This is a genomic window from Gymnodinialimonas sp. (assembly GCF_059726805.1).
In genome coordinates, this window is the sequence record NZ_AP041059.1 from 3,195,737 (window position 1) to 3,252,343 (window position 56,607).

Annotated in this window: 52 protein-coding genes and 1 tRNA gene (1 of these 53 running past the window's edge); 18 read left to right on the forward strand and 35 right to left on the reverse strand. The window is 63.2% G+C overall.

All coding sequences use genetic code 11. From position 1 onward, the window contains the following. Nucleotides 1-132 precede the first annotated feature (132 nt). Nucleotides 133-2,319 (reverse strand): catalase/peroxidase HPI, encoded by a 2,187-nt coding sequence (katG, locus tag AC6I9R_RS15610; RefSeq protein WP_461426630.1) that lies wholly within the window; start codon nt 2,317-2,319, stop codon nt 133-135. Between the two features lie 131 nt (nt 2,320-2,450). Here katG and AC6I9R_RS15615 point away from each other — a divergent pair, with 131 nt between their 5' ends. Beyond that, nucleotides 2,451-3,347 (forward strand): hydrogen peroxide-inducible genes activator, encoded by an 897-nt coding sequence (locus AC6I9R_RS15615; RefSeq protein ID WP_461426490.1) that lies wholly within the window; start codon nt 2,451-2,453, stop codon nt 3,345-3,347. A gap of 51 nt (nt 3,348-3,398) precedes the next feature. On the opposite strand, the gene AC6I9R_RS15620 is transcribed toward AC6I9R_RS15615, so the two are convergent. The 5 genes from AC6I9R_RS15620 to AC6I9R_RS15640 all read right to left on the reverse strand — a co-directional run bounded on the left by AC6I9R_RS15620 (nt 3,399) and on the right by AC6I9R_RS15640 (nt 8,196). Further along, nucleotides 3,399-4,055 carry a hypothetical protein gene (locus tag AC6I9R_RS15620; protein ID WP_461426491.1) on the reverse strand — a complete coding sequence of 219 codons (657 nt, stop codon included), beginning with the start codon at nt 4,053-4,055 and terminating at the stop codon, nt 3,399-3,401. A gap of 72 nt (nt 4,056-4,127) precedes the next feature. Next, the gene (locus tag AC6I9R_RS15625; protein WP_461426492.1) at nt 4,128-5,525 is read right to left on the reverse strand and encodes a PucC family protein; all 1,398 of its coding nucleotides are present in this window, start codon (nt 5,523-5,525) and stop codon (nt 4,128-4,130) included. A gap of 135 nt (nt 5,526-5,660) precedes the next feature. Further along, nucleotides 5,661-5,987 (reverse strand): light-harvesting protein, encoded by a 327-nt coding sequence (locus tag AC6I9R_RS15630; protein WP_461426493.1) that lies wholly within the window; start codon nt 5,985-5,987, stop codon nt 5,661-5,663. Between the two features lie 15 nt (nt 5,988-6,002). Then, nucleotides 6,003-6,158 (reverse strand): light-harvesting antenna LH1, beta subunit, encoded by a 156-nt coding sequence (gene pufB / locus AC6I9R_RS15635; protein ID WP_461426494.1) that lies wholly within the window; start codon nt 6,156-6,158, stop codon nt 6,003-6,005. 451 nt (nt 6,159-6,609) lie between these two features. Next, nucleotides 6,610-8,196, reverse strand: coding sequence for an AfsR/SARP family transcriptional regulator (locus AC6I9R_RS15640; protein ID WP_461426495.1), 1,587 nt, complete (start codon nt 8,194-8,196; stop codon nt 6,610-6,612). Nucleotides 8,197-8,350: 154 nt separating this feature from the next. On the opposite strand from AC6I9R_RS15640, the gene AC6I9R_RS15645 reads away from it, so the two are divergent. The 3 genes from AC6I9R_RS15645 to AC6I9R_RS15655 all read left to right on the forward strand — a co-directional run bounded on the left by AC6I9R_RS15645 (nt 8,351) and on the right by AC6I9R_RS15655 (nt 12,831). After that, the gene (locus AC6I9R_RS15645; protein ID WP_497862962.1) at nt 8,351-9,550 is read left to right on the forward strand and encodes a phosphatase PAP2 family protein; all 1,200 of its coding nucleotides are present in this window, start codon (nt 8,351-8,353) and stop codon (nt 9,548-9,550) included. Between the two features lie 5 nt (nt 9,551-9,555). After that, on the forward strand, nt 9,556-11,637 hold the full coding sequence (locus AC6I9R_RS15650) for a hypothetical protein (protein ID WP_461426498.1): 2,082 nt from the start codon (nt 9,556-9,558) through the stop codon (nt 11,635-11,637). Nucleotides 11,638-11,790: 153 nt separating this feature from the next. Beyond that, entirely contained in the window at nt 11,791-12,831 is a 1,041-nt protein-coding gene (locus tag AC6I9R_RS15655; protein WP_461426499.1) for an aromatic ring-hydroxylating dioxygenase subunit alpha, read from the forward strand. A 4-nt stretch (nt 12,832-12,835) separates the two neighbouring features. Here the strand turns inward: AC6I9R_RS15655 and AC6I9R_RS15660 are convergent, their stop codons facing one another. Genes AC6I9R_RS15660 through AC6I9R_RS15675 form a run of 4 tightly spaced genes read right to left on the reverse strand, consistent with a single transcriptional unit; the run spans nt 12,836 to nt 17,759 of the window. Then, nucleotides 12,836-13,798, reverse strand: coding sequence for an ABC transporter permease (locus tag AC6I9R_RS15660; protein WP_461426500.1), 963 nt, complete (start codon nt 13,796-13,798; stop codon nt 12,836-12,838). After that, a complete protein-coding gene (locus AC6I9R_RS15665; protein WP_461426501.1) occupies nt 13,795-15,294 on the reverse strand; it encodes a sugar ABC transporter ATP-binding protein in 1,500 nt (499 codons plus the stop codon). Before AC6I9R_RS15665 ends, AC6I9R_RS15660 begins: the two co-directional genes overlap by 4 nt. Before the next feature lie 42 nt (nt 15,295-15,336). Beyond that, nucleotides 15,337-16,245, reverse strand: a complete 909-nt coding sequence (locus AC6I9R_RS15670) for a substrate-binding domain-containing protein (RefSeq protein WP_461426502.1) — start codon at nt 16,243-16,245, stop codon at nt 15,337-15,339. 38 nt (nt 16,246-16,283) lie between these two features. Then, nucleotides 16,284-17,759 (reverse strand): xylulokinase, encoded by a 1,476-nt coding sequence (locus AC6I9R_RS15675; protein ID WP_461426503.1) that lies wholly within the window; start codon nt 17,757-17,759, stop codon nt 16,284-16,286. 152 nt (nt 17,760-17,911) lie between these two features. Here AC6I9R_RS15675 and AC6I9R_RS15680 point away from each other — a divergent pair, with 152 nt between their 5' ends. After that, complete coding sequence (locus tag AC6I9R_RS15680) at nt 17,912-20,026, forward strand: DEAD/DEAH box helicase (protein ID WP_461426504.1); 2,115 nt, start codon at nt 17,912-17,914, stop codon at nt 20,024-20,026. Between the two features lie 9 nt (nt 20,027-20,035). On the opposite strand, the gene AC6I9R_RS15685 is transcribed toward AC6I9R_RS15680, so the two are convergent. The 8 genes from AC6I9R_RS15685 to AC6I9R_RS15720 form a co-directional block, all read right to left on the reverse strand. Further along, nucleotides 20,036-21,031, reverse strand: coding sequence for a fatty acid desaturase (locus AC6I9R_RS15685; protein WP_461426505.1), 996 nt, complete (start codon nt 21,029-21,031; stop codon nt 20,036-20,038). A gap of 209 nt (nt 21,032-21,240) precedes the next feature. Next, the gene (otnC, locus tag AC6I9R_RS15690; protein WP_461426506.1) at nt 21,241-21,888 is read right to left on the reverse strand and encodes a 3-oxo-tetronate 4-phosphate decarboxylase; all 648 of its coding nucleotides are present in this window, start codon (nt 21,886-21,888) and stop codon (nt 21,241-21,243) included. Continuing rightward, a complete protein-coding gene (gene otnK / locus AC6I9R_RS15695; protein ID WP_461426507.1) occupies nt 21,885-23,105 on the reverse strand; it encodes a 3-oxo-tetronate kinase in 1,221 nt (406 codons plus the stop codon). The genes otnC and otnK overlap by 4 nt, the downstream gene beginning before the upstream one ends. Further along, complete coding sequence (locus AC6I9R_RS15700; protein WP_461426508.1) at nt 23,102-23,899, reverse strand: N-acyl homoserine lactonase family protein; 798 nt, start codon at nt 23,897-23,899, stop codon at nt 23,102-23,104. The genes otnK and AC6I9R_RS15700 overlap by 4 nt, the downstream gene beginning before the upstream one ends. Continuing rightward, nucleotides 23,896-24,186: a putative quinol monooxygenase gene (locus tag AC6I9R_RS15705; RefSeq protein ID WP_461426509.1), complete on the reverse strand. Its 291-nt coding sequence runs from the start codon at nt 24,184-24,186 to the stop codon at nt 23,896-23,898. Before AC6I9R_RS15705 ends, AC6I9R_RS15700 begins: the two co-directional genes overlap by 4 nt. Next, the gene (locus tag AC6I9R_RS15710; protein WP_461426510.1) at nt 24,186-25,697 is read right to left on the reverse strand and encodes a tripartite tricarboxylate transporter permease; all 1,512 of its coding nucleotides are present in this window, start codon (nt 25,695-25,697) and stop codon (nt 24,186-24,188) included. The genes AC6I9R_RS15705 and AC6I9R_RS15710 overlap by 1 nt, the downstream gene beginning before the upstream one ends. A gap of 1 nt (nt 25,698) precedes the next feature. Further along, the gene (locus AC6I9R_RS15715; protein WP_461426511.1) at nt 25,699-26,454 is read right to left on the reverse strand and encodes a hypothetical protein; all 756 of its coding nucleotides are present in this window, start codon (nt 26,452-26,454) and stop codon (nt 25,699-25,701) included. 85 nt (nt 26,455-26,539) lie between these two features. Next, nucleotides 26,540-27,547, reverse strand: coding sequence for a Bug family tripartite tricarboxylate transporter substrate binding protein (locus AC6I9R_RS15720; protein WP_461426512.1), 1,008 nt, complete (start codon nt 27,545-27,547; stop codon nt 26,540-26,542). Nucleotides 27,548-27,677: 130 nt separating this feature from the next. Between AC6I9R_RS15720 and AC6I9R_RS15725 the strand changes: the two genes are divergently transcribed. The 3 genes from AC6I9R_RS15725 to AC6I9R_RS15735 are packed head-to-tail and all read left to right on the forward strand — an operon-like array spanning nt 27,678 to nt 30,471. Continuing rightward, nucleotides 27,678-28,769 (forward strand): isocitrate/isopropylmalate dehydrogenase family protein, encoded by a 1,092-nt coding sequence (locus AC6I9R_RS15725; protein ID WP_461426513.1) that lies wholly within the window; start codon nt 27,678-27,680, stop codon nt 28,767-28,769. Next, a complete protein-coding gene (locus AC6I9R_RS15730; protein WP_461426514.1) occupies nt 28,766-29,797 on the forward strand; it encodes a Gfo/Idh/MocA family protein in 1,032 nt (343 codons plus the stop codon). Before AC6I9R_RS15725 ends, AC6I9R_RS15730 begins: the two co-directional genes overlap by 4 nt. Before the next feature lie 41 nt (nt 29,798-29,838). Next, a complete protein-coding gene (locus AC6I9R_RS15735; RefSeq protein ID WP_461426515.1) occupies nt 29,839-30,471 on the forward strand; it encodes a GntR family transcriptional regulator in 633 nt (210 codons plus the stop codon). 244 nt (nt 30,472-30,715) lie between these two features. Here the strand turns inward: AC6I9R_RS15735 and AC6I9R_RS15740 are convergent. Continuing rightward, nucleotides 30,716-30,799: transfer RNA gene (locus tag AC6I9R_RS15740), tRNA-Leu, on the reverse strand. Nucleotides 30,800-31,077: 278 nt separating this feature from the next. Here AC6I9R_RS15740 and AC6I9R_RS15745 point away from each other — a divergent pair. Beyond that, on the forward strand, nt 31,078-31,569 hold the full coding sequence (locus AC6I9R_RS15745; protein WP_461426516.1) for a Hint domain-containing protein: 492 nt from the start codon (nt 31,078-31,080) through the stop codon (nt 31,567-31,569). Between the two features lie 82 nt (nt 31,570-31,651). Here the strand turns inward: AC6I9R_RS15745 and AC6I9R_RS15750 are convergent, their stop codons facing one another. Next, nucleotides 31,652-33,316 (reverse strand): NAD(P)H-hydrate dehydratase, encoded by a 1,665-nt coding sequence (locus tag AC6I9R_RS15750; protein ID WP_461426517.1) that lies wholly within the window; start codon nt 33,314-33,316, stop codon nt 31,652-31,654. Between the two features lie 174 nt (nt 33,317-33,490). Between AC6I9R_RS15750 and AC6I9R_RS15755 the strand changes: the two genes are divergently transcribed. Together AC6I9R_RS15755 and glnA are read left to right on the forward strand one after the other, a co-directional pair. Continuing rightward, nucleotides 33,491-33,829, forward strand: coding sequence for a P-II family nitrogen regulator (locus tag AC6I9R_RS15755; RefSeq protein WP_461426518.1), 339 nt, complete (start codon nt 33,491-33,493; stop codon nt 33,827-33,829). A 60-nt stretch (nt 33,830-33,889) separates the two neighbouring features. Next, on the forward strand, nt 33,890-35,296 hold the full coding sequence (gene glnA, locus AC6I9R_RS15760) for a type I glutamate--ammonia ligase (protein WP_461426519.1): 1,407 nt from the start codon (nt 33,890-33,892) through the stop codon (nt 35,294-35,296). A gap of 76 nt (nt 35,297-35,372) precedes the next feature. Here glnA and AC6I9R_RS15765 read toward each other — a convergent pair whose 3' ends face one another. From AC6I9R_RS15765 to AC6I9R_RS15805, 9 genes are all read right to left on the reverse strand, one after another. Continuing rightward, nucleotides 35,373-35,567, reverse strand: a complete 195-nt coding sequence (locus AC6I9R_RS15765; RefSeq protein ID WP_461426520.1) for a hypothetical protein — start codon at nt 35,565-35,567, stop codon at nt 35,373-35,375. A 168-nt stretch (nt 35,568-35,735) separates the two neighbouring features. Beyond that, the gene (locus AC6I9R_RS15770) at nt 35,736-35,933 is read right to left on the reverse strand and encodes a hypothetical protein (protein ID WP_461426521.1); all 198 of its coding nucleotides are present in this window, start codon (nt 35,931-35,933) and stop codon (nt 35,736-35,738) included. 58 nt (nt 35,934-35,991) lie between these two features. Continuing rightward, nucleotides 35,992-36,678 (reverse strand): SMC-Scp complex subunit ScpB, encoded by a 687-nt coding sequence (scpB, locus tag AC6I9R_RS15775; protein ID WP_461426522.1) that lies wholly within the window; start codon nt 36,676-36,678, stop codon nt 35,992-35,994. Next, entirely contained in the window at nt 36,675-37,469 is a 795-nt protein-coding gene (locus AC6I9R_RS15780; RefSeq protein WP_461426523.1) for a segregation and condensation protein A, read from the reverse strand. Before AC6I9R_RS15780 ends, scpB begins: the two co-directional genes overlap by 4 nt. Then, nucleotides 37,462-38,466, reverse strand: a complete 1,005-nt coding sequence (locus AC6I9R_RS15785) for a glycoside hydrolase family 3 N-terminal domain-containing protein (RefSeq protein WP_461426524.1) — start codon at nt 38,464-38,466, stop codon at nt 37,462-37,464. Before AC6I9R_RS15785 ends, AC6I9R_RS15780 begins: the two co-directional genes overlap by 8 nt. Before the next feature lies 1 nt (nt 38,467). Continuing rightward, nucleotides 38,468-39,508, reverse strand: coding sequence for an SPOR domain-containing protein (locus AC6I9R_RS15790; RefSeq protein ID WP_461426525.1), 1,041 nt, complete (start codon nt 39,506-39,508; stop codon nt 38,468-38,470). Between the two features lie 78 nt (nt 39,509-39,586). Continuing rightward, nucleotides 39,587-41,314 (reverse strand): arginine--tRNA ligase, encoded by a 1,728-nt coding sequence (gene argS, locus AC6I9R_RS15795; RefSeq protein WP_461426526.1) that lies wholly within the window; start codon nt 41,312-41,314, stop codon nt 39,587-39,589. 69 nt (nt 41,315-41,383) lie between these two features. Continuing rightward, the gene (locus tag AC6I9R_RS15800; protein ID WP_461426527.1) at nt 41,384-41,749 is read right to left on the reverse strand and encodes a hypothetical protein; all 366 of its coding nucleotides are present in this window, start codon (nt 41,747-41,749) and stop codon (nt 41,384-41,386) included. A 21-nt stretch (nt 41,750-41,770) separates the two neighbouring features. Next, on the reverse strand, nt 41,771-42,943 hold the full coding sequence (locus tag AC6I9R_RS15805; protein WP_461426528.1) for a deoxyguanosinetriphosphate triphosphohydrolase: 1,173 nt from the start codon (nt 42,941-42,943) through the stop codon (nt 41,771-41,773). A gap of 100 nt (nt 42,944-43,043) precedes the next feature. Between AC6I9R_RS15805 and AC6I9R_RS15810 the strand changes: the two genes are divergently transcribed. The 3 genes from AC6I9R_RS15810 (at nt 43,044) to AC6I9R_RS15820 (ending at nt 45,663) form a co-directional block, all read left to right on the forward strand. After that, nucleotides 43,044-43,373, forward strand: a complete 330-nt coding sequence (locus AC6I9R_RS15810) for a HesB/IscA family protein (protein ID WP_461426529.1) — start codon at nt 43,044-43,046, stop codon at nt 43,371-43,373. Between the two features lie 65 nt (nt 43,374-43,438). Then, nucleotides 43,439-44,620: an acyl-CoA dehydrogenase family protein gene (locus AC6I9R_RS15815; RefSeq protein WP_461426530.1), complete on the forward strand. Its 1,182-nt coding sequence runs from the start codon at nt 43,439-43,441 to the stop codon at nt 44,618-44,620. Beyond that, nucleotides 44,617-45,663, forward strand: coding sequence for an acyl-CoA dehydrogenase family protein (locus tag AC6I9R_RS15820; protein ID WP_461426531.1), 1,047 nt, complete (start codon nt 44,617-44,619; stop codon nt 45,661-45,663). Before AC6I9R_RS15815 ends, AC6I9R_RS15820 begins: the two co-directional genes overlap by 4 nt. A 44-nt stretch (nt 45,664-45,707) precedes the next feature. Here AC6I9R_RS15820 and choV read toward each other — a convergent pair whose 3' ends face one another. The 4 genes from choV to choX form a co-directional block, all read right to left on the reverse strand. Beyond that, nucleotides 45,708-46,736 (reverse strand): choline ABC transporter ATP-binding protein, encoded by a 1,029-nt coding sequence (choV, locus tag AC6I9R_RS15825; RefSeq protein ID WP_461426532.1) that lies wholly within the window; start codon nt 46,734-46,736, stop codon nt 45,708-45,710. Then, entirely contained in the window at nt 46,733-47,143 is a 411-nt protein-coding gene (locus tag AC6I9R_RS15830) for a GFA family protein (protein WP_461426533.1), read from the reverse strand. The genes choV and AC6I9R_RS15830 overlap by 4 nt, the downstream gene beginning before the upstream one ends. Further along, nucleotides 47,140-48,036 (reverse strand): choline ABC transporter permease subunit, encoded by an 897-nt coding sequence (gene choW / locus AC6I9R_RS15835; protein ID WP_461426631.1) that lies wholly within the window; start codon nt 48,034-48,036, stop codon nt 47,140-47,142. Before choW ends, AC6I9R_RS15830 begins: the two co-directional genes overlap by 4 nt. A 158-nt stretch (nt 48,037-48,194) precedes the next feature. After that, nucleotides 48,195-49,139 carry a choline ABC transporter substrate-binding protein gene (gene choX, locus AC6I9R_RS15840; protein WP_461426534.1) on the reverse strand — a complete coding sequence of 315 codons (945 nt, stop codon included), beginning with the start codon at nt 49,137-49,139 and terminating at the stop codon, nt 48,195-48,197. A gap of 95 nt (nt 49,140-49,234) precedes the next feature. Here choX and betI point away from each other — a divergent pair, with 95 nt between their 5' ends. Genes betI through betA form a run of 4 tightly spaced genes read left to right on the forward strand, consistent with a single transcriptional unit; the run spans nt 49,235 to nt 54,430 of the window. After that, nucleotides 49,235-49,807, forward strand: coding sequence for a choline-binding transcriptional repressor BetI (gene betI / locus AC6I9R_RS15845; protein WP_461426535.1), 573 nt, complete (start codon nt 49,235-49,237; stop codon nt 49,805-49,807). Then, the gene (betC, locus tag AC6I9R_RS15850) at nt 49,804-51,312 is read left to right on the forward strand and encodes a choline-sulfatase (protein ID WP_461426536.1); all 1,509 of its coding nucleotides are present in this window, start codon (nt 49,804-49,806) and stop codon (nt 51,310-51,312) included. Before betI ends, betC begins: the two co-directional genes overlap by 4 nt. A gap of 1 nt (nt 51,313) precedes the next feature. Continuing rightward, nucleotides 51,314-52,759 carry a betaine-aldehyde dehydrogenase gene (gene betB / locus AC6I9R_RS15855; protein WP_461426537.1) on the forward strand — a complete coding sequence of 482 codons (1,446 nt, stop codon included), beginning with the start codon at nt 51,314-51,316 and terminating at the stop codon, nt 52,757-52,759. Beyond that, a complete protein-coding gene (gene betA / locus AC6I9R_RS15860) occupies nt 52,760-54,430 on the forward strand; it encodes a choline dehydrogenase (protein WP_461426538.1) in 1,671 nt (556 codons plus the stop codon). On the opposite strand, the gene AC6I9R_RS15865 is transcribed toward betA, so the two are convergent. Both AC6I9R_RS15865 and AC6I9R_RS15870 read right to left on the reverse strand, forming a co-directional pair. Next, nucleotides 54,431-55,648, reverse strand: a complete 1,218-nt coding sequence (locus tag AC6I9R_RS15865; RefSeq protein ID WP_461426539.1) for a vWA domain-containing protein — start codon at nt 55,646-55,648, stop codon at nt 54,431-54,433. Then, nucleotides 55,645-56,607, reverse strand: partial view of an AAA family ATPase gene (locus AC6I9R_RS15870; protein ID WP_461426540.1) — the 3' portion only. It continues 132 nt past the right edge of the window; the window shows 963 of its 1,095 coding nt (coding positions 133-1,095); the start codon falls outside the window, past its right edge; it ends in the stop codon at nt 55,645-55,647. Before AC6I9R_RS15870 ends, AC6I9R_RS15865 begins: the two co-directional genes overlap by 4 nt.

Genomic DNA, 56,607 nt, shown 5'->3' on the forward strand with positions numbered 1-56,607 from the left:
GTCCTCTTTTCCCAAAGGAAAAGAGGACCGAGGGGGCTGGCCCCCTTCCGCCCTTGGCAACAGCACATTCCGCGAAAGAAAAAGGCGCGCCCGTTTCCAGGCGCGCCTTCCAACCTCTCGACCAAGGGCCGATCAGCGATGCAGATCGAAGCGGTCGTTCTCCATCACCTTGACCCAGGCGGCGACGAAATCGTCCACCATCTTGGCCTCGGCATCGGCAGAGGCATAGACCTCCGAGAACGCGCGCAACTGGCTGTTGGAGCCGAAGACCAGATCAACCACCGTAGCGGTCCACTTCACCGCGCCCGAGGCGCGATCCTTGCCTTCCAGGATGCCGCTTTCGGTCTGCTCCCACACCGTGTCCATGCTCAACACGTTCTTGAAGAACGCGTTGTTGAGCGCGCCGGGCGTCTCGGTCAGCACGCCATGCTTGGCGCCGCCAAAGGTGGCCCCCATCGCCCGCATCCCGCCGACCAGCACCGTCATCTGCGGTGCCGTCAGACCCAGCAAGGCCGCCTTGTCGACCAGCATCTCCGCCGGTTCGCGCAGCGAGAACGGCGCGTGGTAGTTGCGGAACCCGTCCGATGTCGGCTCCAGCACGTCATAGCTTTCGACGTCCGTCTGCTCTTGCGTCGCGTCGCCGCGACCCGGCGTGAAGGGCACGTCGACGGCATGGCCCGCGGCACTCGCGGCCATTTCCACACCAACGCCACCGGCCAGCACGATCATATCCGCGTAAGAGATCTGCGCGCCGCCCTTGGCGTTGAACGTATCGGCGATCCCTTCCAGCACCGGCAGTACCTTGTCCAACTCGTCGGGGGTGTTGACCGTCCAGCCGCGGGCGGGCTGCAACCTGATGCGCGCGCCATTGGCCCCGCCCCGCTTGTCGCTGTCGCGGTAGCTTGCGGCCGAAGCCCAGGCCACGCGGACCAGCTCTGCTGCCGTCAGATCCGTCGCGGCAACGGCCGCCTTCAGCTCTGCCTGATCGGCAGCGCTCACCAGCGGGCCCTGCGGCGCAGGCACCGGATCCTGCCACAACAGCTCTTCACCCGGCACGTCGGCCCCGAGGTAGCGCTGCAACGGGCCCATGTCGCGGTGGGTCAGCTTGTACCAGGCGCGCGCGAAGGCGTCGGCGAACTTTTCAGGGTTGGCGTGGTAGTCGCGGCTGATCTTCTCATAGGCCGGGTCCATACGCATCGCCATGTCCGCCGTCGTCATCATGATCGGCACGGTGCCGTTGCCATCGACCTGCGGGGCCTGATCGTTTTCAGCATCGACGGGCTTCCACTGGTTGGCGCCAGCGGGGGATTTCGTCAGCTCCCACTCATGGCCGAAAAGCACGTCGAAGTAGGACATGTCCCACTGGGTCGGCGTCGGCGTCCAGGGGCCTTCCACGCCAGAGGTCGTGGTGTGAACGCCTTTGCCGCTTTCGAAATCGTTCTTCCAGCCCAGGCCCATGTCGGCCACATCCGCGCCCTCGGGCTCTGCGCCCACCATCTCGGGATCGCCCGCGCCGTGGGCCTTGCCGAAGGTGTGGCCACCGGCGACCAGGGCCACGGTTTCCTCATCATTCATCGCCATGCGCGCGAAGGTATCGCGGATGTCATGGGCTGACAGAAGCGGATCGGGGTTGGCGTTGGGACCCTCAGGGTTCACGTAGATCAGGCCCATCTGCACGGCGGCCAGCGGGTTGGCCAGCTCGCGCTCGCCAGAGTAGCGCTCGTCGCCAAGCCAGGTCGCCTCGGGGCCCCAGTACACGTCCTCCTCCGGCTCCCACACATCATCGCGACCGCCGCCGAAACCGAAGGTTTTCAGGCCCATGTCGTCGAGCGCCACGTTGCCCGCCAGGATCATCAGATCGGCCCAGGACAGCGACTTGCCGTATTTCTCCTTGATCGGCCACAGGATGCGGCGCGCCTTGTCGAGGTTGCCGTTGTCGGGCCAGGAGTTGAGCGGCGCGAACCGCTGCTGACCGGAACCGCCGCCGCCACGCCCATCATAGGTGCGGTAGGTGCCAGCCGAGTGCCAGGCCATGCGGATCATCAGCGGGCCGTAATGGCCATAATCCGCAGGCCACCAGTCCTGGCTGTCCTTGAGGCAGACCGCGATGTCGGCCTTCACGGCCTCCATATCGAGCTTCTGGAATTCTTCTGCGTAATCAAAGCCCTCGCCCATCGGGTCGAGCTTTTCCGAGTTCGCCGACAGCGGCTTGAGGTTCAACTGGTTTGGCCACCAATGCAGGTTGGCCGTGCTGGCCGTGGGCTGCTGTCCGGGGCCGTGCATGACCGGGCAACGACCTGAAGCTGGGGATCCGTCCATCATAATCTCTCTCCACTGTTAGCTGTTTGGCGTGCGACTTCACCGTCGGTGAATCGCCATTGCACGAACTTTAGCACCCCGACGCGATTAGCTACAGTTGGTAATCCTGATTGTTGTGATAAGGTGGGCTTATGATAAACCTGACCCTCAAACAGCTGCGCTATGTGGATGCGCTGGCGCAGCATGGCCATTTTGGCCACGCGGCGGCGGCGTGCAATGTCACGCAGCCCGCGCTATCGATGCAGATCAGGGAATTGGAAGAAGCCTTCGGCCTGCCGCTTTTTGAGCGCACCCCGCGCCACGTGCGCCTGACGGGGTTTGGCGAGGCCGTGCTGACCCGCGCCAAGGACATCCTGCGCGCGGTTGACGAGTTGGACGACCTCGCCCGCGCCGCGCGCGGTGGGCTGACCGGGCGCTTGCGGCTTGGCGTGATCCCCACCATCGCGCCCTACCTTCTGCCCCGTATCATCGGCGCTTTGGGCCTGCATTACCCGGACGTGGACCTGCACATTCGCGAGACGCTGACGCCGCGTCTGTTGGAGGATCTGTCCGCCGGGCGGCTCGACACGGCGATCCTGGCGCTGCCGGTGTCCGAGCCGACGCTGACCGAAGTCCCGCTTCATGATGAGGAATTTGTCCTGGTCCGCCCCTCGGGCGACGCCCATGAACCCGTGCCCGACGGCGAGGCGCTGGCACAGATGCGCCTGCTGCTGTTGGAAGAAGGCCATTGCTTCCGCGACCAGGCGCTCAGCTTTTGCAATGTGCGCAGTAACTTGCCCCGTGACGGGTTGGACGGGTCGAGCCTGTCGACCCTGGTGCAGATGGTCGGCGCGGGCATTGGCGTGACGCTGATCCCGGAAATGGCCGTGGGCGTCGAGACACGGTCCGCCGCCGTGTCCGTGGCACGGTTTGCCCAGGCCACGCCGAAAAGAACCATCGGCATGGTGTGGCGCAAGGCGAGCCCCTTGGCCGGGCAATTGGACGGGATGGCCGAGATCGTTCGGGGCGCCATACGCCCGCATAATTAAGGCCACGCGCGGCAAGCGCATGGCCTTGGCAGATCAACCCCCGGGTTTGGGTTAGTTTGTGATCCGGAAATGGCGGAGCTTGGAGGGGCGGAAGAAGCTCCAATTCGACAGGTGCTGCACGGCGAAGTTGCCGAAGAAGCGGTCGATCAGCGGGCGTTTGGTCATCAGGCCCCGGCTGGAGAGCAGCGGGAAAAAGAGGTTGCCGAAGCGCTTGTCGATGGTGACCGCGTGCATCCGCTTGCGCTCATGGCTGTAGGACAGGGTCGGGATGCCGAAGGCCGCCGAGATCCCGCGCGGTTTCAGGCCATTGTCCACGTCAAGGTGGTTGGTCAGGAAGAGGCGGTGGCTCGACATGATGGACAGGTACTGCCGGTCGTCGAACTCTTTGGGGATATGGATGTTCTCATTGGCGACGCCCGCATCGAAGGAGGGGTGCATGTCCGCCGTTTCAATCGCCGTCTTGGCGGCACCGAATGGTACGAAGGGGGCGCGGACGACCAGAAGGCCCCGGCCCACGGACAAATGCTGCGCGTATTGCTGTGCGATATCGACGGGCACGCCCGCCGCGACAATCGTGTCTTCCGCAGAACGTCCGCCCTGTTCGATCACATCCATTGTGCTCTCGGGGAAGCCTTCCGCTTTCAGCTTCGCAACAACCTCATCGGCATGCGCCGCATTCTCATAGAGCCGTGTCACAATCGTGGTCATCTCAGGTGAGCCTCCCCAACATTTAACCTAGGCCAGTGCCCGCGAGGACGGAACACTGGCGATTTCCATATATTAGGGCGACTTGCCCAGATTTCGAGTACTCATGACGTGAAGACGCCAAATTACGCAGAGAGCCGCCAACAGAAAGGCGACTTCCAGAAGAAAAACAGGGATGTAGGGCGCCGCAGGTCGTAGGTCGGCCCCGCCGGGAAGCGCCAGGATGACGTCGCGGATGATGCCGCCTGCGGCAATCGCGATCCCCGCCGCCGTGGCCTGAACCGCGCCCCAGGCGCCGAGGGCCAGGCCGATCTGCTCGCGCGGGGCGCGGCGCATCGTGGCCGTCAGCGTGCCGTGTCCAAAGAGGCCGGCACCGACACCGGCGGCGAAAACGCCTACTGAGAATAGCGCAATGCCGCCCAGTTGCGCGGCAACCGTTATGGCGATGAAGCCCGGCACGCCGATGGCGGCGCCGTAGGTGGCAACGTTGAGCGGCTCTGCCCCGCGCAGAAGCACGTAGCTTGCAAACCAGAAACCCAACAGGCTGCCCGCTGCCAGCACGGCCGTCAGGCGCGTGGTCATCGCGACGGACATATCGAGGACCTGGCCGCCGTAGGGCTCCAGCAGCACCTCGGCCATGCCGTAGGCCATGGTGCCGAGCGCGATGACGATCAGCAGCCGTTTCGTCCCTTCGCGAGAAGAGAAGACGGACCAAGCGGCCATGAAGGTTTCCGTGGGCGGCGGCAACGCGGCGCGCGCGCGGTCGCGGGGCTCTTGCTTCCAAAGTGCGCAAAGGTTCAGGGCCACGGTCACAACCGCCGCCCCTTGGACCACCTGCGCCAGGCGCCCTGCGGTGTAGTTGGACAGGAGCCAGCCAAAGACGATGGCGCTGACGATCATGCCGACCAGAAGCATCACATACATCAGGCCCACTACCTTGGGCTGATCCTCAACCGGCACCAGATCCGTGGCCAAGGCCAGGCCCACTGTTTGCACCGTATGCACCCCCGCGCCGACCATAAGGAACGCCAGCGCCGTGAAGGTATGGCCGATCCAAAGCGGCGCATCGGCGGCCTGATCGTAGCCCGACAGGACCAGAAGCGCGAAAGGCATGATCGCGAAGCCGCCGAATTGCAGCATCGTGCCCTTCCAGATGAACGGCACCCGCCGCCACCCCAAGGCGCTGCGGTGTTGGTCTGACTTGAAGCCAATCAGCGCGCGGAATGGCGCGAAGACCAGCGGCAGCGCCAGCATGATCGCCACCAGCGAGGCGGGCACCCCTTGCTCCACGATCATCACGCGGTTGAGCGTGCCGACCAGCAGGACCAGCGCCATGCCGACCGAGACCTGGAACAGGGATAGACGCAGAAGACGGGAGAGCGGGACATCGTCACTGGCGACATCGGCGAACGGCAAATACCGAGGCGTGACCCCGGCGATGCGTCTCAGCAGATTGTCTTTAAAGCCGGACATGCAGACCCTTGCGGCGGCGCGTGAGAGGGCCGCCAAAACTCTGAAAAAACTGGCCGGGTCAAGAAGCGACGCGCGCTTCTATCCCCCGGTCGTAGAAGACGAGCCGCCTGAGAGGGGCGCCGCGTCCGAGGTCAATTAGTTTGAGGCAAGCGTGATCGGGTCCTCGATCACAAGCCTGGCCGTCCGCCCATCGGGCAGAACAACTGTCGCGCCGTCGGTCATGGCGGCGTCAAGGTACATCGGCGTGTCAGCTGTCACGGCACTTGCAGGAATAACCTGCGCGTCGGTCTCAAGCGCTGCCATACCGGAACCCAATTCCTGTCCAGACAGGAAATCGGCAACCCAGGAGGTGTTGCTCAGGACAGCGACGTGCACTGCGAACGAACCAACGGCAACCGCTGAAAGAAACAGCGGAACACCGACGGTGGGCTTCACGACGAGCCAGATCTTTGAATTGTTCATGTGATCTTGCTCCCGTTAGCCCAGCCAAGGCGTCGATACGGCGACGAGGAAGTGGGCGACCAGAGCGATCCCCCCAAACACGCGCGTACCATCGATGAGGTAGCTATGCACCTCTTCGGCCTCTTTGAGGGTCAGACCCGTAGGCCAGACTTTATCTGGATCATCAGACATGATGTTCCCTTCCTCTTGCTTTAGAGATTTGGCCTTGGAACTCGCGCCCCAAGACCGGCGAGCGAGGGCCCCAGAAAAAAGACGAAGGGTCTTAGCGCCGGGTCCTTCATGGATCAACATGTCACATATATCTGACACGTCAACTGTAAATCACAGTTGACACATAGGTTCTGACTATTAATTGCAGCGCGAAATTCTTGCCAATGGGTCCGCGCAGCACCGGCTGTGACACCCTCCATGGGCCCAAAAGGCGCGAAACCTGTCGCTTTACCGGGAAAGACAGTTTCCCTTTTCGCCTTCGGGGTTAGGCGGCGATGGAAGGAGCGTTGGTGTGCTCGCCGCGCGGCCCGGCGTGAAGATGGCAACGCCAGAACCCGGCTCCCGGACGGCTGAGCGCGTGCGATTCTATTTGAATAGGTCGCGCGAAAGAGCAGCGACTGACGCGGTTCCGCTAGCCCGCCTTTCCCAGTTTGGAGCGATGCAGCAGCGGGGATGCTCGGAATGCGTCCCGCATCTTCTCAAGACTGTAGTCGGGCTCGTGGGCGCGCAGGGTTTCGACCATCGCCTCTGCGTCGGCCACCCGTCCACACTTCATATAGAGCATCCCCATCAGCCGCTTGGGGGCCACGAAATGCGGCGCGTCGCGGCCCAGGGCCTCGCCGATCTTGAGGGCTTCCGTATAGCGCCCCGCGCAGGCGGCAGAGCGCATGGCGACGTAGCGGATGGAGGACTTCGCGCTGCGCGGCACGGCGAGCGCGTTGGCACGCCGGGTCAGGCGGTAGCCCTCCTCAAAATTGCCCAGGTGGGTATGGACCATGCCGAGGTACGAGATCCCGTAGGGATTACTGGGGTTGAGCGTATGGCTGCGCTGCGCCAATTCCAGCGCCTCTTCATTGGACAAGAGCCACATGGACCGGATGAAGGCGGCGAGCGACAGGATGATAGAATTTCCGGGCTCCTGCTCTTCAGCGAGGGAGATGAACCGCTCCATCTCTTCGCTGATCGCCTGGGAGTTTCCGCCGCCGCCCTCGCCCAACAGGAACGTGCGCAGATAGGCGCGCCAGGCCAGGAACACCGGCTGCGGATCAATCTCATAGGCTTTGGCAATCAGCGTATCGGCGGCCTCGATCGTGGCGGGCGCGTAATCGGTGACCGAGCGCATCGCCCGGAAACACATCGCCGTGGCGATCTTGGCGACGGGCAGCTGCGCCTCATAGCTGGCGATTTCGTTCAGCGACTGCTCCACCGCTTCATTGACCAGGTCGATCATGTCGATGCTGTCCGACAGGCGGATCAGATTGGTGAAGATCGTCCCGTCCAGCGAGCGGGTAAGGTTGACCGACACGCCCTTGGCGCCACCCGCATCGACCGAGCTGATCTGGACGCGAAACGCGCGTTCCGCATCGGTGCGCGACAGGCCGGGCATGGAGGCTTCATCCAGCAGATGCACCTTGCCGGTATCGTCGATGCTCTTGCAGATCAGATCCTGCAACACGGCGTTGTAGGTCTGCGCCTGAACCAGGCTATCGGGCCGTCCGCGAATGACGATGGGCCGGTGGAGCGGTGTTTCCTTCGGCGCGGGGGTGGGCGAAAGGCGCCGCTCAAAATGTGTGCGGCGGTCGGCCTGCCAACGCTCGAATGCGGGATCACGGATGGTCAGATCTGCCAGGAACTGCGGCGCCTCTCCGGGAAGGGCGGCAAGCCGTGTCAGGTGATCCTCATCCTCGGTATCGACCCAGATCCGCTTGGTATCGAGCGCCAGCATCTGCGGGCCTGCCAGCAACAAATCACTGTCGTCCCCAAGGGCGCGGCGGATTTCCAGAATGCACTGGCGGTAGCTGGCGGCGGCCTGTGAAGCGCCGCGCCCGCTCCACAAATGATCCTGCAACCACGACCGGGCCCGCGCCTTGTCGCGCCCCGTCCCCAAGGCCGCCAAGATGCCGCGGGACTTTTTTCCTTTAATTTCAATCGTGCCGCCAGAGGGAGACTCAAGCCGAAACGGGCCAATCAGGGTGAGTTTGTAGGCGTCGTTCGTCATTTTCCCTCCCCCGTCTTGCCGTGCCATCGGCCGCGCGCCGTTAAAAAAGTGTTAATTCAACTCCGTTTCTAACACGGGAAATAGGGCTTTGTTGACAAAAACGAGGGTGCGCGGCCCGTTTGCTTGACGTTGGGTAATTTTTAAGCGGGGCGCTATGACGACGAGCAGCTTTTCATCCGTACAGCATGGTCAACATGGCCAACACGGACAGCATGGTCAGCACGGCCAACACGGGCAGCACGGTCAGCATGGGCAACACGGCCAGCATGGTCAGCACGGCCAACATGGCCAGCACGGGCAATTCTCGTCCTCCTCCGGCGCGCCAACTTCTGCCGCCGCCGCGTTGATCATGGGGCACGCCACGACGGCGGGGCCCTGGACCTGGGATCAAAACGGTCCCAAGCCCAAGCCGCTGGCCTTCAACGACCCCGCCAACCTGCACACCTGGTCTGCCGATGTGCGGGTTATGATCATCGTGCAGGAGATCGCGGCCAGCCTGAAAGTGACCCCCGTCAGCGGCACGCCGGACGCCGTTTCCGTCGGCCTGCACGACGGCACGGAGATTGCGCGCCTGGATCGCCCCAGCGTCGAGACCTTTGCCAAACAGCTGAATTACCTGGAATATTACGCCGACCAGCGATCTGAGCGCACCGCCGAGATCCTGTCTGAGCTGACCGACCTGATCACGCCGTTTGGCGCGGTGCTGCCGCTGCATCCGGGCCGCCACCGCTGGACCTACGAGCTGATCCAGACCTCGCTGGAGGCAATCTCTCTGATCGAAATGCAGTGCAAGCACCTGCTCGCCTGCCGCCGCCCGAATGAATATTCGGCCCAGATCCAACCGATGATCCAGACCCCGGGCCATGGGGCCTTGCCCTCTGGCCACGCGACCGAAGCGTTCCTCGTCGCGACGATCCTGCGTGACCTGTCCCAATGCGCGCAGCATCGGCCCCACCTGGCGGAGAACCAATTGCTCCGCCACGCCGCGCGGGTTGCCCAGAACCGCACGGCAGCGGGCGTCCACTTCCCCGTGGACAGCGCGGCGGGGGCGACCCTTGGGGTGTCTCTTGCCGGGTATATCCTGGAAATGGCCGGAAGTGCCGGTCACGCCAACGGCTGGCATTGCGCCAGCGACGCCTTCGGCGGGGCGGATTTCACCTATGAGACTGTGGAAGGGATTTTCGGGTCGGACCCCTTAAACGTCGATGATCCCAGCACCAACGCCTCGGTGACTTACGCCACGCCGATCACCTATTCGCTGCAAACCCACCCCGCCACACTGGCCCTGACCCAGCTGTACACGCTGGCCAAGGCCGAGTGGACCACCGCCACGGCGCCCCAGGCGCAGGGGTAGCGGCAATGGTGTGGTCCTGGGGCACAGCATCGCGAATGGACGGGGGCGGCAAGGCGGCCACCGTGCAATCGCCCACCAGCGATTGGTGGCAGCGGCAATTGGTCGGCAATCTGCCGCCCAACGTCGCGACGCCGGTGGATCGCGAGGCCTATACGGCACATCCCGATGATACCGCGCCCGTGTTGGACCATGCCTTCTGCATCGATCCACGCGAAGATCGGGGCGACATCCCCCCGCTGGAGGGCTTGGCCCAAACCGTGATCATGGGCGTCATCGACGACGGCCTCGCCTTCGCCAATGCCCGCTTCCTGAAACCCGGCCCGAGCGGTCGGTACCAAACCCGAATGGCCGCGTTCTGGAACCAGGACGCCACCTGCGGCAACACCCGTGTCGGATCCAGCGCCACCGATGGCTACACTCTGCCCTTTGGCCATGACTGGACCGAGGATGAGATCAACACGGGCCTTTTAACCTACCCCAACGGCGCCTACCCTGACCCGATCGCCGCCTACCGTGCCGCCGAGATGTCGCGCGCCGTGTCGGGCGCGCTGAAGCACGGCACCCATGTGATGGACCTCGCCACAGGCTACGATTGCGACGACACGCGGCCCAACGATCTGGGCGAAGTCCCGGCCGAGATGGCCCTGCGCCGCCCCATCGTGGCCGTGCAACTGGCGCGCCACGCCACCCAGAATGCTTCGGGCGCGTTTATGGCACCCTTTGTGACCCACGCGATGGCCTATATCCTCGACCGTGCCGTGCGCCTGCAGCCCGTCAGCGGGGACCGCGTGCCGGTCGTGCTCAACTTCTCCTACGGGATCTACGCCAGCGCCCTGAACGGGCGCGCGGCGATGGAAGAGTGGATCGACGACGCCGTGAAAGCGATGTGGAAAGACCACGGCATTCCGGTCTGGGTCGTGCTGCCGTCGGGCAACAGCCACATGGACCGCACCCACGGCGAACAAGAGGTCGGGGCGACGCGCCCGGAGGCCGCGCCATCGCCGCTGATCCTGCGGCATCAACCTGAGAACAAAGCACCCACCGTGGTCGAATTCTGGTGGCCGGAACGCACCACCAGTCTTGAGACCTACGGGTTGGAGGGGGTGAAGGGCGCCAAGGGCGGACTGAATGCCAAGCAGCGTAGGCAGGTAATCGAGTCTCTCTCTGCCCTGCCCTCCCCCCTCCGGCTGGAGATCCGCCCGCCCCAGGCGCGTGACTGGATCGAGCTGCCGCCGGATGCGGTGAACTTCTTCCACGGCGTTCCCCTGACGGATGGCGAGCGTACCCTTGCGATGGCCTACCATGAGGCGTTGCTGAGCTTCGGGCGCAAGACAATGGACAAGGACACCCGCGACGTCAGCGTGCAGATGAAGCTGACGTTGGTCCTGGCACCGTCGGCGTTTGAACAGGCCATTGATACATTCGCCTTCGCGCAAACCGGTGCCACGCTGCCGGCGGGCAATTGGGAAGTCCGCCTTTGGAACGAAGACGCCAGCGGCCCCGAGACAGTCACCGTGCGGTGCCAACGCAATGACACGCCCTTCGGCTTCCGCCCCTACGGTCGCCAGTCGCGCCTGGAAGACGCGCAGTACCGTGCCGTCCGCCCCGATGGTCGCGCGGATCAGACCGATAGCGCCGACGCCTGGGTGTTGCGCCGGGGCACGACCAATGCGATCAGCTCGGGCGCCCATACGATCCGCGTGGGCTCGGTGCGCGTCGCTAACCTCGATGCGCGCGATGTGACCGGGAATGGCACCATCGCGGCGTCCGTTTTCACGGGCGCGGGCGACCCCGACAATCCGTTTGACGGCGTCGATATCGCCGCCGCTTCCGAAGTCAGCTCTGCCGTGCCCGGTGTTTTGGGCGCGGGCACCCATTCCGGGTCGCGCATGCGCCTCTCGGGGACCTCGGCCTCTGCGCCGCAGGTCGCACGCTGGATTGCGCTGGAGCTTGCGCAACCCGGCATTCCACCGCTTCGCGATGCCCTGATCGCCGAGGCTGCTAATTCAACCGCAAGTTATTTCGAAGACAGCTACTCGCCGGACCGCACAGGCGCCCGGTTATTATTAGGACCCGGTGCTCGTTAATTCCAGTGGAGCATCGGTAACCAGACGTGCGTCCTCTTCCCGTACGTCTTATCCGCCCGGCAGTCATCCCCTTGACTGCCGGGCAATTTCTTTGCCCCGGTGGGTTGTGTGGCCGCCCTTGCCCCGGCACCTTGTGGCGCGAAGGAGAGGCCGATGTTTCTGAAAAACGCCTGGTATGTGGCGGCCTGGGACCATGAGGTCACGGCCGAGTTGCAGCAGATCCTCGTGTTGGGAGAGAAGATTTGCATCTTCCGGTCTGAAAGCGGCGAGTTGGTGGCGTTGGAAGACGCCTGCCCGCACCGCAAGCTGCCGCTGTCCAAGGGGCGGATCAAGGGCGATACGGTCGAATGCGGCTACCATGGGCTGACGTTCAATTGCGCGGGCCAATGCGTCTGGGCACCGGGGGCCGGCGCCATCCCGTCCAACGCGCGCGTCCACGCCTATCCGCTGGCCGAGAAATACGGGCTGGTCTGGATCTGGATGGGCAATCCTGCCCTGGCCGATCCCGCCGACATCTTCGAGATCGAGAACTACGACAACCCCGATTGGGGCATCAATCGCGGGGCGGCGATGGAGTTGGACTGCAACTACCTTCTGATGTGCGACAACCTGCTGGACCCGACCCACGTCGCGTGGGTTCACCAATCCAGCTTCGCTGCCGCCGCCACCAAAGACACGCCCCTACGGGTGACGAAAACCGACGAGGGCGTCATCGTCCACCGTTGGATGATGGATCATGAGCCCGCGCCCTTCTACAAGAAGGTCGTGGAATTCGATGGCAATTGCGACCGCCTGCAACACTATGAGGTGCGCTACCCCTCTCACGCGCTGGTGCGCGCGGTGTTCACCCCTGCGGGGACGGGCGGCGTGGATGGTCCGCTCCATAAGAAGACCTTCATCATGGACAGCTACAACTTCATGACCCCCACGACCGAGGGGCAAACCCGCTACTATTGGTTCCAATTGCGCAACATTCGCCCCAATGATGCGGCATTGTCCCGGATGATGAGCGACGACGTCCAGCACGCCTTTGAAGAGGACCGCGCCGTCCTGAACGAGGTGCAAAAGGGCATGGCAAGCAAAACCTCCCCCCATATCGATCTGCCCATCGATGGCGGGCAGCTGCGGTTCCGGCGGCAGTTGCAGGCGATGATCAATGAAGAAAGCCAGGTCGACGCGCAGATGGCCGAATAGGCCTTTACCGCCGGGCTTTGGACAGCGCCGCCACGGCGACGGCGGCGATGACGATCAACCCCACCAGGATCTCGCGCACATAGCTGTCGACTTGCATCTGGGTCAGGCCGTTGTCGAGGATACCCAGCATCAGCACGCCGACGAGGGTGTAGAGAACGCGCGGCTCGCCCCGCCGGCTCATGGTCATGCCCAGGAACACGGCGGCGATGGCGTCCAACATCAGGCCCGAGCCTTGGGTCGGGTTGGCCGAGGCCACCCGGGCCGCGAACATCAGCCCCGCGATGGCGGCACCGAGGCCCGTGAGGCCAAACGCGATCAGGCGCAGGCGTTTGACCTTCAGGCCTGCCAGATGCGCGGCCTCTTGGTTGCCGCCGATGGCATAGAGTCGGCGGCCAAACGTCGTATGCTCCAACGTGAACCAACAGATCGCGATAACGGCGGCGGCGGTCAGCGTCAGGAAGGGAAGGTTAATGCCGTTAAGACCTATCGCATCCAGCGGCACGCCACCGCGCGCAAAGCCGGAGAATTCGGTTGGAATATCGCGGCCAAAGATCGTGCGGCCGTCGCTGATCAGAAAGGCCAGGCCGCTGAACACGGTCAATGTGCCGAGGGTGGCGACAAACGGCAGAATGCCGATGAGTGAGACGAGTATGCCGTTGAAGAGCCCGCCCAGAAGGCCGACGCCAAGGGCCGCGAGGAGGCCGATCCAGATCGGATAATCCGCCGCGAACAGCATAGCGGCCACGATGCCCGACAGGCTCGCCATCGAGCCTACTGACAGGTCGAAATCGTTCATCACCATGACGATGGTCATCGTCGCCGCCACCACCGCCAACATCGACAACTGCTGGGTGATGTTGATCAGGTTGCGCGGGGTCAGGAAGGTGTCGGGCAGCTTCCAGGCGAAGAAGAGGATGATCAGAACGAAGCCTGCGAGCGTGCCGGATTGGCGGAGTGTGCTGGTCATTGGGCCGCCTCAGGCGTGTAGAAATAGGACAGAAGATCAACGGCTTGCAGGTCCTTCGCCTCCAGAAAATGGGCTTGGCGGCCGTCTTGCAGGACCAGGACCCGGTCACACATCCCCAAGATCTCGGGCAGATCGCTGGAGGTCAGGATGACGGGGCATCCCTTGGCACTCAACTCGCGGACGAGGGTGTAGATGTCGAATTTCGCCCCCACGTCGACGCCTCGCGTGGGCTCATCCAGGAGCAGGAGCCGAGGCGTGCCGTGAAGTGCGCGGGCGAATACCACCTTCTGCTGGTTGCCGCCGCTCAGCTGCCCCACAGGCTGGTCCGGGGCGTCGTATTTGAGCCGCGTCTTGGCGGCCAGGTTGCTTGCGTCACGGGTCTCGGCGCGGGTGTTGGCCAAGGCGCCATAGGCGCTCAGATGCGGCAGCACGATGTTGTCTCTGATGCTGCGCTCCAGCATCAAGCCCTCGGCCCGACGCTCGCGCGGGATGTAGGCGACGCCCGCGTCCCATGCCTGCGCGGGCGTGCGCGGCAGAGGGGCGTCGTGGAACGTGGCCGTTCCTGACAGAGCACGCTCTTGTCCCAGAAACATCTGCAAAAGCTGGCTTTGCCCGGCTTCCGACAGCCCCGTGATCCCCAAAATCTCTCCCTCATGCAGATCAAAGTTAAGGCCGTTAAGGTTCTTGCTGCGGACGTCGCGTATCGTCGCCACGACCTGTTCGCCGATGGGCGTCGTGCGGACGGGATAAGCATCTGTCGCTGCGCGGCCCGTCATATCGTGGATGATTTGCGCTTTGGACGTCGCGGCGACAGGCCCTGTCGAGACGTGCCGCCCGTCGCGCAGCACCGTGACATCATCGCAAATCCGCAGCACCTCATCCAATCGATGCGACACATAAAGCACCGCCGCGCCGCGCGCTTTCAGGCGGGCGATGACGTCAAACAGCATCTCTGATTCCGCGCCAGTCAGGGCTGCCGTCGGTTCATCCAGCACGTAGAGAACCGGCGCCTCCCCGTCGGAGACCAGGGCCGCGGCGATCTTGATCAACATTTTTTCGCCCGCAGGCAGATCGCCCGCCAACGCCCGCACATCGATGTGATCCGCCCCGAGCGTTGCCAAAGCCTGCGTCGCGGCCGCCCGAACCGCAGGCCAATCGATGGCGACGCCAAAGCGGCGCGGAAACCGTTGACCCAGAAGAATATTTTCGGCCACCGAGATTTGCGGGACGATGTTCAGCTCTTGATGAATGAAGCGGAATCCGGCGGCTTGGGCGTCCTGGGCGTGGCTCAAGGCAACGGGCATCCCCTCCAGTTCCACGGTCATTGCATCCGCCCGAACGACCCCGGCGATCAGCTTGATCAGCGTCGATTTCCCCGCCCCATTCTCACCCATAAGCGCGTGCACACGACCGCCCCGCAACGCCAGCGACACGTCGCAAAGCGCAGGCGCCCCGGCATAGGACTTTGAGAGATTGTTGAGGGATATCAGGGTCATGTAATGTGCCGAGGCCGCCAATCGGCAGCCCCGGCCTGCGCCTTATTCCGCGGCGTTGGCAAGGGTCACGAATTGCGTCGGCACGAAAATCACGCTCTCGCGCGGGGCCTCGCCCGCGATCAGGCTTTCCACGACATCCGCCGCGGTCGCGCCGATGCCGGTGAAGTCCTGCGCAATGGAGGCCTCAAAATTGCCGCCCATGGCGATCGCATCGCGCGCCTGGGGATTGGCGTCGATGCCGGTGATCACGATGCCCTCATCCGCGCGGCCCGCATCCTCGATGGCTTGCAGCGCGCCGAGCGCGGGCTGGTCCCACGCCGCCCACACGCCCGCGATGGCGCCGGGCTCGGGGTTGGCGGCAAGAATGGCTTCCATCCGGGCGCGGCTGTCGGCGATGCCGCCGTCCGAGACGTCGGGCGTCACGCGGTCCAGCACCTCGATATCGGGGAAGTTGCCGAAGACGGCGTCAGCCACCACGCCGCGCAGTTGAACGGGCGGAAAGGCGTCGAAGACGAACATCACGACGGCGCCTTCGCCGTTGATCCGGTTGGCGAGGTAAACGGAGGTTTCCGCTGCCATCGCGTAGCCGTTCGAGGTCACATTCACGGCGACCAGCGGATCACTGCCCGCGTCCATGCCGACCACGGGGATGCCCGCATCCGCTGCCGATAGCAGGCCTGCTGCGACCTGTGCCGGGTCCACGTTGATGACGATGGCATCGACACCCTGCACCACGGCGTCTTCGATGCGCGAGATCGCGGCGGCCACGTCACCGGCGGTGTCCACGACGTTCACCTCCCACCCGCGGGTTGCGGCGGCGGTCTCGAAACCTTCGACATAGGCCTGCGTGCCGGGTTGCGCGAGGTAGGGCGTGATCACCGCCACGTTCTGCGCCAGCGCCGCGCCCGCTGTCAGTGCCAGCACGGATGCCGCGATAAGGGTCGATTTCATGGTCTTCTCCTCCCAATAATTCAAAGGCGTTAACGCCGTTAACCTGACGGTATCGCAGAGAGGCGCGCGGTCAATCCCGCGATCCCCTCAATGGCATCTTTGTAGACGGCGAAACGGGCATCGTAGGCCGCATGTGCCTTGGCATCCGGCGCGAAGACCCGCCCGAAACGCGCAAGCGCGGATTGCGCCTCGGTGATGTCCGTAAAATCTCCAGTGCTGATCGCCGCAAGGGTCGCGGCCCCGACGACGCCCGGCTCGGCGCTATCGAGGACCTGTAGCTCTACCCCCAACACATCCGCCCGGATTTGGGCCCAGACGTCGGACCGAAACCCGCCGCCGCCGCAGGTGATCATGTCGCTATAGGTGTCGGCGGAGGCTTGCAGCGCCTCCAACCCGTGCCGCGCAGAGAATGCCACACCTTCAAAGACCGCGCGCGACAGGTCCGCCTGGCTGGTCTGACGTGACACGCCAAGGAACGCGGCGCGCAGGTCGCCATCCCACAGCGGCGCGCGCTCCCCCTCCAATTGCGGCAGGAACAGCGGCGACATCGTTGCCTGCGAGGTCTGCGGGGCCTGCGCGGCCAAACCCGACATCTGATCCAGGCTGATCCCGGCGACCGCCGCAAACCACGCCGCCGCGTCGCCACCCGACTGAGTTGGCGCAGCGTGCAGCCGGATGCCCGCGCATTCCGGGAAGACGATCACACCGGGGGTCGGCACCACGGTGCGCGACGATATCCCCATGATCTCGCTGGTGCCGGAAAGGTAAACGCTGGCACCCTCCCGCGCGCCCCCTGCCCCGACCAATCCGGCCCAGGCGTCCATCGTGCCGGAGACTACGGGGCGGCCTTCCAGCGCCCCTTGCCCGGTTCCGGCGGTGTCGGTGACCGGGACCAAGGGCGGCACCTTCTCCGCCGCGCCGGGCACCAGCGCGAGGACCTCCGGGATGTAGCCCAGGTCGCCGTCCACCAGCCCGATGGCAGACAAGGGATCGGTCGTGACCTCTCCGGTCAGATGCGCGATGCAGTAGTCTTTGGGCAGCAAAACATGGGCCGCCGCCTCCCAAACCTCTGGCCGGTGCCGCGCCACCCAAGCCATGCGGGACAGCGCGTGGCTGGCATCAATCGGCATCGGCGCGCCCCACCAGGCGATCTTTTGGTCCGCCGTCACGCGGGCGTCCAACGCCGCGCCCTCGGCCACGGCGCGGGTGTCTTGCCAGACCATCGCGGGCATCAACGGCGCGCTATGCGCGTCCACAAACACATGGGTGTTGACCTGAGAGGTCAGGCCAATCGCAGCGATATCCGGCCCGAACCCCGCGCCCACAAACTGCGCGATGGCCGCATCGATCAGCCGGGTCCAGTCCCGGGGGTCCTGCTCGACCACGCCGCTGCCGGTGCGTGCGGTCGGGTAAGGCTCCGAGAATGACGCCACGACCGCGCCATCAAGGTCCAACAGCCCGGCCTTGACCGAGGTCGTGCCGACATCAATGCCCAGGATCAATCTGCGTGCCATGCGGTGCCCTCCCCTCCGGCCACCATTTCGCAACCGCCCGCCGCCTGCCATCGCTTTTTAGACCTCCCCTATACTTCCGCCCGCCAAGCGGGTACGCCCCGGCCTTTGCGGGCCCATCGCCCGCGTGCCGACATGTGAAAAGTGGATAAGACGTGAAGCAGGCCCTCCAAAAAGCCCTCGACGCCCAGGGGTACGACACCCTGACCCCGGTGCAGCAGGCGGTCACCGACCCCGAGTTGACGGGCAAGGACCTGTTGGTCTCGGCGCAGACCGGCTCGGGCAAGACCCTGGGGTTTGGCCTGGCGATTGCCCCGCAGCTGTTCGGCGAGGCAGAAGCATTCGAGAGCGCGGGCGCGCCGTTGGCCTTGGTGATCGCGCCGACGCGTGAACTGGCGATGCAGGTGAAGCGAGAGCTGACCTGGCTGTTCGCCCAGGCCGGCGCGACGCTGGCCTCGACGGTCGGCGGCATGGACATGCGGGACGAGCGGCGGGCCTTGGCGCGCGGCGCCCACATCGTGGTGGCGACGCCGGGGCGGCTGAAAGACCACATCATGCGCGGGTCGATTGACCTGTCGGCGCTGAAAGCCGTGGTACTGGATGAAGCCGACGAGATGCTGGACCTGGGCTTCCGGGAAGATCTGGAGTTCATCCTGGATGAATCCCCGTCCCAAAGGCAGACGCTGATGTTCTCGGCCACGGTACCTGCCGCCATCGCGAAACTGGCGCAGAATTACCAGAAAGACGCTGTGCGCATCGCCACGACGACGGGCGAAAAGCAGCATTCGGATATCGAATACCGGGCGCTGACCGTCTCCGCGCGCGACAGCGAGAACGCGATCATCAACGTGCTGCGCTATTATGAGGCGCCCAATGCCATCGTGTTCTGCAACACCCGCGCGACGGTGAACAGGATGACGACGCGGCTGTCGAACCGGGGCTTCTCGGTCGTGGCATTGTCAGGGGAACTCACGCAGTCTGAGCGGACGAACGCCTTGCAGGCGATGCGCGACGGGCGGGCCCGGGTCTGTGTGGCGACCGATGTGGCGGCGCGCGGGATTGATCTGCCGAACCTGGAGCTGGTCATCCATGCAGAGCTGCCGACAAACCAGGACACGCTCCTGCACCGCTCTGGCAGAACAGGCCGTGCGGGGCGCAAGGGCGTCTCGGCCCTCATCGTCCCCCCCTCGGCGCGCAAGAAGGCGCAGCGGCTACTGGGGTGGGCCAAGCTGACGGCGGTTTGGGCCGATGCCCCTTCGGCCGAGGAAGTCACCGCAAAAGACGATGCGCGGATGATGGAAGGCGCAGATTGGGAGGCCGCCGTTGCGGACACGAACCGCGAGGCTGTGGATAAATTGGTGGATAAGTATTCTGCCGAACAGCTGGCCAACGCGTTTGTGCAGATGTACCGGGAAAAGCGATCTGCCCCCGAGGAACTGTCCGAAATCACCGCCGCGCCAGAGCGCAAGCCGTTCGGGCCGAGCGTCTGGTTCTCGCTGGCTGGGGGCCAAGCCGTGGGCGCGGAACCCCGCCGCCTGCTGCCCATGCTGTGTAAGCGCGGCAACGTGACCCGTGAGGATATCGGCGCGATCCGTATCCACCATGAAGCCTCATTCATTGAACTGCGCGAAAGCGCGGTTGAAGGGTTTCTTGCCGCCGTGGGCCATAAGATGGAGATGGAAGATGGCGCCGCCCTGACCCGTCTGGACGCCGCACCCAACGTCGACCGCGCGCCTCGTGCGCCCCGCGCCGATGGTCCGCTGGACCGCAAGCCGCGCACCAACAAGTCGAACGACCGCCGCACCAGCAAAGCCGCCGCGCCTGACGGGGCCGCTCCTCCGCCTGCCGCGCAACCCGGCACCACCAAACCCGTTGACTGGAACGACGCCCCCGCCTCGCGCCAGAAAAAGCCTAAGAAACCGGTCCCGGGCGGCAAGCCCGCGCACCAGGGCGCTGGGGATCGAAAGCCCGCGCCGCCGCGCGGCAATGACAGAAAGTCTGATCTACCCCAGGCCGAGCCTTGGAAGGCCCGCAAACCGCGCCATAAGTCGAAAGCGGCAGGCGATGGGTTTGAGCGTCCGTCGAGGCCCGGTGACAACCCGGCCACCAAGCCGGGCGCGCGGCTGGGGGCACCCACGACAGGCAAGCCCAACAGCAAGAAGAACAAGGCGCGCCGCGCCGCTGCCGCAGCCGATGCGAACGCAAAGGGCGCGCCAAAGCCGCGCAAGCCTCGGGCACCCAAGCCCAAGAAGACGCGCGGCCCGTCCTGAAAAGCGTCCTTAGGCGACGTTGCGCCGGGCGTCCGCGAAGGACATCAGCTTGCGGCTGTCTTCGTCCCACAGGTGCAGGCGGGCGCATTTGAAGCTTTCCCAAAGGGTGATCCGCTGGGATTGCGCCAGAACGTCGTGATCGCGAACGACTTCGGGTAAGCGGTAGAACGGGATGCGGCTGGCCAGGTGATGGACATGGTGGACGCCGATGTTGCCGGTCATCCAGCGCAAGACCACGGGCAAATCGTAGTGCGAACTGCCATGGAGCGCGGCGTCCTGCACCGTCCAATCGCCGTCCCGGTCCCAGACCGTATCCTCAAACTGGTGCTGGATGTAGAATAGCCACATGCCGACAACGGCGGCGAGAAAGACGGTCGGAAAGAAGATCAGCAACACGACCTTGAGGCCGCCAAACCAGAGCAAGACCCCCAGGATTGCGGCGATGGCGAGGTTTGTTCCCTGCGCGCTCAGCCAGTAGCGCCAGCCCCCGCGCATCACGCCCACGGGAATGCGGTTTTGCAGAAAGAACGTGTAGAACGGCACAATACCAAACAGAAACAACGGGTTGCGCAGAAGTCGGTAAAGCCCGCGACCCAGCCAGCCCTTGGCCCGGAACTCGCGCACCGTCAGGGTCGGCATATCGCCGGTTCCCCGCTGGTCGAGGTTGCCCGTCGTTGCATGGTGCATCGCATGGTTGCGCCGCCAGACGTCGTAGGGCGTCAGGGTCAACACCCCGATGCACCGCCCCAGCCAGTCGCCCACCTGGCGGTTCTTGAAGAACGCGCCGTGGCCGCAATCGTGCTGGATCATGAAAAGCCGCACCAGAAACAGCGAATTTGCAACGGCCAGACCCAGGGCCAGCCAGGGGCTGACCGACAGTGCCCACCACGCCAGGGCCCAGATCGCGGTGAAGGGCGCGAGGGTTACGCCCACCTCAAACCAACTGCGCGACAGGTTCGGCTCGCGGTATTTGGCCAGAATTCGGGTCCAGTCTGAGGGTTGCAAATGCGTCTCCTATCCGTCGGGACGTCATTTGTCCTGCCGCGTGTGTGGCAGGTTCGACGCCCCGTTCATACCCCTCGAACGCATCGATTTGGGGGGAAGTGGCAATTGGTTCTTTTGGGGAACAGGCCTCAGCGGATGCATGGGTGATCCGGGGTCCGCGGATCTTCAAACATCACAGATGGGCAGGCAGGCCTGATCCCCTGCCCCGTCTACCCCCACTCCACATCAAACGTCCGCACGATTTGGTCGACGTTTTGAGGCGAAAGCGCGCGTGCTGACAGGCCTTTGGTGAGCAGCGCCAACTTGGCGGTCTCCTCCAGCTCTTCCATCGCGAAGGCCGCGGCCCATAGGTCCTTTCCCGCGACAACAGGGCCGTGATTGGCCAGAAGAACGGCAGAGCGTTTGCCCGCAAGCCCGCGCACAGCCTCGCCCATCGCCGGATCGCCGGGCAGGAAGAAGGGCAGCAGCTTCACCTTGCCCACCCGCATGATCGAATAGGGGGTAAGCGGCGGCAGCACGTTGTCGGGGTCGGTCTCAGGCAGCATCGAAAGCGCCACGGAATGGGTTGAATGCAGATGCACAACCGCGCCCGTGCCACTGCGCGTCTCGTAGAAGGCCGCGTGAAGCGGGGTTTCCTTGGTCGGCGGATTACCGGACAAAAGCCGCCCGTCCGTGTCCAGATGACTGATCTGCGCCGGGTCCAGAAACCCAAGGGCGCGGCCCGTCGGCGTCACGAGGAGTGTGCCATCCGACAGCCGCGCCGAGATATTGCCGGAGGATCCCGTGGTCAGGCCACGGTCGAACATCGACTTGGCGAGGGTGCAGATATCCTCTCGCAGTTTCGACGGCTCGCTCACTGAGAGGTCTCCATCAGCGCCAAGGTATCGGCGAAGAAATCAGGTCCGCCGAAGTTGCCAGACTTCAGCGCGAGGGCCATGCCGGACGCCTGCACAAGGGGGACGCCCGCCGCCGCACGCGGGCCGATGGTCAGCGTCCCTGCGCCCAGGCCCGTGACGACCGCGCCCGACGTCTCGCCGCCTGCGACCACCAGGCGGCGCAACCCCTTGTCGCGCAGCTCGGCGGCCAGGCGCGCGAAGAGCCCCTCGATGGCTTCGGCCGCCGTGTTGGTGCCGTAGGCGGCCTGCGCCGCGCGCACGATCTCGGGGTCAGCGGAAGAAAAAATCAACGGGGCGCGGTCTTGCGACAGGGTCCAATCGGCAAGCTTTCTGACATCGTAGCCGCCTGCGCAAGCGGTCGCGGCGTCGATCTGAAACGCGGGCGCGAGGTTCTGGTAGGCAGCCACCTGCGCGCGGGTGGCCCGGCTGCAAGAGCCTGAAAACACCGCGCCCGGGCCGGTGACGGCCTGCCATGCCGGGGTCTTCGGGGTGGCGCCAAAATTGGCAGGCAGGCCAAGGGCAATGCCGGAGCCCCCGCAGAGCAAAGCCGCGCCCCGCGCCGCGCGCCCGATCTGCATCAGATCGTCGTTGCTGATGGCATCGGTGATCAAATGCGCGGACGGCGCCATGGCCATGGCGATGGCGTCGGGCCCCTTTTGCACCGTCGAGGCCGGAATATGGCCGATCGCTCGCGCAGATTGCGCCGCCAGCACGCGGCGCAGGTCAGGGTCCGTCATTGGCGTTAACGGATGATCCTGCATCCCGCTTTCGTTCAACAGCCTGTCACCGACGAAAAGATGCCCCTGATAGACGCTGCGGCCATTCTCGGGGAAGGCCGGGCAGACCACGACACCGCCCGCCGCCAACCGATCCGCCAGCGCGTCAAGGACCGGGCCGATGTTGCCTTCAGGCGTGCTGTCGAAGGTGGAGCAGATTTTGAGGACGATCTGCCGGGCGCCTTGGGCACGCAGCCAGTCGCAAGCCTCAAAGGATTGGGCGACGGCGGCCTGAACCGGGGCCGTTCGGGACTTCAGCGCCACAACCCCTGCCCCAATCGCGGGGTCGGCGGGGCCGCTGGGGACACCGATGAATTGCGCCACGTCCATACCCGCCTCGGCCAATGTGAGCGCGATGTCGGAGGCCCCGGTGAAATCATCGGCAATCACCCCGATCTTCATGGGATGACAGGCTTTGAGGGGCCAACATCAAGGCGATGGATGTGAGGGGCCAAGTCCTGCGGGAAATGCGCGCGGACCAAGGGGTCATGCCCGGGGATGATCAGGTTCAGGGACGAGGCGAGCCGGTGCAACGTCTCAAACCCATCGAGCATGTTTTGCAGATCAACCACGATGGGAAAGGGTTTGCGGGCAATGACGTTCTCGTAGAAATGCGCGGCATCTGACGCCAGCACCAGCCACCCAGCCTGAGTGCGCACACGGACGCATTGGAGCCCGCGACTATGGCCGCCGATGCAGTGGACGGTAACGCCTTCGGCCACCTCGGCCTCGCCGTCGTGGAAGATGACCTTGCCCGCATAGAGCCGCTTGATCGCCTCGCAAACATGATCCGCTGTGAACGGCATCCGAAGGGTGTCGTGGCACATGCAAGGGCCGGTGGCATAGGCCATTTCAGCGGCTTGCAGGTGCAGCTTTGCGTTGGGGAACAGATGCAGCCCGCCCGCGTGGTCATAGTGGAGATGGGTGACGATGATCTGGGTCACATCCTCGGGCGCGATGCCGAACGGGGCAAGCGCGGCGACAGGATCAAGGCGGATCGGACGGCCCCGCGCCTGGGCCTCAGCGTCATCATAGCCGGTGTCGACCAGGATCACCTCCGCCCCGCGCCGCAGGAGCCACATGAAGTAGTCCATCGCGTGCGGCGCATCGTGATTGTCGTCGAAAATGAAGCTATCGGCGCGCGTTCGGGCGTTCCGGTCAGCGTATTTGATGCAATAGACTTCCCACGCGCTCATGGGTTCACCTGGGCGTAGGTCACGATGGATTTGCTGGCGACCATCGGGCCTGCAATGGCGTCAAACGCCAGAAAATGCGAGCTTTGCAGATGCGCGTCAAAGGCCGAGCGATCCGTGTAGAGCTCATAAAGGAACACCTCATCCGGGCGCTCGGGGTCGGTGCAGACGTCGAACCGGTGGCACCCATCCTCATCACGCAGCGACGTCGCCGCATTGTCCAACATAGGGGGCAGGAAGATCTCCATCCGCCCGGCTTTCAGCGTGAATGTCACGACTACGGCATACATCAAACGGCCCTCCCTCTGAGGCGTGCAAACAGGCGTTTGGTCACGGGCACCTGGCTGAGCACCAGGGCGACGTTCAGGATCAGAAGCACCGCCGCCACGGGGCGGGACCAGAAGACGAAGACATCCCCGCCCGAGATCAGAAGCGACCGGCGGAACGTCTCGTCAAACAATCCGCCAAGGATGACCCCAATGACAAGTGGCGCGATGGGAAACCGGAGCAGGTTCATGAAATAGGCCACGAAGCCCACACCAAGCATCAGGTAAAGGTCGTTGATCCCGCCGCCGACACTGAAGGAGCCGATGGTGGTCAGCACCATGACGATGGGCAGGAACACGACGCGCGGCAGGCGCAGGATCTTGATGAAGACCTTGGCGGTGAAGAGGCCCATGATGAACATGGTAAACGACGCCAGGACCATGATCGCCACGACACGCAGGATGATCTCTGGATCAATCGTGGGGCCGGGGATGATGTTGTTGATGCGGAACGCGCCCATCAGCGCGGCGGCGGGCGGCGAGCCGGGGATTCCGAGGACCAGAAGCGGGATCAATGCGCCGCCGATGCAGGCGTTGTTGGCGGTTTCTGAGGACAACAGCCCTTCGAGGGAGCCTTTGCCGAACTTATGCCCCTCCTTGCTGACGGATTTGCCTACGCCGTAGCTGACCCAGCCCGCGACATCCTCCCCCACGCCTGGCAGCGCGCCGACGCCAGTGCCGATCACGCCCGAGCGGGTGATGGTCGGCAGATAGCGGCGGATGGTCCTGAAGTTCGGCAGGATGCGGCCCTTCAGCTCAGCCATTTGCCCCACATCCATATGGCGCATGCCGTCGATGATCTGCGGGATCGCGAAGGCGCCCATCAGGACCGGCACCACCTGAAACCCGCTGAGCATATAGGACCAGCCGAAGGTATAGCGCGGCTCGGACAGCAGCGGGTCGAGGCCGACCATCGCCATCGCCAGACCCACGAGGCCCGCGATCCAGCCCTTGATCACCAGATCCTCGGACATCAGCGTGCCCGACAACAGGATACCGAAGAGCGCCAGAAGCGCCTTCTCGGGGCTGGCGATGTTTTGTGACAGGAGCAGCAGGACCCAGACGAAGACCAGAAGCGCGATGGTGCCAATGAGGGTGCCGATAAAACTGCCGGTGGTTGTCAGGCCCAAGGCCTCGCCGCCGCGCCCGGCTTTGGCGAGCGGGTGGCCATCCATCGCGGTCGCCGCACTTGCCGCCGTGCCGGGGATATTGAGCAATATCGAGGGGTAAGATCCGCCATAAATCGCGCCGACGTAGGCCCCGAGGAGGGCGATCAGGGAGTAATCCAGCGGCACCTTGTTGCCGAAGAAGCCGGTCAGGATCGTCACGGCGAGCGTTGCCGTCAGCCCCGGCAGCGCGCCGAAGGTGATGCCCAGAAACACCGACACGATCAGGTAGATGTACGTCAGCGGGTCGATCACCAGCGCCCAGAACGCGCCGCCGAACCCCGAAAGCTGAGTGAGGATGAACTCCATCTCAGGACCTCCAGAGCGGGCGGAGGGTGACGTAGTAATGGTACTCGATCTGACTAAAGATCAGCCCGCCCCGGTTCGGCACGTTCTGGCGAAACCCGAAGGCCATGGCGCAGACCAGCACCACCGGCGCGATCACCGCGATGACGGGGACGGATTTCAGGACCGCGTCGCCGCGCGCCTTGGCCAGAACGCAGATGGTCAGGGCGGCCCAGACCACCAGCGTGACCACGTCGTCATCATGGGCACCCCATTGCGATTGCGGCAGATGCATCACCATGGCGTAGGCGCCGCAGACCGCCACCGACGCGGCGGCCAGCATCATGCGGGCGATGTGGCCTTTGTGATACCCGAAGGTCAGCGCCGTGATCAGCAGGCCGCTACAGGCGATGAAATCGACCCGGGGCACCAGGCCTGCGATGTAGAAAAACAAGATCACCCCGAGCGTCGTGAAGCGGATCGTCTCTCCCCTGTCCCAGCCGATGCCGACCGAGGTGAGCGCGCGCTGTGCGCCGCCTGCGCGGATCGAGATCACCAGAAGGACGAGGGACAGGATCAACAGCGCTGCGAATATCCCAAGGGGCACGATGGCGGCGGAGTTGTACCAGGACGCCCCGCTGACCCCAGCGCGGTTGCCGCCGAAAAGCGGGATGAATGACGTCTTCCACAGAAAGAACAGCGAGACGCCCATCAGCACCAGCGCGCCCCAGAAGTCGCGGGCGCGCAAGGTTGCGATGTCGTCGGGGGTCGTCTCAGACATGCCAAGTTTGTCCTGTCACTGGCGTGGCGAAAAGCGCAGGCGTCACACCCGCGCTTTCCCATTCATATCGCATTGCGCGTCCGCGTTAGGGACGTTCAATGCCAAGGCTGGCCGGGTCAACCGTTGTGGCGCCAAGCTCTTGCAGGGTGTAGGCGAAGTTCGCCTCCAGGGTGGTGAAGATCGCCTGCGCCTCTTCGCCGTACTGCCCGCCCACGGTGTAGTTGTTGGCGGCGGCCCATTCGGCCACCACGTCCGAGGCAATCGCTGCCTCAAATGCTTCGCCCAGGGCGGCCTTGACGTCATCGGAGGCGGAGTTGTGGACGGCAAAGCCGATCGCCTGCATCAGCGGCAGATAGGCGTCGAGCCCATCATAGATGTCGAAGGCCGACGGCACGGTCATGCCCGCGATCTCGGCGCTATCCTCCGTCAGCATCGCCAGGGGGCGCAGCATCCCGCCCTCGATCAGCGCGGCTTGTTCTGCGAGGGACGTCACGACTAGCGCGACCTCGCCTGCCATGGCCGCTTCCTGGCCAGAGGCAGAGCCATCATAGGGCACGAACAGGAATTCCACGTCTGCCCCGTTCTGGATCGCCAGAAGGTTCAGGTGGTGGATGGAGCCTGCGCCAGAGGCCGCCGCCGGGATCGTGCCGGGTGCTGCCTGGGCGGCATCGACCAGTTCTTCCAGCGTCGTGTAGGGGCTGTCGGCGGGCACAGAGATCAGGTCGGGCGAGCCGCCGACGATGAACGGATACCAGAAGTCGAACCGTTGGTCCCATCCACCCTGCACAGCCGCCGTGACGTTGGATTCCGACAGGCCCACCAGCGTGTAGCCATCATCGGGCTGGTTCATCACATAAACCATCCCGTTCGAGCCCGCGACGCCGCCGGTCTGGTTGATCACGTTGATCGAGACCGGAAGGTGCTGTTCCATCTCGGCCATGATCATGCGGTTGATGCTGTCGGTGCCGCCGCCCGCGCCCCAGACAACAGCCGTGGTGATGTCGCGGAACGGATACTCCTGCGCCAGCGCGGCACTGCCAAGCCCCGTCGCAAGCGCGGCAATCGCCGCTAGTTTTCCAAAGTTGGTCGTCATTTGATGGTCCTCCCAGACGCGATGTTCATTGTTGCATTTATTTGCGTATGCATTAATGGATACATTGTCAACTCATCGATGGTCCTCTGCAACCATTCCTGAGCGAGACGCGGATGAACGAGAGGCCGAAATGACCACAACCTTCGAAGTAGCGGTGTTCCATGGGGACGGGATTGGCCCTGAAATCATGGGCCCCACGCTTGAAATCCTTGACCGGATGGCAGCGGCCACCCCGGACTACGCGCTGTCGTTCACCGACGCGCCCGCGGGGGCCGCCCATTACGCCAGGACCGGCGAATCGCTGCCCGCCCATTCGATGAAAACGGCGCGCGAGGCCGACGCGATCTTGTTGTCGGCGATGGGATTGCCCGATGTCCGCTACGCCGATGGCACGGAAATCTCGCCCCAGATCGACCTGCGCAAGACGCTGACACTCTATGCCGGGGTGCGCCCGGTTACCGTGAAAAAGGGCCAGCGCACGCCGCTGAACCTGCCCGCCGACCGCGAGATTGACTTCATCCTGATCCGCGAAAGCACCGAAGGCCTGTTCCATTCCCAAGGCTGCGGCGAGGTCACCAAGGACGAGGCGCGCGAAACGCTGCTGATCACCCGCAAGATCTCGGAACAGCTGTTCCGCTTCGCGTTTGACCTGGCCAAGACCCGGCGGGCGACGGGGCGCGGGCCGGGCAAGGTGACCTGTGTCGACAAGGCCAACGTGTTCCGCGCCTTTGCCTTCTTCCGCGAATTGTTTGATGCTGAAGCAAAGCACCACCCCGACATCCTGGCCGATCACGCCTATGTCGATGCGACCGCGCTGTGGATGGTTCAGAAGCCTTGGGACTTTGACGTGATGGTGACAGAGAACATGTTTGGCGACATCCTCTCGGATCTCGGCGCCGGGTTGATGGGGGGATTGGGCGTTGCCCCCTCGGCCGATATCGGGCGCGATCATGCGGTGTTTCAACCCTGCCACGGCTCCGCCCCCGACATCGCGGGCCAGGGTCTGGCAAACCCCTTCGCGATGATCCTGTCGGCGGCGATGATGCTGGATTGGCTTGGCAACAAACACGACAACGCCGCGATGCTGCGCGATGGCACGCGCCTGCGCGAAGCGGTCGAGACGGTGATCGCCCGGGCGCAGGTTCTGACCCGAGATCTTGGCGGGGCAGCCGGGACACGGGACGCCGCAAATGCCGTCATGGACGAGGTCTTTGCGCGATGACCCCCCCGACACATCTGCGCGTTGCCTGCGTGGGCGCAGGGTACTTCAGCCGTTTCCATTACAACAGTTGGGACCGGATGGAGCGCGTGGAGCTGGTCGGGTCGTGCAACCGCGATATCACCAAGGCACAGGACACCGGGCTTCCCGCCTATGACGACCTCGCCACCATGCTGGCCGAGACCTCGCCGGACCTTCTGGACATCATCCTGCCGCCTGTGGCCCATGCCGAAAACATCCGCACGGCCCTTGGCGCGGGCATCAAGTGGATCATTTGCCAGAAACCCTTTTGCCAGGATGTGACCGAGGCCGAACAGATCGTGGCGGAAGCCAAGGCACGTAGCGCGACCATTGTCGTGCACGAGAATTTCCGCTTCCAACCCTGGTACCGCGCGATCAAGCAAGCGCTCGATGCCAAACGCGTGGGCGCGGTGCAGCAAGTCACCTTCCGCTTCCGTCCCGGCGACGGACAGGGCCCGGACGCCTACCTCGACCGGCAGGCCTATTTCCAACAGATGCCGAAGTTCCTTGTCCACGAAACGGCGGTGCATTGGGTCGATACGTTTCGTTTTCTTCTGGGCAATCCGACCGCCGTCTACGCGGACCTGCGCAGGGTCAATCCGGTGATCGCAGGCGAAGACGCTGGCGTCATCCTGTTCGACCATGCAAATGGCGTGCGCGCGATGTTTGATGGCAACCGGAACCTGGACCATGCCGCCAACAATCTGCGCCGCACGATGGGGATCGGCTTGATCGAGGGCACCGAGGGCACGCTGACGCTGCGCGGCGACGGGTCCGTGACCTTGCGGCCCTTTGGCAGCCTGCGGGAAGAGACGCTGCTGCCCCCCGACACCTGGGACGGCTTTGGCGGCGACTGCGTTCACGCCTTGCAAAGCCACGTGGTTTCTGGCGTGTTGGACGGACGCCCGCTTGAAAACGAGGCAGAGGACTATCTGACGGTCATCGCGATAGAAGAGGCGATTTATGCGTCGGCAGAAACGGGGCGCAAGCAAGGACTGGACCACATTTGACGCGCACTGACGATAAGCCGGTTTCCAGTTCCCAACGCGCATTGCGCGAGCTCCGCGAACGGATTTTCTCTGGCGATCTGGCGGCAGGGACGGACCACCTGGAATCAGAGCTTGCGAGCCTTTTGAACATGTCTCGCACGCCGGTCCGCGAGGCAGTCCTGACGCTGGAAAGCCAAGGCCTGCTAGAGCTGCGCCCGCGCAAAGGGGTGCGCATTTCGCCGCTCTCGCCCGACGATATGGCCGAAATTTACGACGTCCTGACCGAGCTGGAGAGCCTCGCCGCTGAACGCGCGGCGGCGGCTGGCTACGGCGAGGCCGAGTTGGCGCAGCTGGCCCAGGCGATCAACGATATGGACATCGCGCTCGCCTCGTCCGACCTGGAGAGTTGGGCCAAGGCAGATGACCGGTTTCACGAAGAACTGGTGCGGTTGGGCGGCAACAGCCGCGTCAACCTGATCGTCCACATGATGAGCGATCAGGTCCGGCGGGCTCGCACCACGACGCTCTTCATGCGCCCGCTGCCGACCAAATCCAACGAGGACCACCGCAAGGTCTACAAGGCGATCAAGCAGGGCGATGTCGAAACCGCCCGCAACACCCACCGCGAACACCGCCGCCACGCCAAGAAGATCCTTGTGGATCTTCTCCAGCGCCACAGGCTGCGTTTCCTCTAGGCGCTTTGATGGCGATCTCGGCAGAGCCCCCCAGTTGCGGGGGCTGAGCGGGTTCAGAGTGGAACTGTCGCGCTAAAGACAAGCGGATTACGCGACATGGCGTACTGGTAGTGCGCGGCATCGCCCGCGCTCAAGCATGCCAAAGGCCGGTAGCGCAAGTAAAGGGTAGCGCGGGTGAAGGGGGAAGCCCAGAACCCGGGCCCAGGCCTCAAGCAGCCCGAAGGGCGGTAGGCCAAATAAAAACTGGTGCGGGTGAAGGGACTCGAACCCCCACGCCAAAGGCGCCAGAACCTAAATCTGGTGCGTCTACCAATTCCGCCACACCCGCACTGCGGCTGCCCATAACAGGGCATTCAATTCAAATCGAGACCAAAAATCACCCCAGCATTAACCCACCCGTAACCTCGTTTCGCCCAGATTGTGCCCGATTTCGACGCGAGAACATGGTTATCAACGGGCTGCCACCCGACCAACCTGAGGGGAAGACAGATGACTGACACTGCTTTGATCACTCAAGAAAACACTCGCCCGATGGGCGCGGATGCCGTAGACTCGCTTGCACAAACACGAGGCAACAAATGCCCGAACGAGCGAGCAGGTACTCCCATGACCAAATCTACCCCGCGGCCAACGGCCCGCGCGGGCGCCAAGACCCATGCCTGTGAGGCTGGTCTTGCCCCCGGAACCACCGTTCTCACCATGGACGGGGCGATCCCCGTCGAGTTTCTCAACCCCGGCGACCGCATCATTACGCGGCGCGGTGTGCGCAAGCTGAAGGCTGTGATGCGCCACACCCTGCCTGAGGGCACGCCCCGCGTTGTCGTCTCGGCTGACGCGCTTGGTGGCAAGCCCGCCAACGAGATCACCCTGATGCCCGGCCAGCGGGTGCTGATCCGCGACTGGCGCGCCCAGGCGCTTTGGGGCAAGGACATTGCCGCACCGCAGGCGGCCCGTCTGGTGGACGGCGATTTCATCCGCACCGAGACGAGCGGGCCGCAGATCATGCTGTCGCTCTACCTCGGCGCGCCAGAGATCCTTTACGCAGACGGCCTGGAACTGGCCTCTGCCGACAAGCCTAAGGTGGCAGCCAAAGCTTGATCGCGCGTGGGCGCTGAGGCGTCCAACCCAAAGGTTTTCCTCATGTCAAAGCGGCGTCCAACTTGGGCGCCGCATTTCTTTGTCAGAGGCCTAAGTCCCGGAAAACCTGGGGCAGCATCTCGGGCAGATCCTCGGCGATGAGACCTGGGCCAAACGCCCGCGCCGCCTCCACATGGAGCCACGCGGCGGTCTCGGCGGCCAGCGTCGGCGGCAGGCCCCGCGCCAGGAGACCCGTGATCAACCCCGCCAGGACGTCTCCCGATCCCGCCGTCGCCAGCCACGGCGCGGCGCGATCGTAGACGGCAGCAGAGATCGCGCAACTTCCCGAGGGGTCGGCGATCAACGTGTCCGGCCCCTTGAACAACACCGTACATCCGGCCCGCGCGGCCGCGGCGCGGGACGCATCGACCTTTGAGAAAGCCGGGCCTTGAGTGGCGGGCGCGTTCAGTTCTTCAAAGATATCCGGAAACAGGCGGGCGAACTCTCCGCCGTGGGGTGTCAGGACGACATTGCCGTGGAGCAGGGAGAACAGGGCGCGTGGGTCATCGGAAAAGGAGGTCAGCGCATCGGCATCCAGCACGACCGCACGGTCTGAATCGGCAAGCGCCGCGCCGACAAGATCGCGGGTCCCCTGCCCCACGCCCAACCCCGGCCCAAGGCAGAGCGCGTTCAACCGCTTGTCCTCCAACAGCGCCGAAAGACCCTCCGCCCCGTCGCACTTCCGCAACATGATCGCCGTTAACTGCGTGGCGCATTCCATCATCGCCGAGCCGGGCGCCGCCACAGTCACCAGCCCCGCCCCGACCCGCAACGCAGCGCGTGCGGCAAGCCGTGCGGCACCGGAGCGGCCCATGCTGCCCGATAGAACAAGCGCGTGGCCGTGGTTGTACTTGTGCGAGGTACTTAGTTTCAAGACGGCGAACTTGGGTGGCAGCTGTGTCGTCGCCTCAACCACTCGTCCGGGTGTAGCCACCTTCCCCCGGATCCGTTCTGGCATGACCCATGGCCCGTATCCGGTCTCAAGGCCAATGTCGACGATCTTGATCTTCCCGCACCGCGATGGTCCCTCGCCGATCATGTGCCCGTGTTTCATCGCATGAAATGTCACCGTCAACGACGCGCGAAACGCTTCCCCCTCCAACGCGCGGCCACTGCCGCCGCACAGTCCCGACGGCACGTCTATAGCAACGGATCGGATGGTCTGATCGCTGCCGGCATCAAACTCGGGCACCTCCATCCATTGGCACAGAGCAGTGAGAAAGATGTCGTCTGGGTGATCGCCCTCGTCCGGATTGCCCGGACGTTCCAACTGCAACGGACGCGACAGGCCAATCCCGAAAAGAGCATCCACGAAGAGATCTAGCGGACGTTCAAACATGTCGTAGAGCGCTTGATCATTGTCGAGCGTTTCGGCGGCGCGGATGTCCGCCAATTTCAACCACCGCTCATAATTCACCCGCGCGTCGGGCGGCAGCTTCTCGGGGTCGCCGTAGAGGAATACTTCAACCTCCCAGCCCCACTCTTTCAACAAACGCGCCACGACGAACCCGTCGCCGCCGTTGTTGCCGGGTCCACACAGCACCACGGCCCGGTGAGAGGTCGCGGCCAGCTCGGGCCATTCCTCGAAGATCGCCTCCACCACACCGCGTCCGGCGCGTTCCATCAGCTCCAACCCGGTCACGCGGCCCGAGGCGATGGCCTCGGCCTCTATGGCCCGCATTTGCGCTGCTGTGATCAGTTCCGCCACCCAAGGGCCCTCACGATTCACTATTGCTTACTTTTTGAGCGCCTTGCACAATTAGTGACCGCAACCCGAAGATTCACCCAAGCAACCCCAACCTGCCCGGTGTCCTGCATGGACGCCGCCTGCGCAAGATGATGTCACGGCGCAAAGCCTTTGGCGAGGAGGACGACGGCGACCATGAAGAAAATTGAAGCAATCATCAAACCCTTCAAGCTGGACGAGGTCAAAGAGGCCCTCCAGGAGATCGGCATTCAGGGCCTCAGCGTGACCGAAGTCAAAGGTTTCGGACGTCAGAAGGGCCACACGGAACTCTATCGCGGCGCCGAATACGTCGTGGACTTCTTGCCGAAAGTGAAAATCGAGGTCGTCCTTGCCGACGATATGGCCGATGCGGCCATTGAGACGATCATCAACGCCGCCAAGACCGACAAGATCGGCGACGGCAAGATTTTCGTGTCCGACGTTAGCCAAGCCATCCGCATCCGGACAGGCGAAGCGGGCGAAGAGGCGCTGTAAAGACACCTGCTCAAGCTTGAGCAACCCACTAACCCCTTACGATTTCAAGGAAAGTTGACAATGAGCACAGAGAGCTTTTTGAAGATGATGAAGGACGAGGATGTCGAATACGTCGATGTCCGTTTCACCGACCCGCGCGGCAAGCTGCAGCACGTGACGCTGATGGCTGACCAGGTGGACGAAGACTTCATCGAGGAGGGCTTCATGTTCGACGGCTCCTCCATCGCTGGTTGGAAGGGCATTGAAGCCTCTGACATGAAGCTGATGCTGGACACCGAGTCCGGCTATGTGGACCCGTTTTACGCCGAAAAAACGCTGTGTGTGCATTGCTCGGTCGTGGAGCCCGACACGGGCGAAGCGTATGACCGCGACCCGCGCGGCACCGCGGAAAAGGCCGAGGCGTATCTGATTTCCTCGGGCATCGGCGACAAGTTCTTCTGTGGCCCCGAAGCTGAATTCTTCATCTTCGACGATGTTCGCATGTCCGTTGAGATCAACAAGGTCTCTTACGAGGTCGACGCCCAGGACGCCTCCTGGAACGGCGGCACCGAGTACGAGATGGGCAACATGGGCCACCGCCCGGGCGTCAAGGGCGGCTACTTCCCCGTCAACCCGATCGACGCCTCGCACGATCTGCGGTCCGAGATGCTGTCGACGATGAAGCGCATCGGCATGAAGGTCGACAAGCACCACCACGAGGTGGCGTCGTGCCAGCACGAGCTGGGTCTGATCTTTGACAGCCTGACCAAGCAGGCCGACGAGCTGCAGAAATACAAGTACGTGATCCACAACGTGGCCCACGCCTACGGCAAATCCGCCACCTTCATGCCCAAGCCCATCGCGGGCGACAACGGCACCGGCATGCACGTGAACATGTCGATCTGGAAGGACGGCAAGCCCTTGTTTGCAGGCGACAAATACGCCGATCTGTCAGACGAGGCGCTGTATTTCATCGGCGGGATCCTGAAGCACGCCAAAGCGCTGAACGCCTTTACGAACCCGTCGACGAACTCTTACAAGCGTCTGATCCCGGGCTTCGAGGCCCCTGTTCTGCGCGCCTACTCCGCGCGCAACCGCTCGGGCTGCGTGCGTATTCCGTGGACGGAAAGCCCGAAGGCCAAGCGTGTGGAAGCGCGTTTCCCCGATCCGGCAGCGAACCCCTATCTGTGCTTCTCGGCGCTGTTGATGGCGGGCCTCGACGGCATCCAGAACAAGATCAACCCCGGCGATCCGTCCGACAAGGACCTTTACGATCTGCCTCCCGAGGAGCTGGCCGGTATCCCGACCGTCTGTGCCTCGCTTCGCGAAGCGCTGGACGAGCTGGAAGCCGATCACGAGTTCCTGTTGAAGGGCGACGTATTCACCAAAGACCAGATCGAGGGCTATGCCGCGCTCAAGTGGGAAGAGGTTTACGCCTACGAGCACACGCCGCATCCGATGGAATACAAGATGTACTACAGCTGCTGATCAGCATCTGCAGAATACGAGAAGGGGCGCCATTGGACGCCCCTTTTTGTTTTCGCTCATTGCCGGCGTCGCCCGCCTATTTCACCGCGCGTTTGGTGGCGAATGTCGCGCCATCCTGACGGCTGGCAACCTTGGCCTGCTCGGCCTTGAAGGCCGCCAGCGCGCGGTCATGGCTGCTGCCCATCGCGATCCGGTTAACGTGAATGTCGGTTGGTTTGTCGCCGTCGCGTCCCGCGACAAAACGCAGGAAGTTGGTTACGAGCCGCTCCATAGCACTGCCTCATTTGTTATTGCTTTTGACTTATCCACAGGGGTGGCGGTCAAATGAGGCAAAATCTGGGCAGCGTGGCGGGATGGGGGCGCGTGGGGCGCAAGTGTGGCCCCAATGCCATGGCTTCAGACGGTCGCGCGGGGCCTTTCGCGTCGAGCCGGGCGCGACTTACATCCGCCCGATGCGGCGAAACATCCGCATGGCACCGCGCGCCTGGCGCACTGCGCCCCGGGCTTGACCGCGTTGTTGCTGGTTTGGCGCCTCGCCGTCCCGACCCCGCGTCGCCCGGTCGATGCCTGCATCGATGCCCTTGTTCACCACACGCCCAATGACTTGGCGCAGGATCATGTTGAGAATTCTGTCCATGGAAAGGAACCTCTGATTGCCTCGTGTTAACGCCGTTAACGAATGACTGCGGCGAAATTCAGGCGTCATCCTCAAAAAGCGGGTCGTCGTCATCCAGGGCAGCGTCGGCATCATCGTCAAACATATCGCCGATGTTATCGTCCCGCGTTGGGGTCGCCTCTTCCGCCTCGGGCGGGCGGGACTCCAACAGGCCCGCGTCGCGCAATTCCTTGAGGCCCGGCAGATCGCGCGCAGATTCCAGGCCAAAGTGATCGAGAAACACCTGAGTGACCACGTAGGTCACAGGCCGTCCGGGCGTCATGCGGCGGCGGCCAAACTTGATCCAATCCAGCTCGATCAACTGATCCACGGTGCCTCGGCTAACGCTAACCCCCCGAATTTCCTCAATTTCAGCACGCGTGACGGGCTGGTGGTAAGCGACGATTGCCAGCGTCTCAATCGCGGCGCGGCTGAGTTTGCGTTGTTCCACCTGTTCGCGCGCCATCAAAAACCCCAGATCCGCCGCAGTGCGAATGGCCCAAGCGTCCCCCACTTTGGCGACCTGCACGCCGCGCCCTTCATAGCGGCGGCGAAGCAGGTGCAGGGCCTCTGCCGGGTCCGAGCCATGGGGCATCCGCGCCTCCATCTCGGTCAGGCTCACCGGCTCGGCGGAGGCGAACAGAAGCGCCTCGACCATCCGTTCCTGTTCGGCCAGGGGGGGCGCGCGAAACAGGCTTTCTTCGGGGCGGTCGGGCGTGTCTGTCATGTCTCTTTCCGGCGCATCTGGATGGGCGAGAACGTCTCGAACTGGCGAATTTCGACGCGGCCTGCCTTGGCCAGTTCCAGCGCGGCGGCGAAGTTTGCCGCCGCGGCTGAGCGCCTTTTGGCGGGATCGGTCGTCCAGCCGTCCGGCAAGTAGGACATCAGGTCCGCCCATTCGCCCATGTATCCGACCATGCCGCGCAGACGATCCAGCGCTTCTTCCATGGTCAATACCGCCTCGCGATCCATGACGTAGGGCCGGAATTCGTCCTTGGTGCGCAGGCGGGCATAGGCCTGCATGAGGTCCAGCAAACCGGCGGTGTAGGTCACTTTGCGGTTGGTCGTCATGGCCTGCGGCTGTCCCCGCAAAAACCGGTCGCGGCCCAGGCGGTCCCGGGCCATCAGCCGGGCGGCGCAATCGCGCATCGCGGCCAAACGTTCCAATTGAAACGCCAGATGCGCGGCAAGGTCTTCACCCGAGGGCCCCTCTTCACCCGGTTCCGGCGGCAGCAAGAGCTTGGATTTCAGGAACGCGAGCCAGGCCGCCATGACCAGGTAATCCGCCGCCAGTTCAATCCGCAGCTGGCGCGCTTTTTCAATGAAAACAAGATATTGCTCGGTTAATGCGAGGATCGAGATCTTGCGCAGGTCAACCTTCTGGGTCCGCGACAGGGTCAGCAGAAGGTCCAGCGGCCCCTCATAGCCATCGACGTCAACAATCAGCGCCTCCGCTTCACGTCGAGCGGTGACGGCATCCCAATCATCGGCATTCGCGGGCGTGCCCGGCTCAGACATAGACCTCTCCGTGCAGAAGCTCGGAAAGTTCCTGTTCTATGGCGTCAATGTCAAGGGATTGACGGCTTGGACGGCGGGCGTCCGCTTTGTCCGCACGGGCCTTGGCATCGCCTTCGAGCGTGCCACAATTGGCCAGAACCGCGTCCATCTCGGCCCGGTCCCCGTTGCAATGGAGGATGATATCGCACCCCGCCGCCCGCGCGCCCGCGGCGCGCTGCCCCAGCGTTCCGGGCAAGGCGTTCATCGACAGGTCATCGGTCATCAGCAATCCGGCAAACCCGATGTCCTTGCGGATCAGGTTGATCATTGTCGGCGACATCGTGGCGGGGAGGTCAGGGTCGATGTCCTCGAACACCACGTGGGCGGTCATACCCATATCAAGGTACGCTAACTCTTTGAAAACCTTGAAGTCCACTGCGTCCAACGTTGCGCGATCGGCTGTTACTCGGGGCAGATCATGGTGGCTGTCGACCGCGCCCAACCCGTGGCCTGGGATATGCTTGACGACGCAGGACACGCCAGCGTCGGTCAGACCATTCGCAACGGCCCAGGACCTGCGCTTCACACTCTCGGCGTCATAGCCGTAGAGGCGGTTTTTCAGGAACGGATGGGTGCTTTCCCGGGCCACATCGGCGGTCGGGCCGCAGTGCACATCTATGCCAACCTCTCGCAGCTCGTGGCCGATCAGGTACGAGCGGAGGTACATGACACGGGACGGGTCGTCCGTGGCGGCAATCGTGTCGAGCGGCGGGTGCCACTCGCGCCAGATCGGCCCGCGAAGACGTTGAACGCGTCCCCCTTCCTGGTCGATCAGAACGGGCGCATTCAAGCCCACTGCGCTACGTAATTCCTCTGTCAGTGCAGAGACTTGCGCGGCGTCCTTAATGTTGCGCGCGAAGAGGATGAACCCCCAAGGTGCCGCGTCTGCGAAGAACGCACGCTCCTCCCGTGACAGGGCCAATCCCTCACACCCGAGGATGGCGGCGGACTGCGTCATCCTAGCGAACGGTGACCGGAATGCAGGCCGCCCCTTGAGCGACGAGCGCTGCGCAGAAACGACGCGAGGCGGACAGGTCGCCAAAGCCGTGGGCGCGCAAACGGTAGAAGGTGGCGCCGCCAGAGGAGGCCTCTTCAATCACCCGGGCGCGGCCCAGGAAGAAGTCGGGAAAGTTGCCTGAAAGGCGCGTCCATTCCGAGCGGGCCAGGTCGGGCGTGTCGAACGCCCCCAATTGCACGAGGCGGGTGCCTGTTTCCAATTCGGACGCCGCAATTTCGAACCCGGCACCGTCGTCGGTAACGCCCTCGGCCACGGCACTTTCAGTCGCAGGCGCGGGCGCCCGCGCAGACAGGCCCGCAGGCCGCAGGGCCGGGCGGGGAGAGCGGCGCACACCGGGCACGGAGATCGGAATCGCTTCGGCGCGCGCCACCAGGTCAACGGCGGGCTCACCGAGGGCTTCTGCGGCGGGCTCGCCCAGGGATGGCGCGTCCATGTCGGTCAATGGCGTGGCCTCTTCCAGAAGGCGCGCGATCAAGGCGTCTGTGTCGACCTCAGGTACGACTTCTGGCACGATCTCGGCATCGATGTCGGGCAAGGCGGCGGAGGCGTTCTCAAACGCTTGAACTTCCGGCTCGGGCTCGGGGTTTAGATCGACGGCGCTCAGGTCTTGCGGCGGCGGCGCCAGCAGAAGTTGATCAGGGACCGGAGCGGCCTCGGCCCCCTCGGCCAGGCGGTTCACCGCAAGCCCTTGATTTTCGGCGATAGATCCACCGGGGTTTTCGGGTGCGACGCGCATCGGGCCGTCCAACGCGCGGATCACCGGCACGTCCGCCACGTCCCGTACCAAGAGCTGAAACGCCCAAACGCCCATGCCAATCACCAGCGCCATGGAGACCAAGGCGCCCGCCCAGTTGATCAATTGCGTGACCCGGGATGCGTCTGCCGGGGCAGACGCCGGAGCGGCCTGATCATAGCCATACTCATAGCCGCCATCATAGGAATACGCATCGGGGCCCTGCCCGGAATATTGGATATCTGCCATGCCCGCCTCATCGCCCTTGGACCACGCGGGTCCATGGGTCTATTGCCTGTGACGTCCAGCCGGGAGAGGTCTTCCGCCTCACATCTGATCGACCGGAGTGACCCCCAAAATACCAAGACCGTTGGAAATGACAATCGCCACGGCGGAAATCAGGCACAATTTCCCGGATGTTGCCGATGGATCATCTTCCTGGAAGAAACGCAGCTGCGGTTCTGCATTGCCCTTGTTCCAGAGCGCGTGGAATTCCGACGCCAGATCATAGAGGTAGAAAGCGACGCGGTGCGGCTCGTTGCCCTTGGCGGCAATCTCGATCAGACGCGGGTATTCGGCGAGCTTGGCGGCAAGGGCCAGCTCGGCAGGATCATTAACGGCGTTAAGGTTTGCCGGGTCAGCTTGGACCTCGGCCTCGGCCGCCTTGCGCAGGACAGACTGAATGCGGGCGTGGGCGTATTGCACGTACCACACCGGGTTGTCCTTGGACTGTTCGCGCACCTTGTCGACGTCGAAATCAAGCGGCGCGTCGTTCTTGCGCGTCAGCATGTGGAAACGGGTAACGTCAGGGCCCACCATCTCGACCACATCGGCGAGGGTCACGAAGGTCCCGGCCCGTTTCGACATCTTCAACTCTTGCTCGCCGCGCCGCAGCTTCACCAGCTGCGTCAGCTTGATGTCGAGCGGCACGCGCCCGTCTGACAGCGCAGAAACCGCCGCCTTCATCCGCTTCACATAGCCGCCGTGATCAGCGCCGAACACATCAATTAGCTCGTCGAACCCCCTGGAAACCTTATCAAAATGATAGGCGATGTCGGGGGCGAAGTAGGTCCAAGAGCCGTCGGATTTCATCACCGGCCGGTCCACATCGTCGCCATGGGCGGTCGACTTGAACAGCGTCTGCTCGCGCGGTTCCCAATCATCCGGCTTCTTGCCCTTGGGGGGATCGAGGTAGCCATCGTAGATCAGGCCCTTGCCCCGCAGGTCGTCAATCGCGGCTTCGATCCGACCCGTCCCATAGAGCGATTTTTCGCTGTAGAAGACATCCATTTCGACACCCAGAAGCGCCAGATCGTGGCGGATCAGGTCCATCATCTTCTCGGTCGCGAATTCCCGAATTTCGGCAAGCCAGAACTGCTCGCCCTTGTCGACGAACTGGTCACCGACCTTCTCTTTCAGCGCTTGGCCAACCTCGATCAGGTAGTCGCCGGGGTAGGTTCCATCCTCGAACGCGACGTCCTGGCCGTGGGCCTCCAGATACCGCAAATAGACCGACCGCGCGAGGACATCGACCTGCGCGCCGCCATCGTTGATGTAGTATTCCCGCGTCACGTCATAGCCCGCGACGTCCAGAAGCGAGGCCAAGGCGTCGCCGAAAACAGCGCCCCGCGTGTGGCCCACATGCAACGGGCCAGTGGGATTTGCACTAACATATTCAACGTTTACGCGCTTGCCCGCGCCCATTTGCGACCGCCCGAAATCAGCGCCCGCTTCCATCACGCTGGCGATGATGCCGCGCCAGACATCGCCGGACAGTCGCAGGTTCAGGAACCCCGGCCCGGCAACCTCTACGGTTTCAATGCGCGGGTCATCGGCCAGTTTGGCGGCCAACGCCTCGGCGATATCACGCGGCTTCATTTTCGCAGGTTTCGCCAGGACCATCGCGGCGTTCGTGGCCATGTCGCCATGGGACGCATCGCGCGGCGGCTCTACGGTGACCGCGCGCGTCTCCAGCCCGTCCGGCAGAACGGCGTCGGCAACCAGCGCGCCAACGGCGGCCAGAACGGTTTCGCGGATCTCGGCGAAGAGGGTCATGTGAGCGGTCCTTTAAAGATCACCCTTGCGTCTATCACGACCCGCGCCACCGTCAATTAGATGGGCGGGTTATGGCTCACATCGCGCGTAGGTATAGGCGTTGTTGTTCAGGACAACGACGAGGCCATTGATTGAGGCTTCACCGAGCAGAAGCCGCGCATCAAAATCGGTGCCTTCTGCCGTGCAGGCCCCGTCATAGAGGAAGATCTGGTCCATATCGCGAACGTTCACGGGGTTCGACAGGTCACAGCATTGGTCAAACAGGCACAGGGTCGGGAAAGACAGGGAGGCCGTGCGCTCTCCGCCCGGGACAAAGCCATCGACGGGGCAGCTAAACCCTTGATAAAAAAGCCCGTCCTGCGGGAAAGCTTGGGCTGAGGCGAGGGATGCAATGAGGGCCGCCGCGGGGGCGACGATACGAAAGAAAGGGGGCATGATGAGGCTCCGAAATTGAGCTTATGGGGGCAGCCCCACCTTGCCGTCATCGCCCCCACCGATCAACCGTTGGTGGCATTGGAGCGCAAATCTGTCGGTCATGCCCGAGATGTAATCCGACACTATCCGGGCCAAGGACGTGGGGTCGCCCGCGACCTCATCTACGTCCTTGCGCCATTGTTTGGGCAATTCGCCCGGGTTTTGCAGGAAGAAGGGGAAGAGATCCTCCACCACCTGGGTCACGTCGGCCCGCATCTCCACCACGGAGGGGGCGCGATACATGCGTTTGAATAAAAATTTACGGATGACTTGAAGGTCGTCGAACAAGCCCTTGGAAAAGCGGATAACCGGGCGGCCCGCGGTGCGGATATCCACAGGGGTCTGTGGATTGATGTCGGCCAAAGTTGCGCGCGCGTTGGCAAGCACGTCCTCGACCAACAGGCCGAAAAAGCGCCGCAGCGCCTCGTGCCGGCGGCGGTAGTAATTGAGGCCCGGATACCGCTTGTCCACGGCATCGAAACACTCGCGAAGGATGGGAAGTTCCGCCAACTCATCGGTGGAAAACAGCTCTGCCCGCAGGCCATCGTGCAAATCATGGTGGTTGTAGGCGATGTCATCGGCGAGTGCGGCGACCTGAGCCTCGGCCGAGGCGTGGGTCGACAATTCCAGGTCGATATCCGCGCAGCTCACGGCCAGCGCCCACGGCAGCGGGGCGCCCACCGGGCCGTTGTGTTTTGCAATGCCTTCAAGGGTTTCCCAGGTGAGGTTCAACCCGTCGAACTCGGCATAGTGACGCTCCAGATGGGTCACGATCCGCAAAGCCTGGGCGTTGTGATCGTAACCTCCGTAGGGCGCCATGAGCGCTTGCAACGCGTCCTCACCGGTATGACCAAACGGCGGGTGGCCCAGATCGTGGGCCAGGGCGACCGTTTCCGTCAGATCCTCATCCAACCCCAAGGCACGCGCCATGGTGCGCGCAACCTGGGCGACCTCCAGCGAATGGGTCAGACGGGTACGGAAGTAATCGCCCTCATGCTCCACAAACACCTGAGTTTTATGCTTTAATCGCCGGAACGCGCTGGAATGAATGATCCTGTCCCGGTCGCGCTGGAACGGCGACCGGTGGGCGCTTTCCTCTTCCTTGACCGCGCGTCCCCGCGTGGCCATCGGATCGCAAGCATAGGCTGCGCGCATGGTTTTTGCCTCCAACGGGGTACGCGTGTTGTGCGTCTTGTCCGGGACCCCTGCCCTGCATATATTGCACCCACACGCGATTTACGACAGGTGAACGCCCATGCTTGCCATTCCCCCCAAGGTCACAGACCGCGCCTTCGCGCGCTTGGCCGAGATCAATGAAGATGCCGACGCCCCGCAAGCGCTTCGCGTGGCGGTCGAAGGCGGCGGATGCTCGGGATTTCAGTATGAAATCAAGCTGGACGCGCCCGCGACAGATGATCTGGTACTGGAAGGTCAGGGCCAGAAAGTCGTTGTCGATACGGTCTCTCTCCCGTTTCTTGCGGACGCCGTGATCGACTTCACCGAGGAACTCATCGGCGCGCGGTTTACGATTGAGAACCCCAACGCCTCCTCCTCCTGCGGTTGCGGCACGTCATTCTCCATGTGATCCAGCCTTCGCGCTGGCGCTTTTTGGCTTGAGTGCTACCCTCCCCAAACAGTCGGGAGGGCACCATGGATTTATCGTATTCACCAAGCGAATTGGCGTTCCAGGCCGAGGTCCGCGGCTTTCTGGCAGAGGCCTTGCCGCCTGAAATCGCCGCGCGCGTGGCGTCTGGCGCGGGGTCAACGCGTGAGGATATGGAGCAATGGCATGCGATTTTGGCCGATAAGGGCTGGCTCGGCGGCACTTGGCCAGTGGAACACGGAGGCTGCGCCTGGGGCCCGATCGAGCTGCACATTTTTGAAGAGGAAAGCGCGTTGGCCAATGCGCCCCGGATCGTACCGTTTGGCGTGAAAATGCTGGCGCCGGTGCTGATGAAGTTCGGCACGCCTGCGCAACAGGCCGCGTATTTGCCGCGCATTTTGGATGGGCGTGATTGGTGGTGCCAAGGCTATTCCGAGCCCGGGGCAGGCAGCGATCTGGCATCCCTCAAGACCCGTGCTGAGCGGGATGGCGACAGCTATGTTGTGAATGGTCAAAAGACCTGGACGACCCTGGGCCAATACGCCAACCGGATCTTCTGCCTTGTGCGCACGCGCTTCGACGGAAAACCGCAGGCGGGCATCAGTTTCATCCTGATCGACCTTGATACGCCGGGGATCGAGATGCGCCCGATCCGCCTGATCGAGGGCGGATATGAGGTGAATGAGGTGTTCTTCACGGATGTCCGCGTGCCGGTCGCCAACCTTGTGGGGGCCGAGAATGACGGGTGGACGATTGCGAAATACCTGCTGGGGCATGAGCGGACGAATATCGCGGGCACTGGCTTTTCGGTGCAGGCACTTGAGCAGGTGAAAGCCATGGCGGGCAGGCTTGTACGCGGCGGAAAGCCGTTGATTCAGAACCCTTTGTTCGCTGCACGTCTGGCCGAGGTCGAGGCCGAGCTGGAGGCGATGAAGATCACCAACCTGCGGATGCTGTCGAAGGCGGCACAGGGCGGGCAGCTGGGGGCCGAGCCTTCGATGCTGAAGATCAAGGGCACGGTGATCCGGCAAGCGCTCAACGATTTGGCCCGCCGCGCCCTTGGGCCTGCGGCAGCGCCGTTTCCGTCCGAGGACCTCGATAACCTGGCGATTGCGCCGCCCGGCCACGCCCATACCGCCAGCGCCTATTTCAACAACCGCAAGATCTCGATCTACGGCGGGTCGAATGAGATTCAGCGCAACATTCTGGCCAAAGGCTTGATGGGATGAACTTCGAGCAATCCGACGACCGGCGCATGCTGTCAGAGACCCTGCGCCGTTATTTGGCGGACAATTACGCCATGGAGCACCGCAACGCCGTCGCCTACGAGGCGCCGTTTCATGCGCCGCAGAAGTGGCAGGAATTAACCGATCTGGGCCTGTTCTATGCGCTTGTTTCTGAGGATGCGGGCGGCATGGGCGGGCACGGTTTCGACATCGTCACGGTGTTCGAAGAACTGGGCCGCGCACTTTGCCCCGAGCCGGTTTTGGGCCAACTCCTCGCGGCGTCTTTGCTGGACGACGCAGAGGGCCTGATGGCAGGCACGCGCTACGCGCTGGCCGTCAGCGAAACCGATGCGCCCTACGATGTGCGAGACGTGGCCTTTGCGGCGGTAGGTGGCAAGATTACGGGCCGAAAATCAGTAGTTTACGGCGCGCCCTCGGCAGAGGTTCTGTTGGTCGCCGCGCGCCAGGAGGATACCGTCGCGCTGTTTGAAGTGGCGGCGAAGGACGCCGAGATCACCGGCTATGGGATGATCGATGGCGGCCCAGCGGGAGAGGTGTTTTTCGACAATACCCCCGCGCATTTGCTGATGGAAAACGCCGAAGAGGCGATCCAAACGGCATTGGATCGCGGGGCACTGGCCCTTTGCGCAGAGGCGCTGGGGGCGATGGATGTCGTCCAGAACATGCTGGTCGACTACTTGAAGACCCGCAAGCAATTTGGCCAACCGTTGGGCGCTTTCCAAGCCCTTCAGCACCGCGCCATCGACCTTGCCATTGAGATTGAGCAGGCGCGGTCGATCGTTATCCTTGCGGCATCTGCGGACGGGACCGAGAGCTTTGCCAAACGCGCTGCGCAGGCCAAGCATTTGGTGGGCAAGATCGCGCGCCAGGTTTCGGAAGAGGCGATCCAGATGCATGGCGGGATCGGCATTACCTGGGAATTTCCGCTGTCCCATTATGCAAAGCGGCTGGTGATGATTGATCACCAGTTGGGCGACAGCGATTGGCACCTGGAGCGGCTGATGGCAGGGCTTATGGCGGCGTGAGGGAGCCTCCGGCGGGAGTTTTCTGGGCAAGATGAAGAAGAGCGTCAGGCCCTTGGCTCGGGCGTGCCGAGGCGGGCCGCGACGCTGTCGGTGGTGACCGTACCGATGACCTCTCCAGCCTCTTCCACGGCTAGGGGCGCGGGGGAGTCGGCGAAGCGAGTGAGGATATCTTTGACCGGCATTTCCGAGGGGATGCGCGGGGCGTCTGTGGGGACATCCTGCATGACGTCGCGCGCGGTGAGGACGCCTAAGGGGTTCATGTTAGAGACAAATTCGGCGACGTAGTCTGTCGCGGGCTCCGAGAAGATCTGGCGCGGCGTGCCGATTTGGACCATGCGGCCGCCCTCCAGAATGGCAATGCGGTTGCCGATCTTGAACGCTTCATCCAGATCGTGGCTGACGAAGATGATCGTGCGTTTGAGGTCGCGTTGCAGGTCGAGGAGTTCGTCTTGCAGTTTGCTGCGGATCAGTGGATCGAGGGCGGAAAAGGGCTCGTCCATCAACAGGATCGGCGCGTCGGTAACAAAAGCGCGGGCCAGGCCCACGCGTTGCTGCATACCGCCCGACAGCTCGCCCACTTTGCGATCGGCCCATTCGCTGAGGTTCACCAGCGCCAGTTGCTTGTCGACCGCCTCAAGCCGCGCGGCGGGGGATTGGCCGGCGAGTTCCAACCCCAGGCCGACATTCTCGCGCACCGTGCGCCAGGGCAGCAGGCCAAACTGTTGAAAGACCATCGAAACGCAGTTCTGGCGCAGGTAGCGCAGGTCCGCCTTCGCTGCCCCCGGCAGCGTGCAAGACCAATCGCCATCGCGAACCTCAACCTGTCCGCGTGCCACAGGGTTAAGGCCGTTGACCGCGCGCAGAAGCGTGGATTTGCCCGAGCCTGACAGCCCCATGAGCACGAGGATTTCCCCTTCCTCCACATCCAGCGAGCAGTCGTGGACACCCAGCACATGGCTCGTCTCGGCCTGGATTTCGGAGCGGGTGCCCCCCGCATCGGCCAGCTTCAGGGCGCCAGCCGGACGCGGGCCGAACATGATGCAAACGTCGCGGAAGGAAACAGCGGTGCTCATGTGTTGGCCTCAAATCGAAGGATACCGGCGACGCCGTCGGGCGGGCCGCCATCGTTGGGGTGCTGTTGACCGTCATGGACGATGATCTCGGGCAATTGCCAGGGCGACAGCCCCTCCAGACACGAGAGGTTGACCCCGTATTCATTGGGGTCAGAGCGCCTGCGATGGTGGGTGTAGATCCCGCAGGTCTTGCAGAAGTAATGCTCGGCCACGCGGGTGTTAAACTGGTAAAGTGTCAGATTTTCAGCGCCTTGCGTGATCTCCAGATCGCCCAGCGCGGCAGACACGGCGACCGCCCCCCGCATCGTGCAAAGCGAGCAATCGCAGCGCCGCGCCGAGGAGAGGCCCCCTTTCAGCACGGCGGTGAAGGACACCGCGCCGCAATGGCATTGTCCGTTAACCTTCATGTCTTCACCCGCAGTGTTCGGTCGAGCACGATGGCGACGACGACGATGATAAACCCGCTCTCAAACCCCAGCCCCGTGTTGACCTGGTTCAGCGCGCGCACGACCGGAACGCCGAGGCCGTCGGCCCCCACGAGGGCAGCGATCACGACCATGGAGAGCGACAGCATGATGGTCTGGTTCAGGCCCGTCATGATCTGCGGCAGGGCGTAGGGCAACTCGACCTTCCACAGTTTTTGCCGCCCCGTGGCGCCGAACGCATCCGCCGCTTCCAGGAGCGATTGCGGCGTCGACGAAATCCCTAAGTGCGTTAACCGGATCGGCGCTGGCAGCACGAAGATCACCGTGGCGATCAGGCCCGGGACCATGCCGATGCCGAAAAACACAATGGCTGGAATGAGATAGACGAAGGTTGGCAGGGTCTGCATCAGGTCAAGCACGGGCCGCATCCAGGCGTAGAGCCGGGGGCGATGGGCCACCGCGATGCCGATGGGAACGCCCACGCCCATGCAAACGACACAGGCTGAAAGGACGAGGGTCAGGCTTTCCGTCGTCTCTTCCCAGTAACCTTGATTGACGATGAACAGGAATCCGACCGCCACCAAGGCGGGCACCTTCCAGCCGCGATGCATCCACCACGCGAGCGCCGTGAAAATCGCGATGATCAGAAACGGATGCCAGTCCTGAGGGTAGAGGAAGGCGGCATCGCGCAGGCGGATATCCTGCCACCAGGAGGTGTTGGGCGGCTCTTGCAGGATGGCGAGGAAAACTTCGATCATCGCTTCCAGAGCGACAGACATGGCGTCGAAAATGAACGCGCCGTTGGATTGGAGCCAATCGAAAGCCGCCTCCGCCCCGTCGCCGATGCGCAGTTTGCATTCCGTCAGGAAGGTGATCGGCCCCGTGACGTCGGGATCGCCGGGAAAGCTGCATTCGGAAATGCCATCTTCCCGCCACCACGTGCGGAGGTTGTCGAACCAGTTCATCGGATGGCCTTCCTAACGGTGTGCGAAAGAGCCCGCTCGTCCGAGCGGGCCCCGTTCATGTCCAGCGATTACAGGCCCAGGGCCTCGGTGACAGCCGCTGCTGCGTCGCCGCCGTCAAACGTGGTCACGCCGTCGAGCCACGCCATCACGGCATCGGGGTTGGCGGCCATCCAAGCCGTCGCGGCATCGACGGGATCTTCGCCTTCATCAAGGATCGCGCCCATGATCTCGTTCTCCATGGCGAGGGAGAATTCGAGGTTGTTGAGAAGCGCGCCGACGTTCGGGCAAGCCTCAGCATAGCCAGCGGAGGTGTTGGTGTAGACCGTCGCACCGCCGAGATCAGGGCCGAACCAATCATCGCCCCCTTCCAGGTACGTCAGATCGAAGTTGGCGTTCATCGGGTGCGGTTCCCAGCCAAGGAACACAACGGGTTCATCACGATCCGAGGCGCGGGCGACCTGGGCCAGCATCCCCTGCTCGGAGGATTCGACGACCTCAAACTCGGAAAGGCCAAAGGCGTCGGCCTCGATCATGTCCATGATCAGGCGGTTGCCGTCGTTGCCGGGCTCGATGCCGTAGATCTCTCCGTCCAGCTCATCCATGGCCGCGGCGATGGAGGCGAAATCGGTGATCCCGAGCGCCGCGCCGGCGGCGTTCGTGGCCAGCGTGTACTTCGCGCCTTCGAGGTTCGCGCGGACGGTGTCGACGGTGCCTGCCTCGCGGTAGGGCGCGATGTCGGCTTCCATCGTCGGCATCCAGTTGCCCAGGAAAATGTCGACATCCCCGGCGGCGAGCGAGGTGTAGGTCACGGGCACGGACAGCACGAGGATGTCGGTCTCATACCCCAGCGCCTCCAGCACGACGGTCGTCGCGGCGGTCGTGGCGGTGATGTCGGTCCAACCGACGTCCGAGAATGTGACGGTGCCGCATTCGGCATGGGCATCGGCCATCGCGGCGCCTGCGGTCAGGGTTAACGCCAGGGCAGATGTCGCAGTTGCGCGAAAAAGAGTCATTTTTGGTCTCCCGTTGAGGACTGGATGTTTTTGTTGATTGACCAGTCAATTAAAAATCTATTTCTGGGGCATGGCAACAACGAAAAGGTGTCGCGATGCCCCGCACAGGTATGATGGCTATACGGAAGGACGCGCTTGTCAACGCGACGATTAGCGAGATCGGGCGCCGCGGATCCCTGGATGTGACCATGGGGCAGATCGCCAAAGCGGCGGGCGTGTCCTCGGCGCTGGCCCATCATTACTTCGGGTCAAAGGATGATCTGCTGCTGGCAGCGATGCGCGCGATCCTTGCGGAATTCGGGGCGGAAGCGCGGGCTCAACTTGCTCGGGCCGAGACGCCGATGGAACGTTTGGTGGCCATCGCGCGGGCGTCCTTCGGGGGGCAGAACTTCCGTCCAGACGTGGTTTCCGCATGGTTAACATTTTACGTCATGGCCCAGAGGGACGCCCAGGCGGCGCGGCTTTTGCGGGTCTACCAAAAGCGCCTCGTGTCCAATCTGACCCATGCGTTAACGCCGTTAACCTCTGACGCGCCGCGTATTGCGGCTACCGCCGCTGCGCTGATTGACGGTCTCTATATTCGTCATGCTCTGGCAGATGTCGGTCCCCCGGACGCCGATGCCGCCATCGCCAGGGTCACGGATTATCTGGAGCTCGCGATCCAATGACACAACCCAACATCCTGATTCTAATGGTAGATCAGCTGAACGGCACCCTCTTCCCCGACGGTCCTGCCGAGTGGCTTCACACCCCAAACCTGGACCGGCTGGCCGCGGCCTCCACCCGGTTTGCCAATACTTACACCGCCTCGCCCCTTTGCGCGCCTGGCCGCGCGTCGTTCATGTCTGGCCAGCTTCCCTCTCGCACCGGCGTCTATGACAACGCTGCAGAATTCGCCTCGTCGATCCCAACCTACGCCCACCACTTGCGCCGCGCGGGCTATTACACGGCGCTGTCGGGCAAGATGCATTTCGTGGGGCCCGATCAGCTGCACGGGTTCGAGCAGCGCCTGACGACCGATATCTATCCGGCCGATTTCGGTTGGACGCCCGACTATCGCAAGCCGGGCGAGCGGATCGATTGGTGGTATCACAACATGGGGTCTGTGACCGGCTCCGGCGTGGCCGAGATCACCAATCAGATGGAATACGACGACGCCGTCGCATTTGAAGCGGAGCAGAAGCTGTACGATCTGTCGCGCGGCAAGGACGACCGGCCCTGGTGTCTGACCGTCAGCTTCACGCACCCCCATGATCCCTATGTCGCACGCCGCGAATATTGGGATTTATATAACGATTGCGAGCACTTGATGCCCGAAGTCGGTGCAATCCCCTATGAGGAGCAGGACCCGCATTCCAAACGCATTCTTGACGCAAACGACCTAGAGAACTTTGACATCACGGACGCCGACATCGCCCGGTCCCGTCAGGCGTACTTCGCAAACATCTCATATCTCGATGCCAAGATCGGCGGCGTGTTGGATGTGTTGGAACGCACGCAGCAGAAGGCGATCATCGTCTTCGTCTCGGACCACGGCGATATGTTGGGCGAGCGCGGCCTTTGGTTCAAGATGTCGTTCTATGAGGGATCGGCCCGCGTGCCGCTGATGATCTCTGCCCCGGGGATGGCGCCCGGATTGGTCACGGACCCCGTCTCTACCATCGACCTGTGCCCGACGCTGTGCGACCTCGCTGGCGTCAGCATGGAAGAGGTCATGCCCTGGACAGACGGCGAATCGTTAACGCCGTTAGGAAATGGCGCGGCCCGGGTGACGCCCGTGGCGATGGAATACGCGGCGGAAGGGTCATATTCGCCCGTTATTGGCCTGCGGGAGGGCCGATGGAAGTACACCAATTGCGCACTTGATCCCGAGCAGTTGTTTGATCTGTCCAACGATCCCCATGAGTTGAACGACCTTTTTAATGACCCCGCCCACGCCGACACGCTGGAGGCCTTTCGCGTCAAGGCGGCGGCCCGCTGGGACCTCGAATCCTTCGATGCGGATGTCCGTGAAAGCCAGGCCCGCCGCTGGGTCGTCTACGAGGCGCTGCGCAACGGATCCTACTACCCGTGGGATTTCCAACCCCTGCGCGACGCCTCTGAACGCTACATGCGTAACCACATGGACCTCAATGTTCTTGAGGAAAATCAACGCTTTCCGAGAGGTGAATAGAATGCAACCGACGGCCTCCCACTTCGTGAACGGCGCCTATCTGGAAGATACCGCCGGCACCCCCATGCCTGTCATTTTTCCGGCCAACGGCGAGGAAATCGCTCGCGTCCGCGCGGCAACCCCGGCGGTTGTCGAGGCCGCGCTGGCCGCTGCGAAAGCGGCCCAGGCGGAATGGGCGTCGATGATGGGTGTGGAACGCGGTCGCATCCTGCGCCGTGCCGCCGACATCATCCGCGAACGAAATCGCGAACTCAGCGAGTTGGAAACCCTCGACACCGGCAAGCCGATCCAGGAAACGCTGGTCGCTGACGCGACTTCGGCGGCTGACAGCTTGGAATATTTCGGCGGGCTGGCCGCATCGCTCGGTGGTGAGCACATGCAGTTGGGCGGCGACTGGGCCTATACGATGCGCGTCCCCCTAGGCGTTTGCGTCGGCATCGGGGCCTGGAATTACCCGACGCAGATTGCCGCCTGGAAAGGCGCGCCCGCGCTTGCCTGCGGCAACACGATGATCTTCAAGCCGTCTGAACAAACGCCCCTATGTGCCTTAAAAGTTGCAGAAATTCTGGTTGAGGCGGGCGCGCCGGCTGGCGTTTACAACGTGATCCAAGGCGCAGGCGAGGTAGGCAAAGCACTGGTCGAAGACCCGCGCACCGCCAAGGTGTCCCTCACCGGGTCGGCCGCGACCGGAAAGAAAGTCTACGCCGCCGCCGCTGCGCAGATGAAGCACGCGACGATGGAATTGGGCGGCAAGTCCCCTCTGGTCATCTTCGACGATGCCGACCTGGAAAGCGCGGTTTCGGGCGCGATCAACGCCAATTTCTACGCCTCTGGCCAGGTTTGCTCGAACGGCACCCGCGTGTTCGTGCAACGCGGGATCAAAGACGCTTTCCTGGCGCGTTTGGCTGAGCGAACCGCCAAGGCCGTCATCGGCGACCCCCGCGACGAGGCTACAAACTTTGGCCCGATGGTAAGTGAAGAACAGCTCTCAATCACTTGTTCTTACATTGAAAAAGGCGTCTCGGAAGGGGCGCGCTTGGTCCACGGCGGCAAGCGCCTCGACTTGCCCGGCTGCTTCATCGAGCCGACGATCTTCGCGGATGTCACAGACGATATGACCATCGCGCGGGAAGAGATCTTCGGCCCGGTCATGTCGGTCCTCGACTTCGAGACAGAGGAAGAGGTGATCACCCGCGCCAATGCTACGGATCTCGGTTTGTCGGGCGCAGTTTTCACCGCTGATCTGACCCGCGCGCACCGTGTGGTTCATGCTATCGACGCGGGCTCGCTTTGGATCAATCAATACAACCTTACCCCCGTCGAGGTCCCCTTTGGCGGCATGAAGGGCTCTGGCGTCGGGCGCGAAAACTCGCGCGCCGCGATCGAGCATTATTCCCAACTCAAGACTGTCTACGTTGGCATGTCCCCGGTGGAGGCTGCGTTCTAAATGGAAGCCGATTACGTCGTTATTGGTGCAGGATCAGCGGGTTGCGCGGTGACCTATCGCTTGGCCGAGGCCGGGAAATCCGTCCTTGTGATTGAACATGGCGGCTCCGATTGGGGGCCGTTCATCAACATGCCCGCTGCGCTCAGCTACCCGATGGGCATGAAACGTTACGATTGGGGCTACGTCACGGAGCCCGAGCAGCACATGAACAACCGTGTGATGGCCTGCCCGCGTGGCAAGGTCATCGGCGGATCCTCGTCCATCAACGGCATGATCTACGTCCGCGGCCATGCGCGTGATTTCGATACCTGGGCGGGAATGGGTGCAGAGGGCTGGTCCTATGCGGATGTCTTGCCCTACTTCAAGCGCGCCGAAAACTGGCACGGCGTAACCGGAGATGCCGCATTCCGCGGCGATGACGGCCCCCTTCACATTACCCGTGGAGATCAGAATAACCCGCTTTATCAGGCCTTTATCGAATCCGGCGCACAGGCAGGTTACGGGAAAACAGACGACTACAATGGATATCGGCAAGAAGGCTTTGGCGCCTTTGAGATGACTGTTTGGAAGGGCAAGCGTTGGTCGGCGGCAAGCGCTTACCTGAAACCCGCTCTCGCCCGAGAGAACTGTGACATGGTGCGCGGCCTTGTTGAGCGAATTGAGTTGGAGGAAGGTCGCGTGACCGGTGTGCGCCTATCGGACGGATCACTGATCCGCGCCCGGTCTGAGGTGATCCTTTGTGCCGGTGCAATCAATTCGCCTAAAATTTTAATGCTTAGTGGAATTGGACCCGGCAAGCATCTGGCGGAAAACAATATTCCTGTGGTCGTGGACCGTGCGGGAGTGGGGCAGAACCTGCAAGATCATCTGGAACTCTACGTTCAATATGCCGCCTCGCAGCCCGTATCGATTGCGCCCTATTGGTCCTTGTGGGGGAAAGCACTGGTTGGTGCGCAGTGGCTGTTTACCAAGACCGGGCTCGGCGCGACAAACAACTTTGAGGCCTGCGGTTTCATCCGGTCTAACGCCGGGGTGCAATATCCTGATATTCAATACCATTTCCTTCCCATCGCTGTCCGCTACGATGGCAAAACCCCGCCCGGCGGCCACGGTTTTCAAGCCCATACTGGCCCGATGCGGTCGCCCTCCCGGGGGGAAATCACCCTGCGCAGCAGTGATCCGGCGGCTGCGCCCAGGATTCACTTCAATTACATGTCGCATCCGCAGGATTGGGAAGACTTCCGTCGCGCAATCCGCCTGACCCGCGAGATCTTTGCAACCGGCCCCATGGCCGATTTCGTGGCCCACGAGATCCAACCCGGCGACGCGGCTCAATCAGACGACGCGCTCGACGCCGTCATCCGGGAACACGCGGAATCGGCGTATCATCCCTGTGGCACCGCCCGCATGGGGCGCCGGGATGATCCGATTTCAGTCGTCGATTCTGAAAACAGAGTGATCGGCGTTCAAGGTCTGCGTTTGGCCGACAGCTCAATTTTCCCATTAATTCCAAATGGTAACCTGAATGCGCCTTCAATCATGGTTGGGGAAAAGGCTGCCGATCATGTGCTGGGGCGGCGGTTGCCCGCCGAGAACCTAGAGCCGTGGGTTGCGCCAGATTGGCAAGTCGCGCAGCGCGAAAGCCACGCGAGGGCGGCCGCGGCTGAATAGCTAGGTGTCGACCTCAATCACTCTGCCGAACGGCACCTCCTTCACCTCGCGTTTGGGCACAACCCAGAGCATGGGGAATGGCGGCGGCGATCCAAACGGCGCATCGAGGTCCGTCAGCATGACAAGGATTGACGGCTGCAAGCGCAGGGCTGCGTCAAAGACGGGTGCGTAGTCGGTGCCGCCTCCGGTTCGCATGGGTTTGTCGCGCAACGACCGCCACGCCCCTGCGTCTATGCGGCGCGCGACATGGACGCTTTCATCGAAGGCCAAAAGATGAACCTCAGCGCCTGACCTTCGGCTAACACCTTCGATTTCCTGCCAAAAAAGAGACAGCGTCGTGGCGTCGATCGAGCTGGATGTATCCAACCCGACCGCCACCCGTGGCCGAAAAGCGTCTTTTGAGCGGCCAGGTTGGAACACCGGTTCAGGTGTGTTCGTTGCCTGTGCCAGAGCCGCGATGGCAATCCATCGCGACGCGGGACGGCGAAAAGAGATCGTCGGGGTATCACTGAGAGCCGTGGCGAGCAGGCCGCGCAGATGCACTTCCCAAGGAATTCGCGGCGCTGCAAGGTCAGCAAGGATCCCACCAAAACGACCAATTCCGGTGCCCGCCTTACGACCAGCCTCCAACGCGCGGATCATCTGGTTGCGCCAATCGGCAGCACTGGGCGCCTCTTCCTCGCTACCGGCATCGCGCGCGACCAGATCCTGCTCGAACTCTCGTGACTGCCCGAATTTCCGAGCCTTTTCAGACCGTTCCGTCGTCGAATGGAGGGCCATGGCAAGACGATCCGCGTCCCATTCAGACAAGGCTTGCATAGGCGACGTGGCGGTTTCGCCGATTGTCTGCAACAAATCAGTCACGAGGATTGCAGGCCTGGGGATTGCATGGCCTGCAAGCACGAGTGTCTCGTTGATGAGCCCGTCTGCAGCAATTCCGAACAAAGTGGCGTCAAACTTCGTACCCAATCGCTCAGCCAAAGCAGCCTGCCGGTTGGAATGCCGCAGAGCAACGTGCAACACGTGATGCGCCACAAGCCCGACTTGTTCAGCGAGCCCAAACGACATGAAGGACGGCCCGTAAATGACTGTATTTCCGTAAGTTCTTGTCGTTCCTTCCCCGTCCCGATGCCGACACCACAGGGCAAGGACGGCCAGGGCCGGATCTACATCGCCAAGATGTGCCAAAGCCGTTTGAGCCCTCAAGCTGTGGCTCACGGCAGGCCCGCAGCCGCCCGATCACGGGCATATTCGGCGTAGGCGTCTGAGCCTGCGAATGCCGCCTGCCATCCGCGTTCCATGGCGCGCGCAATCAACAATTCGAACCCAAAGGTCGCAAGCTCTGAAACCGGCAAGCCGTCTCGCCTCAAAGATCTGAGATCATTGAGAATTTCGATCGCTACGGGCATCCGAGCTTCGTCGACGGCGCCAATTAGACCGTAGATCAAGGCCGTCAGCCCATGGAGGCTGCTCGGGTACAGCGCGGTCCGTTCCGCCCGCGTGGCGCTCAGCATGGCCTCGACCTGCACGGTCGCGGCAATTTCGTCTGCAAGCAGCGAAAACTCTGCCGCGGCAGCCTCTCCGACGGTTCCGGCAATCATGATCTGACGTGTGGCTCGGTCCGTTGCGAGGCCCATGATCTTGCTGACGCGCACCCATGATCTGGGCGTGCAGGCCACGGCCTCACCGCGCCGCAACGCGGCTTCGGTGGTTTCCAAGAGATCCGGGCGCGTTCGCAGAAATGCCGCGACCGTTGGGTGGATGCCCGCGTTTGGAGCGTAGGATCTGAGCCAATCCTCCGCATCCGCTTGTACGACGACATGCACCAAGCGGTCTGACAGCGCCGTCCCCATTTCATAGGCGACCGCGCCGTCATCGACCGTATTTCCAGCGGCAACGATCAAGACATGATCGGGCAGGGTGTGACGTCCCACGCGCCGCTCCTGCAGGAGGCCATAAACGGTCGGTTGAAGGCTTGGAGATGCCGCCGTCAGCTCGTCCAGAAACAAAATCGCGGGCCCGAGGCCGTCGGGCAAATCCTCTGGCCGATACCATACCGTCTTGTGGGTATCATGGTCATAGAACGGCAAGCCACGAAGGTCCTGGGGCTCGATTGTAGTCAAGCGCAGGTCGAACAGCTCCGCTCCGATCTCAGCTGCAAGTTGTTGAACAATCTC

What these genes read in the sequence shown, in the direction of transcription:
- katG (WP_461426630.1), bottom strand. Translation starts at nt 2,319, where the DNA reads ATGGACGGATCCCCAGCTTCAGGTCGTTGCCCGGTCATGCACGGCCCC.
- AC6I9R_RS15615 (WP_461426490.1), top strand. Translation starts at nt 2,451, where the DNA reads ATGATAAACCTGACCCTCAAACAGCTGCGCTATGTGGATGCGCTGGCG.
- AC6I9R_RS15620 (WP_461426491.1), bottom strand. Translation starts at nt 4,055, where the DNA reads ATGACCACGATTGTGACACGGCTCTATGAGAATGCGGCGCATGCCGAT.
- AC6I9R_RS15625 (WP_461426492.1), bottom strand. Translation starts at nt 5,525, where the DNA reads ATGTCCGGCTTTAAAGACAATCTGCTGAGACGCATCGCCGGGGTCACG.
- AC6I9R_RS15630 (WP_461426493.1), bottom strand. Translation starts at nt 5,987, where the DNA reads ATGAACAATTCAAAGATCTGGCTCGTCGTGAAGCCCACCGTCGGTGTT.
- pufB (WP_461426494.1), bottom strand. Translation starts at nt 6,158, where the DNA reads ATGTCTGATGATCCAGATAAAGTCTGGCCTACGGGTCTGACCCTCAAA.
- AC6I9R_RS15640 (WP_461426495.1), bottom strand. Translation starts at nt 8,196, where the DNA reads ATGACGAACGACGCCTACAAACTCACCCTGATTGGCCCGTTTCGGCTT.
- AC6I9R_RS15645 (WP_497862962.1), top strand. Translation starts at nt 8,351, where the DNA reads ATGACGACGAGCAGCTTTTCATCCGTACAGCATGGTCAACATGGCCAA.
- AC6I9R_RS15650 (WP_461426498.1), top strand. Translation starts at nt 9,556, where the DNA reads ATGGTGTGGTCCTGGGGCACAGCATCGCGAATGGACGGGGGCGGCAAG.
- AC6I9R_RS15655 (WP_461426499.1), top strand. Translation starts at nt 11,791, where the DNA reads ATGTTTCTGAAAAACGCCTGGTATGTGGCGGCCTGGGACCATGAGGTC.
- AC6I9R_RS15660 (WP_461426500.1), bottom strand. Translation starts at nt 13,798, where the DNA reads ATGACCAGCACACTCCGCCAATCCGGCACGCTCGCAGGCTTCGTTCTG.
- AC6I9R_RS15665 (WP_461426501.1), bottom strand. Translation starts at nt 15,294, where the DNA reads ATGACCCTGATATCCCTCAACAATCTCTCAAAGTCCTATGCCGGGGCG.
- AC6I9R_RS15670 (WP_461426502.1), bottom strand. Translation starts at nt 16,245, where the DNA reads ATGAAATCGACCCTTATCGCGGCATCCGTGCTGGCACTGACAGCGGGC.
- AC6I9R_RS15675 (WP_461426503.1), bottom strand. Translation starts at nt 17,759, where the DNA reads ATGGCACGCAGATTGATCCTGGGCATTGATGTCGGCACGACCTCGGTC.
- otnK (WP_461426507.1), bottom strand. Translation starts at nt 23,105, where the DNA reads ATGAAGATCGGGGTGATTGCCGATGATTTCACCGGGGCCTCCGACATC.
- AC6I9R_RS15700 (WP_461426508.1), bottom strand. Translation starts at nt 23,899, where the DNA reads ATGAGCGCGTGGGAAGTCTATTGCATCAAATACGCTGACCGGAACGCC.
- AC6I9R_RS15705 (WP_461426509.1), bottom strand. Translation starts at nt 24,186, where the DNA reads ATGTATGCCGTAGTCGTGACATTCACGCTGAAAGCCGGGCGGATGGAG.
- AC6I9R_RS15710 (WP_461426510.1), bottom strand. Translation starts at nt 25,697, where the DNA reads ATGGAGTTCATCCTCACTCAGCTTTCGGGGTTCGGCGGCGCGTTCTGG.
- AC6I9R_RS15715 (WP_461426511.1), bottom strand. Translation starts at nt 26,454, where the DNA reads ATGTCTGAGACGACCCCCGACGACATCGCAACCTTGCGCGCCCGCGAC.
- AC6I9R_RS15720 (WP_461426512.1), bottom strand. Translation starts at nt 27,547, where the DNA reads ATGACGACCAACTTTGGAAAACTAGCGGCGATTGCCGCGCTTGCGACG.
- AC6I9R_RS15725 (WP_461426513.1), top strand. Translation starts at nt 27,678, where the DNA reads ATGACCACAACCTTCGAAGTAGCGGTGTTCCATGGGGACGGGATTGGC.
- AC6I9R_RS15730 (WP_461426514.1), top strand. Translation starts at nt 28,766, where the DNA reads ATGACCCCCCCGACACATCTGCGCGTTGCCTGCGTGGGCGCAGGGTAC.
- AC6I9R_RS15745 (WP_461426516.1), top strand. Translation starts at nt 31,078, where the DNA reads ATGACCAAATCTACCCCGCGGCCAACGGCCCGCGCGGGCGCCAAGACC.
- AC6I9R_RS15755 (WP_461426518.1), top strand. Translation starts at nt 33,491, where the DNA reads ATGAAGAAAATTGAAGCAATCATCAAACCCTTCAAGCTGGACGAGGTC.
- glnA (WP_461426519.1), top strand. Translation starts at nt 33,890, where the DNA reads ATGAGCACAGAGAGCTTTTTGAAGATGATGAAGGACGAGGATGTCGAA.
- AC6I9R_RS15765 (WP_461426520.1), bottom strand. Translation starts at nt 35,567, where the DNA reads ATGGAGCGGCTCGTAACCAACTTCCTGCGTTTTGTCGCGGGACGCGAC.
- AC6I9R_RS15770 (WP_461426521.1), bottom strand. Translation starts at nt 35,933, where the DNA reads ATGGACAGAATTCTCAACATGATCCTGCGCCAAGTCATTGGGCGTGTG.
- scpB (WP_461426522.1), bottom strand. Translation starts at nt 36,678, where the DNA reads ATGACAGACACGCCCGACCGCCCCGAAGAAAGCCTGTTTCGCGCGCCC.
- AC6I9R_RS15780 (WP_461426523.1), bottom strand. Translation starts at nt 37,469, where the DNA reads ATGTCTGAGCCGGGCACGCCCGCGAATGCCGATGATTGGGATGCCGTC.
- AC6I9R_RS15785 (WP_461426524.1), bottom strand. Translation starts at nt 38,466, where the DNA reads ATGACGCAGTCCGCCGCCATCCTCGGGTGTGAGGGATTGGCCCTGTCA.
- AC6I9R_RS15790 (WP_461426525.1), bottom strand. Translation starts at nt 39,508, where the DNA reads ATGGCAGATATCCAATATTCCGGGCAGGGCCCCGATGCGTATTCCTAT.
- argS (WP_461426526.1), bottom strand. Translation starts at nt 41,314, where the DNA reads ATGACCCTCTTCGCCGAGATCCGCGAAACCGTTCTGGCCGCCGTTGGC.
- AC6I9R_RS15800 (WP_461426527.1), bottom strand. Translation starts at nt 41,749, where the DNA reads ATGCCCCCTTTCTTTCGTATCGTCGCCCCCGCGGCGGCCCTCATTGCA.
- AC6I9R_RS15805 (WP_461426528.1), bottom strand. Translation starts at nt 42,943, where the DNA reads ATGCGCGCAGCCTATGCTTGCGATCCGATGGCCACGCGGGGACGCGCG.
- AC6I9R_RS15810 (WP_461426529.1), top strand. Translation starts at nt 43,044, where the DNA reads ATGCTTGCCATTCCCCCCAAGGTCACAGACCGCGCCTTCGCGCGCTTG.
- AC6I9R_RS15815 (WP_461426530.1), top strand. Translation starts at nt 43,439, where the DNA reads ATGGATTTATCGTATTCACCAAGCGAATTGGCGTTCCAGGCCGAGGTC.
- AC6I9R_RS15820 (WP_461426531.1), top strand. Translation starts at nt 44,617, where the DNA reads ATGAACTTCGAGCAATCCGACGACCGGCGCATGCTGTCAGAGACCCTG.
- choV (WP_461426532.1), bottom strand. Translation starts at nt 46,736, where the DNA reads ATGAGCACCGCTGTTTCCTTCCGCGACGTTTGCATCATGTTCGGCCCG.
- AC6I9R_RS15830 (WP_461426533.1), bottom strand. Translation starts at nt 47,143, where the DNA reads ATGAAGGTTAACGGACAATGCCATTGCGGCGCGGTGTCCTTCACCGCC.
- choX (WP_461426534.1), bottom strand. Translation starts at nt 49,139, where the DNA reads ATGACTCTTTTTCGCGCAACTGCGACATCTGCCCTGGCGTTAACCCTG.
- betI (WP_461426535.1), top strand. Translation starts at nt 49,235, where the DNA reads ATGCCCCGCACAGGTATGATGGCTATACGGAAGGACGCGCTTGTCAAC.
- betC (WP_461426536.1), top strand. Translation starts at nt 49,804, where the DNA reads ATGACACAACCCAACATCCTGATTCTAATGGTAGATCAGCTGAACGGC.
- betB (WP_461426537.1), top strand. Translation starts at nt 51,314, where the DNA reads ATGCAACCGACGGCCTCCCACTTCGTGAACGGCGCCTATCTGGAAGAT.
- betA (WP_461426538.1), top strand. Translation starts at nt 52,760, where the DNA reads ATGGAAGCCGATTACGTCGTTATTGGTGCAGGATCAGCGGGTTGCGCG.